Below are 57,671 nucleotides of genomic sequence, written 5' to 3' on the forward strand. Positions count from 1 at the left end.
GGTGACGCGAACGCCGTGGGCTTTAGTCTGAACGCCGTTGAACTGAATACCTTGCGCTGCGTCGTAACGCTCTACGCCCTGCAGTCCGTCAAAGAAATCAAAATGCCACCAGGCACGACGAAATTCCCCGTCCGTCACAACGTGCAGGCCGCAGGCGCACTGTTGCTCTACCACGTGACGTATCGCTTCATCTTCAACCGCGCGCAGCTGACTGGCGCTTAACGCCCCGCGGGAATACTGTTGGCGAGCCTGTTTAATTTCATCCGGGCGTAAAAAGCTCCCAACGACTTCTGCACGAAACGGGGCCTGTGGTCTTTGCATGCGATCTCCTTTGTCATCCGGCAATGATTACCGGAGGTGATAGTTTCTTATTTGAACATTAAGACTTCTGGATGGCTATACGTCCAAACTGACATACCACAGGCCGTCGGGCAAACGAGAAAAATTCATGCCCGTTGAAATTAATTCAGGTTGCCGCCGGGGGAAAGCTAAAGCGCAGGTTACGTTCGCCCATCCGGAAGTGCCGCCTGTCATGCTTTTCACTGCCAATTCCATGTTGCCTGCAGCAACGCCGCGTGATTGCGCTACCCTTTTCGACATACTTATGTCGCCCCTCTCTCGCAATATCGTTAAAAATTTACTTTTATCGGGAAATAATCACCTAATTCAGCTTTTGTTTAGATTAGAGCTGCTAATATCTCTGTCATCAACCGAAATTAAGGTAAGCGAGGAAACACACAATCAAATAAACGGAGGCAAACATGCTGGGAAATATGAACGTATTTATGGCAGTTCTGGGAATTATCTTGTTTTCCGGATTTCTCGCCGCGTACTTCAGCCACAAATGGGATGACTAATGAACGGAGATAATCCTGCACCGCGAAGGCCCCTTGTCGCATTACAGCACAAGGGGCCACTTTTTTATCTGTCGCCAATAAAAAAAACCGCCGGATAACCGACGGTGAATGCTTGCATGGATAGATTGTTTTTACTCTTTTCGTTGTCATGCGATTCCTTGCTCAACAACGAATCACAGCCAACTTACCACGCCTTTTCTCAATGGAAGTTAAACGGCGAAGATTTACCCGTCCGCCGGTCGCGTTTCTAATTTTGTCAAAATGGCGTGTCCAAAGTAATTACTCCAGTTAAAGCTGTTTTGCAAAACCACCACTGCATTTTGATTTTTCTTGTCGTAGCCGATATAGCTCGAATAGCCGCCAATATAACCAACCTGATAGGTAATGGTACGGTCAGGTAACGTATCACTCACCCATGCAATGTTTGCCGCCTCTTTTTCCTGAGCGAAATAAACGCGCGAAACCTCGGCGAACGCCGCGCTGAGCGCGACGGGTTGACCTTGGGCAAAGTGGGCGCGAGCATAGGTCGCCAGAGCGCGGGCGCTGCTGTACAAACTTGCCGCCCCCACCATATTGTTTTTAAACACCCAATCCGGTGTCAGATGACCACGCTATATAAACTTTGGCTGATCGCCTGCGTGACCGAGGGCGCGATAAGGGTATGCCTGAAGCTGCGCCGGAATGAAACTGCTGTTATTCATCGCCAGCGGCTGAAACAGTAGCCGGTTTGCCAGCGACTGGATGGTCTCCCCGGTTTTACGTTGCACACTGTAGCCCAGTAAGGCATAGCCAATATTCGAATACTGCGGTATTCGCGCGTCCGGCGCGCTGAAATCGGCGAGATAACGTAGCACATCGTCACTGTCCAGCTGCGTATAAAAGTTTTCGCCGTTGCTGAAATAGCGCAACACGTTTTCCAGCGTCAATAGATCGATAGGTTGTCTGGGTAAGCCCGACGTGTGGGTCGCCAGCTGTAACAACGTGATCTTTTTCGCATCGTCACTGAGCGGCGTGTTAACGGGTAAAAGCTGTTCCAGCGTGTCGTCCCAGCTAAACACGCCCTGTTGGACCAGCATGGTTAACACTTCTGCCGTTACCCCTTTACTAAGCGAACCCAGCGCAAACAAGGTGTCTGGTGTAATGGGATATCGATGACGCGCGTCGGTAACACCATAACAGTGAAATTCTACCGGCCCGTTATGCTGGATCACCGCGACAACCATGCCGGATACCTGCTTTTCCTGCATGTATCGGGTCACCATTGGGTCGATGCCGCGCGCATAATAGCCCACCACGGCCTGCGCGCTTTTTTGCGCAGGCATATCCATCTGAGAAAGCGTACTGTTTCCGCAGGCGGACATTAAAAAGATCGAGGCGAGGATCAGCGACTTGCCCGGATTCATTCTCAACCCGCCGCCCGTAGAGTCATCGCATGCCACGGCGATGACGAAACAGAGAGCATGAGGGAAGAAAAAGCGGACATAGAGAGGACGGGCTCCAGAAAAAGAAGCCCGCATTGTACATCAGTCACCTGACGTATTGAATGTCAGCGTTGTCTTAATCCTTGACCTCCGCCGACATGACTAAGCGTGTCCTATTTTTGTAGACGGGTTACCCGCACAACCGGCGGCGTCGACTTTTTGTCCAGGCTGCCATTAATATTGATCATCTGGTCCGGCTGCACTTCACGTCCATCAAATACGGACGCAGGGATCACCGTATCGATTTGCCCCGATTTATCGCGGAACACGTAGGTATCATTGCCTTTTTTGTCGATCAGATTGCCTCGCAGAGAGACCGTAGCCCCATCATGCATCGTTTTAGCAAATTCAATCGTCATTTTTTTAGCATCCTCCGCTCCCCGGTAGCCATCTTCAATCGCGTGAGGCGGTGGCGGCGCAGCATCTTTTTTTAACCCACCTTCATCAGCCGCTAACGCGTAAGGCATTATAAGAACACTCGTTAATACGATAATGTTAAATTTCATTTTTTCCCCTTTCGGCGTTCGGTTTGACTTATTAAGTCTGGTTGCTATTTTTAAATTTTACAAATTAGCGTCCTGCTGAGGAGTAGATTGGTGTGAAATCAAGCAGGTACGGCAACCTCAATTTACAGGCAGGTAGACTATGCCCGGTTCTGACGAGACCAAATACCCTATTCCGTTTGTTGAAGAAAGTCGTAAAGCGCTTAACTTTGAGGATAAATTCAGACGAATCGGCTTTACATGTTTGCTGTTAATAATTATCGCGGCGTTAAGCGGTTTATTTTCCAGCGGTTACTTTAGCAGCAGCAAACTCGTCGCCGATAACCCGAAGTTGCAGGTGGAATATGAAAGATTCGGACGTCTGATGAAAGATGACACGCTCAAAATTAGCTTGCCTTCCCCACCTTCCGGCCCCCTTACGCTGCAATTAGGCAAGGATTTTACCGCTTCCTTCCAGATAGAAACCATCACCCCTGAGCCAGACAGCATGCGCAACGTCAACCATCAACTGGTCATGGAGTACGCATCAACGCCAAACGCGGAGACCACCGTCTGGCTAACGGTTAAACCGCTCCGACCCGGCTTTTTTCAGACCACTCTTTCGGCCAATTCCGGGGCGGAAAAAGTGATTTCTCAATTCGTTTATCCGTAGGAGACGCGTATGGACATGGTTCTCAGAGCGATCGCCATCTACCTGATTTTGCTGATCGTCATTAAAATTGCCGGTAGACGGACGCTCATGCAAATGACGAGTTTTGATCTGATCCTGTTGCTGATAATCAGCGAAGCGACACAACAGGCTTTACTGGGAGAAGATTTTTCCGTTACCGGCGCCATGCTAACCATTATCACCCTTGTGGTGGTTGATATTTTGTTTGGCTATCTGAAAAAGAAAATACCCGGCGCAGAAAATCTTATTGATGGCGCGCCCGTTATTCTGGTGGCTCACGGTGCCACTAATCAGACAAAATTGCAGAAAGTCAGCGTATCGTGTGACGATATTATGCTCGCCGCACGTCAGAATCATGGCATTCTGGAAATGAAGGAAATTAAATATGCCATACTGGAAAGAAACGGACAAATTTCTATTATTCCAGAGACTGAAAAATCATGATGCCAATACCGACAAATAAAATTATTACGCTGCAAAATACCCAGACTGTCGCCGCCCTGACAAACCGCCTCGGCACGTTGCTCAGTCAACGACAATTACGCCTGACAACAGCGGAATCCTGTACCGGCGGGAAGCTGGGATCGGCGCTCTGCGCAGCCGAGGATACGCCGACGTTTTACGGCGTCGGCTTTATCACCTTTACCGATGAAGCGAAAACAAGGATCCTCGGCGTGGCGGAACGCACGCTGGAAATACATACTGCGGTCAGTGAGGCGGTCGTGGCGGAAATGGCGACGGGCGCGCGCGAACACGCCGATGTTGATATCAGTATCGCGATAAGCGGCTACGGCGGCCCGGAAGGCGGTGACGACGGAACGCCTGCGGGCACCGTCTGGTTTGCCTGGGATATAGACGGCGCGGTTTACACCGTTGTGCAACAATTTAGCGGTGAGTGCGAAGAGGTACTGGATCAGGCCGTTCGTTTTGCTCTTGCCCAGTTGCTGCGTCTGCTTGAGGATTAAAAATGAGCGGTGCCCTCTGACGGGCACCTCCTGCTTGTTACGCCAACCCGCGATGTTTCAGCATCGGCGTGATGGTGGGTTCACTTCCCCGCCAGGCCGGATAAAGGCGGTCGAGGTCTTCACTGTTGCCGCGTGAGAGAATCGCGTCACGAAAACGTTGTCCGTTCTCGCGCGTCAACCCGCCCTGCTCCTCAAACCATTGATAGCCGTCATCTGCCAGCATTTGCGTCCATAAATAGGCGTAATACCCTGCGGCATAGCCGCCGCCGAAAATATGGGCGAAATAACTGCTGCGATAGCGCGGGGGAACGGCAGGCAGGGCGAGATCCTCTGCAGCCAGCAACTGCGCTTCAAAATCGCCGACGTCCTGCGCGTCGCATGCGCCGGGTAAACTGTGCCACCCCATATCCAGCAGTGCGGCGCTGAGCAGTTCGGTCATGTCATAACCTTTGTTGAACAGGCTTGCCCTGCGCATTTTCTCCTGTAACGCTTCGGGCATTTTTTCCCCGCTGGCGTAATGGCGGGCGAAACGCGCAAACACTCCGGGATGGCTTGCCCAGTGCTCGTTAATTTGCGACGGAAACTCCACAAAATCACGCGGCGTATTCGTACCAGACAGCGTGGCGTAGCGTTGTGTGGCGAACAGACCGTGAAGCGTATGGCCAAACTCATGGAATAAGGTGATGACATCATCCCAAAAGAGCAGCGCGGGTTGTCCGGCGGCTGGCTTCTGATAATTACAGACATTGTAGATGACCGGGCGGCTATCAGTGAGCGTTGATTGCTCGACAAAATTGCCCATCCATGCCCCACCGCTTTTCGAATCGCGCGCGAAGAAATCACCGTAAAACAGCGCCAGCCCGACGCCGTCATGGTCGAAGATCTCCCAGACGCGGACATCCGGGTGATACACCGGAATATCAAAGCGTTCAACAAACGTAATGCCAAAGAGTTGGTTCGCCGTCCAGAACACCCCTTCGTGAAGTACCGTGTTGAGTTCGAAGTACGGCTTAAGCTGAGACTCATCGAGGTCGTATTTCGCACGCCGGACCTGCTCGGCATAATACGCCCAGTCCCAGGCCTCGGCGGTAAACCCGCCCTGTTCCTCGTCGATGACCTTCTGAATATCAGCCTGTTCATTCTGCGCGCGTTGACGCGCCGCCGGGACAATGGCGCGCATGAAAGCCAGCGCCGCTTCCGGCGTTTTTGCCATTTGATCGGCGATTTTCCACGACGCGTAATCCGCAAACCCTAACAGTTTCGCCTGGGCGGCGCGAAGGCAGACCAGCCGCTGAATGATCGTCCGCGTATCGTTTTCATCTCCCTTCTCAGCCCGCTGCCATCCGGCGGTAAATAAATTCTGCCGTGTCTGACGGTCACGTAACGCGCTGAGCGCCGGTTGCTGCGTCGTGTTCAAGAGAGGGATCAGCCAGCCTTCATTCAGCCCTTTCTCCTGAGCCGCGTCGCGGGCAGCAGCGATTTCAACGTCGCTCAACCCATCGAGCTGGTGTGCATAATCCACCACCAGACCGCCGGACTTATTGGCCGCCAGCAGTCGTTGGTTAAACTGACTGGTCAGGGTAGCCGCCTCGGTATTAAGGGCTTTGAGCTGCGCCTTGTCTGAATCGCTGAGCCTTGCGCCCGCGAGGACAAAACGCTGATGGAGCACCTCAAGCAGCCGTCGCGACTCGCTATCCAGTTGCAGCGAGGCGCGCTGCTGCCAGAGGCTGTCGACGCGAGAAAACAGCGCTGCGTTCAGCCAGATATCATTCGCCAGCTCTGCCAGTTCAGCTGAAAACGCTTCGTCCAGCCGCTGTAATTCTTCGTTGGTGTGCGCGGAGGTCATGGCGAAGAAGACGCTGGTTACCCGGCTTAGCAACTCGCCGCTTTTCTCCAGCGCCACGACCGTATTGTCAAAGTCTGGCGCGGCATCGTTTTCAATAATGGCGGCAATTTCAGCGCGCTTCTGGCGCAGTCCTTCGTCAAAGGCCGGGCGATAATGCGCGATTTCTATCTGATCAAATTGGGGTGCCTGATACGGTAGCAGGCTCGGTTTAAAGAACGGATTCGTTAACGACATCTTTCACTCCTGAAAACGATTTGTTCACTAGAGTAGGCTTCCGTGGAAAAGACCGCAATCCTGTTAACGAGCATTACCCGCCAGCGTTGATCGCGTGCTATGGTAGTACGACGTAAAAAGCGTTGAGGAACAGTGAGATGATCGTTTTAGTAACCGGAGCAACCGCAGGTTTTGGTGAATGTATTACACGTCGTTTTGTTGAGAATGGGCATAAAGTGATTGCCACTGGCCGTCGCCAGGAACGCCTGCTGGAGCTAAAAGAGTCGCTGGGCGAAAACGTCCTGACTGCGCAACTGGACGTGCGCAACCGCGCGGCCATCGAGGAAATGCTGGCGTCGCTGCCTGCGCAATGGCGCGAGATCGATCTGCTGGTCAACAATGCCGGGCTGGCGCTGGGGATGGAACCCGCGCACAACGCCAGCGTTGAAGACTGGGAAACCATGATCGACACCAACAATAAAGGCCTGGTTTACATGACCCGCGCGGTCCTGCCTGGCATGGTTGAACGCAATCGCGGCCATATCATTAATATCGGCTCCACCGCCGGGAGCTGGCCGTATGCCGGAGGCAACGTTTACGGGGCGACTAAAGCCTTCGTTCGTCAGTTCAGCCTGAATCTGCGCACCGATCTGCACGGCACCGCCGTCCGCGTGACCGACATCGAACCGGGTCTGGTGGGCGGCACAGAGTTTTCTAACGTGCGCTTTAAGGGCGACGATCAGAAAGCGGGGAAAACGTATGAAAATACCACCGCCCTGACACCGGAAGATGTAACGGAAGCGGTCTGGTGGGTGGCGACGTTACCTGCTCACGTCAACATCAATACGGTAGAAATGATGCCCGTCACCCAGTCCTTCGCCGGACTGAGCGTACATCGCGGCTAATTTCTTCTCCCGGCCTGCGGGCCGGGTATAGCTCATCACAAAAAAGTGGTAGAATTTGTGGGTTAACTTTCTAAAAAGTAAGAGCGAATGACCGTCGAAACGCAACTCAACCCTACACAGCCCGTAAATCAGCAGATTTATCGCATTCTTCGTCGTGATATCGTGCACTGCCTGATCGCGCCAGGCACACCGTTATCAGAAAAAGAGGTCTCGGTTCGCTTTGATGTGTCACGCCAACCGGTACGCGAAGCCTTCATTAAACTCGCGGAAAACGGATTGATCCAGATCCGTCCCCAGCGCGGCAGCTACGTCAATAAGATCTCTTTATCACAGGTACGAAACGGCTGCTTTGTCCGTCAGGCCATTGAGTGTGCGGTCGCGCGTCGCGCGGCAGCGATGATGACCGACAGCCAGTGCTATCAGCTTGAGCAGAATCTCAACCAGCAGCGCATCGCCATTGAGCGTAAGCAGCTCAATGATTTCTTTGAACTGGACGATGACTTTCATCAGAAACTGGCGCTGATTGCCGACTGCCAGCTGGCCTGGGACACCATCGAAAACATCAAGGCGACTATTGACCGCGTGCGCTACATGAGCCTCGATCACGTTTCGCCGCCGGAGATGTTGCTTCGTCAGCATCTGGATATTTTTGCGGCGCTGGAGAAGCATGACGCCGATGCTGTCGAAAAAGCGATGACGCAGCATTTGCAGGAAATTGGCGAGTCGGTGCAGTTGATTCGTCAGGAAAACAGCGACTGGTTTACTGAAGAATAATTCCTCTCCCTCACCCTCCATGGGTGAGGTTTCACATTTACACCTCTGCACGTCTGCATCAAAAAAGATGTGAGCTTGATCAAAAACAAAAAAACTCCGGACTGATGAGCGTATTTATATAGCGCCCGTTACGTGGGACCAGAGCCCACGGGCTTTGACGGTAAGTTAGAAAGGAGAAAACACCATGATGACATACGATCGTAACCGTAACGCAATCACCACCGGCAGCCGCGTCATGATCAGCGGTACCGGCGTCACCGGTCGCATTAAAGCTATCGCGACAGAGGGTCTGGACGCCGCGCAAATCCGTCGCGAAAAAACCGTGGAAGTGGAAGGTTGTGAAGGTAAGTTTGCGCCCGTCGAACTGATTCGACTTGGCATGAACTGATGGTGTGAATGCCAGATGGCGTTTCACTTTTCCGGCCTGGTCTGAGTTTGGCTGAAAATCCCAGGTCGGATAAACAAAGCGCCATCCGGCAACCGCGTTGCTGTTACTTCAGATTTGCTGCATAGCGAGCCACGGTTTTTTTCGCCCCTTCCGCCAGCAGAGCCTGGTAGGCTTCTTTCACCGCGTTGGTGAACAACGCCACGTGTGGCAGTTCGTTTCCGAAGATCGCCTCAATCCCTAACAGGGCTTCAACGCGGCTTTCCCCTTCCGCACTGCTTTGCACCGCCTGTTGAATCACCGGCAGTAACGGATCGTTGACATCAATCGCCTTCCCCTGTTCGTCCACACCGCCCACATAGCGCATCCAGCCCGCCACGCCCAGCGCCAGCAGGTCGAAACGGCTATTATGGGCCAGGTGCCAACGCACCGAGTCCAGCATACGCTGCGGCAGCTTCTGACTACCATCCATCGCGATCTGCCAGGTACGGTGGCGTAGCGCCGGATTGCTGTAGCGCTCAATGAGCAGATCGGCGTAGCGCGTCAGATCAACCCCCTGCACTTTTAGCGTTGGCGCCTGCTCATTGAGCATCAGCCCACGGGCCGCAATGCGGTAATGTTCATCCTCCATGCAGTCGTTAATGTGCTGATAGCCCGCCAGATACCCCAGGTAAGCGAGGAAAGAGTGGCTACCGTTCAACATACGCAGCTTCATTTCTTCAAATGGGATCACGTCAGCAACCAGTTCAGCGCCTGCTTTTTCCCATTGTGGACGCCCGGCGACGAAATTGTCTTCAATCACCCACTGACGGAACGGCTCACACGCGACACCCGCCGGATCGCGCACGCCGGTCAGTTGTTCGATTTTATCCAGCGTTTCGGTGGTCACTGCCGGAACAATGCGGTCAACCATGGTCGACGGGAACGTCACGTGTTGCGCGATCCATTCTGCCAGCTCCGCATCAACCGCGCGGGCATAGGCCGTGACCACGTTTCGCATGACGTGTCCGTTCTCCGGCATATTGTCGCAGGACATAACGGTGAAGGCGGGCAGTCCTGCCGCTTTGCGTCGCGCCAGCGCTTCAACCACCACGCCCGGTGCAGTTTTAGGCTGGTGAGGATTCCGGAGATCGGCTGCGATCATTGGGTGATCCAGCATTAACTGCCCGGTGGCGGGAGAATGGCAATACCCTTTTTCGGTGATGGTCAGTGAAACAATCGCCACCTGGGGTTCGCACATTGCCGCGAGCACCGCTTCCAGTCCATCCACCTGGGCATGCAGCGCGTTCTTCACCACGCCAACCACTCTTGCCGTCCAGGCATCGGCAGACATTTCCGCCACGGTGTACAGGTTATCCTGCTGTTTCAAATCGGCAATTTGCAGCTCGCCGCCGATCAGGTTCACTTCACAGTATCCCCAGTCGCTGTTGTGCTCAGCCGCCAGGATGTCGGTATAAACGCCCTGGTGCGCACGATGGAACGCGCCAAAGCCGAGATGAACGATACGCGGAATCAACGTGTTGCGATCGTAGCCAGGTAACGTCGCTTTTGCCGTTAAGAGCTTGTTTTGCATTGTATGACCTATTTGGAATGAAATCAGGACCGTTTCAGAGTAACGCCTGTATGGTTGTATGTTTTGATTTGAATTAAGCTTTCGCTAATTGGTATAACATCATTTTTAAGTTATGTGACAGCCCTGGCTTAACGTACGTTCTGCGACAGAGCTGCCCTCGTTTAGCTCACTGTTACCGTTGATTTCGCGGGGTTCGTGCCCTGTTGGGCTTCCTCGCACCATAATGTGTCATAGCTGTATCCCGTCAGGTCTTCGACGATCCGGCGTGTTTCAGGATCGACATCTTGTTTTGCGCCGTCGGCTTTAAGGCGATCGACCTCATCGACAAATATTTTATGGGTGCGCTTATTCAGGTGGAACGTCACAGCCTGCCAGAGCGCAATCAGCAATAGCCCCGCCGTACCAACAAACAAGAGAGTGGCAATCGTGTTAATGGCCTGTTCGGGCTGGACCTGGCTGCCTTTAACAAAGCCGCCGTTCTGTAACATGAGCCCAACGATAAATGTGGCGATGGCAACGGTCGTTTTGCGTGAGAATGTCATTACCGCCGCGAACAGACCTTCACGACGCTGCCGGGTAATCATTTCATCAATATCCGGAATGAAGGGAAATACGTTCCATGGTGTGAATTCCAGTACACAACGCCCAACCTGATATAGCGCCGCCAGGATCACCAGCAAGGTGACTTTATTGTCTGTCGGGAACTGGTACACCACAAACAGGCCGAGCAGACACAGCATCATCAAGGTGTAGGCGAAAACGTAGAGGCGTGACGGGCCATATTTGATGATCCCAACCCCTGCCAGCAACGTCACCGGCAGGCCCACAATACTCATCGACAGAAGCGTTCCCGCAAGCGACGAGGAAACATTCAGACAATAGACGCAAAAGAAGACGAAAACAGTGTTGTAAACATCTTTCGCCGTAAAGGAAAACAGATAGATTGCTAAGTGCTTACGAAAGGCTCGAACTTTAAGCGTTGAGGCATAATCTTTAAACAGCCGCCCTACTTTCGCCCATTTTTCCCCCAGCGTGGATGGTTGAACGCTACGTTCCAGTTCTTGCAGCATTTCTGGCGTTAAATCTCGTTCCCAGGTGACTTTCCAGGAAATAAATACACACAACATAAACATGACAGCAAAGACGACGCCGTTGATGAAATACGCATTTGGATCGTGCTCACCAAAATAACCAATTAGCAGCCCAGGAATAAATGTTGCTAAAAAGGTGCCGGAGGCTGATAGAAACATACGGCAGGTGGATAATTTTGTGCGGGAATTAAAGTCTTTTGTCATTTCAGAAGGCAATGTTTCCCACGGAATAAGTACCATCGCCGCAATAACTTCGAAAGCCAGATAAACGCCAAGATAAAACCAGAAGTTCATTCCGGTAACCCATAGCAATATATAAACCAGCATGAGCGGCGCACCAATAAGCAGAAAGAAACGTCTTCTTCCAAACCGCTTACCTAATGCATTTTTATAGAAATGATCGGTAAATGAGCCCATGAATAAGCTCACAATCGCATCCACTATCCTTGCAATAGCTACAATTGCCGCTGCTTCGACCGGCGAAAGGCCCACGAAGGTTGTGTAAAAGAAAAGCAACCATGCGCCAATAACGGTAAACGCACCGCCCCCCATGATATCCGTTAGTCCATAACCGATACTGACTGGAATCGTTATTTTTCTGTTGGTACGAGTCATGTTCTATCCTCAGCAGATAGTATTAAAATTTAAAATAGTTTTTAGCATTATCGTGACAGATATTTCTAATCATTCGCGTCAGAATATCTTTATTATCAGGTACTTCTCCTTTCTCAACCCATCCGCCAATAAGATTGCAAAGGATCCTGCGAAAATAATCGTGGCGAGTATAAGAAACAAAACTTCGTGAATCCGTTAGCATGCCGACAAAATGCATTAGCAATCCCTGATCGGCCAAGCTATTAAGTTGATTTTCCATGCCTCTACGGGTGTCGTTAAACCACCAACCAGAGCCAAACTGCATGGGGGATTTCACACCAAACTCCGCGCTCTGAAAATTGGCGATGGTAGTCGCGACAATATCGTTATAAATAGCGTTCAGGTTATACAAAATGGTTTTAGGCAACGCATTTTCTTGCATCATTGCATCAAGCAAATGATTAAGCGAAGACGCCAGACGTGACTGATCATTAATGGAATCAAATCCGGTATTTATTCCCAGTCGGTGATGCATTCGGCTATTAGTATTGCGGATTGCGCCAAAATGAATTTGCATCGCCCAACCAAACGCTTTGTAATGCCCTGCCAGCATCACGAAAATGGCGCTATTGAGTTGACGCTCTTCTTCAGCAGTTAATGTCTCTGCTGACGCTTTACGGGAGAACAGTGCGTTAACACGTTCAGGCGTTGCTGCCTGATAGTCAATACAGGCAGGACCATGATCGGAAATTCGGCATCCAGCGTTGTGAAACCAGGCAATACGTTGTCGGATAGCTTCAGAAAACTGTGCAAATGTCTTCACCTCTTCGTCTGTACTTTGCGCCAGTTTGGTCGTGAATTCCGCAAACCGGGCGGGGTCATCGCTAAACACATCGTCAGGACGGAATGTCGGCAACACCTTAATACCAAAAGTGTTGTCCTGTTGTAATAACCGATGATATTCCAGCGAGTCGAGAGGGGCATCGGTAGTACAAACGACCTCCACTTTTGAACGTTCCATCAGGCGACGCGGAGTAAAATCCGGCTGCCGGAGCAGACGGTTACAGTATTCCATCACCTCACGCCAGTTATGGCTGTCGAGCGTTAGATGACAGTCAAAATAATGACTGAGCTCCAGGTGCGTCCAGTGATACAGCGGATTACCAAATGAGGCTTCGACGGTTTCTGCCCAGGCCTGGAATTTTTCTTCCGAACTCGCGTCGCCTGTTATGCGTCGCTCATCAATTCCGTTCGCACGCATTGCACGCCACTTATAGTGATCGCCCGCCAGCCAGAGATGGGTAATATCCTCAAACGCATTATTCTCGTAAATATCTTTTGCTTCAAGATGACAGTGATAGTCGATGATCGGCAGATCTTTTGCGATGTCCTGATAAAGCCGAACACCGACTTCATTATCGATCATGAAACGATCGTTAATGAAGCCCATGTTTTTTCTCCTGATTGAGTTGCAATGCGCCTTTACCAGTTCCACAATGTGCCATCTTCCAGTCGGGCGACCGGCAGATAAGCGGGATCATAGGGATATTTCGCCGCCAGCTTTTCGTCGAACTCAATGCCCAGTCCCGGCTTGTCGCCCGGGTGCATATAACCGTTGTCAAAACGCCAGTTATGCGGGAAAACGTCCAGCATTTGCTCTGAATAGCCCATGTACTCCTGAACACCGAAGTTGGGCACCCAGAGATCAAAGTGCAGCGCCGCAGCCATGCACACCGGAGAGAGATCGGACGGCCCGTGGGAGCCCGTGCGAACCTGATAAAGCGACGCGAAATCGGCGATGCGGCGCATTCCGGTAATGCCGCCTGCATGGGTGATGGTGGTGCGGATATAGTCGATCAGCTGTTCTTCTATCAGCTGCTTGCAGTCCCAGATACTGTTAAAGACTTCACCGACAGCAATCGGCGTAACGGTATGTTGTCGAATCAGGCGGAAGCATTCCTGGTTTTCCGCAGGCGTCGGGTCTTCCATCCAGAACAGACGATAATCTTCGATGCTCTTTCCAAAACGCGCCGCTTCAATCGGCGTTAAGCGATGATGCATGTCATGCAGCAAGTGTTCATTGAATCCGAACTTGTCGCGAACGGCTGCAAACAGCTTCGGCGTGAAGTCGAGGTATTTCTCGGTAGACCAGAGCTGTTCTTCCGGCCACTGTCCCTTGGTTGCGGGTTCGTAGGCCAGCCCTTTCCCTTTGGACATACCGTAAGTGGTCTTCATCCCCGGTACGCCGCACTGCACGCGAATCGCTTTAAAGCCCATCTCTTTATGGCGAGCGTAATCTTCCAACACATCGTCAACGGTATGTCCGGTGGTGTGGCAATATACCATCACCCCTTCGCGGGACGCGCCGCCGAGCAATTGATACAGCGGCATGTTTGCCGCTTTGGCTTTGATGTCCCAGAGCGCCATGTCGACAGCAGAAATGGCAGACATCGTTACCGGGCCGCGACGCCAGTAAGCACCCTTGTAAAAAAACTGCCAGATATCTTCGATACAGTGCGCATCGCGACCGATTAACTGTGGGCAGAGATGATCTTTCAGGTACGACGCGACAGAAAGCTCGCGTCCATTCAGCGTGGCATCGCCCAGTCCGGTGATACCGTCTTCGGTGGTTATTTTCAGCGTGACAAAGTTACGTCCCGGACAGGTGACAAAAACCTCAGCCCCTACAATCTTCATTTTTCTTCCTACCTCTATGTGGTGATATTAAGAATTTATGTCTTACGCATACTACCATACAAGTATAACAAACCAGTTTCTCCACTGAGATCACAAAAATCAGCGTCCACTGACCTGGGGTTTGTGCCGATGCGTAAAAAAAGCGGTCCGTGAATACGTAACCGCTTTGAACGCAGGGGTTAAATACGGCTGGCGCTGGGCAGCCTCTGTTTACTGCCTGTAACCTCTGCCGCATCCTCAGGAATACGCAGATCGCGATCGCAGACTTCCGGCATCAGCAGTGCGGAAATGAGGCCTATCAGGGAATAAATGACGATCATCACCAGGATCGGCAGCCAGTTGCCGGTCATGTTGCAGAAAATACCCGCCAGTACCGGACCGAACCCCACCGCGACCAGCCCTCCGGCCTCTTTCGATATCGCCATGCGGGTGAAGCGGTTACGGGAGCCGAAGATCTCCGCCATGGTGATATTTTCAAGTGCAAACAGACCAAGCACCGCAAAGTTATGAATGACAATCAGCGCCGTCATGATGATCCCGGGGCTGTACGTTTTATCCACGACAATCGACAGCATCGGGTAAGCAAGAATGATGGCCGAGATGTTTAACAAAATGTAGGGTAAACGGCGACCGTATTTGTCTGACAGCCAGCCCAGAAGCGGAATAGTGATAAAACCGATAATCGAGCTTATCATCAGCGCATCCGTGGGTATCGATTTGTTGAATAACAGCGTCTGGACGAGATAACCGGCAAGAAACGTCTGGATCAATCCCGAGTTACCGGCTTGCCCAAAACGTAACCCCGTTGCCAGCCAGAACGATTTACTGGTAAACATCGCGCCCAGAGAAACATCTGCCGCCGTCGGCGCTGCGGTGGTTTCACCTTCGTTGACCTGCTCAAACACCGGACTTTCTTTCAGATTCAGGCGCAGCCATATGGCAAAGATCATGACCACTACGCTTGCAAGGAACGGAATACGCCATCCCCAGGCCAGCAACGCTTCACGGTCAAGAGCGAAAAACATCACCGCCCAGATCGCCGTGGCGCTTAACGTACCGCAGTTGGTGCCCATCGCCACCAGAGATGAAATGATTCCGCGTTTCCCTTTCGGCGCGTATTCCGCCAACATGGTTCCGGCGCCAGAAATTTCCGCCCCCGCGCCTAGTCCCTGAATAATACGTAAAGTGACTAACAGCACTGGCGCAAAAATTCCGATTTGCGCGTAAGTCGGCAAAACGCCAATTAAGGTGGTGCAGATGCCCATCATGGTGATGGTGATAAAGAGCACTTTTTTGCGCCCTATTCTGTCGCCCATCTTGCCGAATATAAAAGCGCCGACGATACGAGCGATATACCCTGCGCCGTAGGTGCCCATCGCCAGAATAAGCGCCATAGCCGCGGATTGTTCCGGGAAAAATATCTCATGAAACACCAGCGCGGCGCCAAGAGAATATAACTGGAAATCCATAAATTCCAGGGCAGTGCCTAACCAACCTGAAACGGCGGCGCGCACCAGATCCTGCGTACTTCTTTCATGTTTTAATGTATTCATATTAGCTATCTCTGAAAAGGAGATGCGTACCACAAAATACCCGACGAATCGGGCATTTACCGCATTGTTCGTCTGTTATGCAGAAAAGGTCAGTAATACTTTGCAGCACTGACGCTGATCTTTTTCGAATATTTCAAGGGCGTCGGTAATATGGTGATAGTCAAACTGATGAGTAATTAACTTTTCAGGATCGATAAATCCCTTTTCCATCCATTCGATGACGGTGGGAAATTTGTGCGCATTCAGTCGCGATGAAAAAATAGAAAGCTCTTTACCGGTAATGCCCTGCTGCGTAATCACGCACGGGTCGCTGGAAAAACCCATTAACACGATACGCGCCGCTGGTGACGCAAGGCCAATGGCTTCCGGGAGAATGGCTGGATGACAGGCCGCGTCAACAATCAGGGTCGGCTTGATTCCTTTTTCTTCGAGCCAGGATTGCAGTGTAAGCTCGCTATTATTCAGGATCACATCAGCGCCGCATGTTTTTGCCATCGCCAGACGTTCTTCAATACGATCGGCCACAATCACGGTGCCAACGTTATAAACACCTTTTAACGCCTGTAAAGTGGTTAACCCCATCGGACCGGCGCCGTAAATGAGCGCAATATCATTTTCTGTCGGCTCAACCTGTCCGGTAACATTTGCGGCAATCGTAAAAGGTTCAACCATCACGGCGTGACGATCGGGGATCGTCTCCGGAATAACGTAGGCATTCCTGGCTGGCGCAGTCACATATTCACTAAAACCGCCGTCCCGGTGCACGCCTAATACCACTAATGACGTGCAAACATTGGGTTTGCCAATTGAGCAGGGATAGCATTCCCCGCAGCTAATAACCGGATCCAGCGCCACACGTTCACCAATACGGCGGGTATCTACGCCCTCGCCCACTTTATCTATCACACCAAAAACTTCGTGACCGATAACGCGTGGATATTTCGCAAACGGATTATGACCGCGATAAATATGACTGTCCGATCCGCATATTCCGGCGAGTTTAACCCGAACGCGAACGTCTCCTTTTCGCGGTTCGGGTAATTCCCGTTGTTCAATCACCAGATTATTCGGTTGCTGAATAACGACACTTTCCATGCGCTTTCCTTACATCAAATTAGTGATGCAAGAAATTTATTCATTCCCGAACTACCATACAAGCATGGTGATCAAAAAACCGACGGGCGATCACAAAAAAGCGATCTACGTCCGTCCCCATCCCGCAACAATGATCAGCATGCCACACAGCGCAACGACGGCCCCTGTCCAGTCATAAAGACTAAGTTTCACGTCGTCCACTATGCGTAACCATACGAGCGCAGTACATACGTAGACGCCGCCGTAGGCGGCATATACGCGTCCGCTGGCAGCCGGATGGAGCGTCAACAGCCAGACAAACAGGGCCAGAGCAATGACAGCGGGAACCAACAGCCAGATCGTTGCCCCGCGTTTTAGCCAGAGCCAGGGTAAAAAGCAGCCGACGATTTCACACAACGCCGTGGCAATAAAAAGAAGTGTCGTTTTGATCATGGTTGTCGTTTATTGAGCTGAGGTTAAATCATGATACGCGATAATCGTCGTCGCTTATCCATGACCTTCAGGCGGGTATGCCCTGCGCCGTGATTAGTGTAGAATTTGCCTGCAAGTGATGATTTTATACCCCACTCATGAAAGGAATTTGCCATGAACATTACACTTAGCAAGCGTCTGGGCCTGACGGCAATGCTGCTGCTTGGTGCTGTCGTGTATACCGCGTCTGCTCAGGCTGAGACCAGCAGGCTGGTGATCGAGTCCGGCGACAGCGCGCTGAGCCGTCAGCAAGCGACAATGCAAAAAGAACAATGGAATGACACGCGCAATCTGCGCCAGAAAGTGAATAAACGCGCTGAAAAAGAGTGGGACAAAGCAGATGCCGCTTTTGATAACCGCGACAGCTGTGAGCAAAGCGCTAATCTCAATGCGTACTGGGAACCGAATACCCTGCGCTGTCTGGACCGCCGTACAGGCCGGGTTATCGCGCCTTAATGTCGTGATGCGAAAAGACGCTAAGGAATCGGTATGACAAGCGCCCTCAGTGTAAAGTTGCGCCCGCTGGAGCGTGAAGATTTACGTTTCGTCCATCAACTCGACAATAACGCCAGCGTAATGCGTTACTGGTTCGAAGAACCTTACGAGGCATTCGTTGAGTTGTCGGATCTCTACGACAAGCACATTCACGATCAAAGTGAACGCCGGTTTGTCGTGGAGTGCGATGGCCAGAAAGCCGGACTGGTTGAACTGGTGGAGATTAACCACGTCCACCGCAGAGCCGAGTTTCAGATCATTATTTCCCCGGAATTTCAGGGTAAAGGACTTGCCTCACGCGCGGCCAGGCTGGCGATGGACTACGGATTTACCGTACTTAACCTGTATAAACTGTATTTAATCGTTGATAAAGAAAATGAAAAAGCGATTCATATCTACCGTAAGCTGGGCTTTATAGTGGAAGGCGAGCTAATCCATGAGTTTTTCATCAACGGCGAATACCGCAACACCATACGAATGTGTATTTTCCAGCATCAGTATCTCACGGAACTGAAAACGTCCGCACCCGCCATGTTGAAACCGACCGCGCAGTAAACGCTGCGCGGCAGCGTCAGTAATAATCGATGGTATTTTTAATGGTGTAGTTATGCTCAACGGCGGGCTTGACGCTTTGATCGATAATCACCAGCGTGCAATCTGTAGGATTGGCGTGACTGTCGTAGTCGCAGGTCTGCTTCACATTGCCTAACGGGCGATCGTTCAGCAGACTTACTGCCGTATAGTCGAGCTTCTTACGCGGGTCAGATGAAGGTTTCGCTTCCACCGATAATGTCTGATCTTTCGTCACGGTGGTTTTACCCAGTGGATACCCTTCGGAATCATAGCGATAATGTACTTTCATCTCTTTGCCAACGGCGGTGACAATAAACCCATTGTCATCGGTGTCCCAGACCACACCCGCAGAGGGCAGCTCCGCTAGCTGGCATTTCCCTTGCAGGCGCACCCGCTTTTCCAGCGTTTCCGCGTCGCGGTAATAGTTAGCATCCAGAACAAGGGCAACGGCGGTATTATTTTCCAGGTCGTGCAACTCCAGCGTATCAAAGCAGCCTTCCTCAGAAAGCGAGCCATTTACCCGTTTCGCCACTTCGCCCTTTTCATTGAGTAATGTCTGGCTGAAGTCTTTCACCGGGCCCCGCAGCGGGTCAAAGTCGAACTCATTTGAGAAGCTGGCCATTTCAGGCGTAAAAGAAAGCGGCAGCGTGTTATTGTCGCATCCTGCCAGCACAAGGCCGCAAAGCAAAAAAAGGCACTGTTTTTTCACACATTCCCCGTCAACCATGGATGATTCCCAATCATATTAGCAAATACAGTTATTTACACTAAGGGTGCTATGCTTATTTTAGCGCATCTCATAAAAGGAGCAGATGATGAAAGTCACCCGAGGAATACTGACGTGTTTATTGTTGAGCGCGTCCCCGCTGGTTTTTGCGGTTCCGAACTCGTGCGAACGCGTTAAAAGCGATATTGAACAGCGCATCATTAATAACGGCGTGCCGGAAGCGAATTTTACGCTCAGCATTGTGCCAAACGATCAGGCTGACCAGCCGGATTCCCAGGTCGTCGGACATTGCGCCAACGACACCCACAAAATTCTGTATACCCGCACCAGCAGCGGCAATGCACCGGCAAATACTGCGCCTTCGCAGGATGGCGCCAGCGCCGAACCGCAATAATGCGACCCGATGTTACCCGCCTTTCCCGGTGGGTAACGTCCTTTTGATTTGGATTAATACCCGCCGCGCCTGAACAGGTACACTCTCGCCCACTGATGCACGCATCGTGCAATACACCTGCATTGTTGGATACTGTTAATGACTGAATTTACGCAACGTGACGATTTCGCCATGACGGCGCGGGTACTGGGCGCGCTGTTTTACTATGCGCCGGACAGCAATGAGGCCGCGCCGCTGGTCGCATTATTAAAAACAGAAGAGTGGCAGGCCCAGTGGCCGCTGCCCGCGCATAAGCTTGCGCCTCTCGGTCAGTTGCTTCAGCGCGACGCGGAAGAAACGCTGGCGCAGGCATGGCAGCGTCTGTTTGTCGGACCTTACGCGCTGCCTTCGCCACCGTGGGGTTCCGTCTGGCTGGATCGTGAAAATGTGCTGTTTGGTGATTCCACGCTGGCCCTGCGCCAGTGGATGCGCGACAACGGGATTCACTTTGCGATGCAGCAAAATGAGCCGGAAGATCATTTTGGCGCCTTGTTGCTTCTCGCCGCCTGGCTGGCAGAAAACGGGCGCCATACGCAGTGCGCCGAACTGCTGGCGTGGCATCTGTTGCCATGGTCGTCGCGCTTTCTCGATGTTTTTATCGACAATGCCGGACATCCGTTTTACCAGGCCGTCGGCGAACTGGCGCGTCTGACCCTTGCCGACTGGCAGTCGACGCTGATCGTCCCGGTGGCAGTGAAAAAACTGTATCGGTGAGCATAAATCCTCACTTTACGCTGGCCGGAAAGCAGAAGGATGGCGCTTCCGGCCCGACACGATTGTGACAACGTCACTTTTTATTGCCGCTTTTAAGACAATTCTTTACAGAGCGAACCACCCGTTGCGCCATAAGGCCTGATCCCCCTTACAGATCAGCAGCCTGGTTCACTTTTTACGCCGTCTGACTGGCGGCCTTCTCCCCCTGTTGCTATAGCTCAAAACACCCTGCCGATACATGGCATAACAACACGCAGCGGCAACCCGCTGCCATAACGCATGCAAACAGGGAGACACACCGCAATGCACACTTCCGCGTTAAAACGCGTCGCCGCCTTCACTTTCGCCATTATCATTGTGCTGGCGCTGGTGGTCTGGGGAGTCGGCCTCGACACGCTTCAGGCCCGACAGGTCGATCTGCTGTATCTCGGTAAACAGCACCTGTTCTTAGTGTTCAGTTCAATGTTTTTGGCTCTGCTGGTGGGGATCCCGAGCGGCATTTTACTGAGTCGTCCAGCCGCCAAAGGCATTGCCGAATACGTCATGCAGATCTTTAATGTCGGCAACACCCTGCCTCCGCTGGCTGTGCTGGCGCTCGCCATGGTGATTATCGGCATCGGCGATATTCCGGCGATCGTCGCGCTGTTCCTGGCTTCGCTGTTGCCCATCGTTCGTAACACCTACGCGGGCCTCTGCTCCGTCCCGGCCTCGCTGATTGAAGCAGCGAACGGCATTGGCATGACCAAATGGCAGCGGTTGTGGCAGGTGGAATTGCCGAACGCATGGCCGGTCATGCTTTCAGGGATCCGGATCGCCACGGCCATTAACGTCGGTACCGCCCCGCTGGCCTTTCTGATTGGCGCCAGCAGCTACGGCGAGCTGATCTTCCCCGGCATTTACCTGAACGACTTCCCGACGCTTATTCTGGGCGCGACCGCCACGGCGCTTTTCGCCCTGATCCTTGACAGCCTGCTCGCATGGCTTGGCCGGGCCCTGAGTCCGCACACGGCCTGAAGACAATGATAAGTACATGGAGCGCTAAATGAAGATTAAAAGACACCTGTTGGGCTGGCTTGCCTGCGTGCTGATTTTCAGCGCGCAGGCGCAAGCCGCCCCGATCGTCCTCGCCACGAAAGGCTTTACCGAGCAGCACATTCTGTCGGCGATGACGGTGCTGTATCTGCAAAAGAAAGGCTTTCAGGTTGAGCCTCGTACCAATATTGCCGCCGTGATTTCGCGTAACGCCATGGTCAACAACCAGATTGATGTGACCTGGGAATATACCGGCACTTCGCTGATCATTTTCAACCGTATCGATAAACGGATGACGCCGCAGGAGTCCTACGACACGGTGAAGCGGTTGGATGCAGAGAAAGGTCTGGTCTGGCTGAAACCCGCCGATATGAATAATACCTACGCCTTTGCCATGCAGCGCAAGCGCGCCGAGGCGGAAAACATCACCACGATGTCCCAAATGGTGGCGAAAATTGACCACATTCGCCAGACCGATCCGGATAAAAACTGGCTACTGGGACTCGACCTTGAATTTGCCGGTCGTAGCGACGGTATGAAACCTTTACAGCAGGCTTACCAGATGAATCTGGACCGCCCACAGATCCGCCAGATGGATCCTGGTCTTGTCTATAACGCCGTTCGCGATGGTTTTGTTGACGCAGGCCTGGTGTATACCACCGATGGGCGAGTAAAAGGGTTCGATCTGAAAGTTCTGGAAGACGACAAAGGCTTTTTCCCCAGCTACGCGGTCACCCCGGTGGTGCGCAAACCGATTCTTGATGCCAACCCGGGACTGGAAGAGGCGCTGAATACCCTTTCCGCTCTACTGAACAACGACGTAATAAGTACGCTCAATGCGAAAGTGGATATCGATCATCAGTCGCCTCAGCAGGTCGCGCGTGAATTCCTGCAACAGAAAAAGCTGCTGTAAGGAGCCAATATGGACACGATTCATTTCATGATAGATAACGCGGGCTATCTCGCCAGCCTTACCTTCCAGCATTTATGGCTGGTGCTGTTGGCCGTCGGCCTGGCAATAGTGATTGGCGTACCGCTGGGTGTGCTGATTGTTCGACACAAATGGCTGGCCACGCCGGTGCTCAGCTTCGCGACCCTGATGCTCACCATCCCGTCTATTGCGCTGTTTGGCTTAATGATCCCGCTCTTTTCGCTGATCGGTCAGGGAATCGGCGCGTTACCCGCCGTTACCGCGGTATTCCTCTATTCATTGCTGCCAATCGTGCGCAATACCCATACGGCGCTGGACAGTCTGCCGCCGGGGCTGCGCGAGGCCGGTCGCGGTATCGGCATGACCTTCTGGCAGCGCCTGCGCTGGGTTGAAATTCCGATGGCGCTGCCGGTGATATTTGGCGGCATTCGTACCGCTGTGGTCATGAACATCGGCGTAATGGCGATCGCCGCCGTGATTGGCGCGGGCGGTCTGGGCTTACTGTTATTAAACGGTATCGGCGGCAGCGATATTCGTATGCTGATCGCCGGTGCGTTGTTGATTTGTATTTTAGCGATTGTGCTGGACTGGCTACTGCATCGCCTGCAGGTCGTTCTGACACCAAAGGGGATTCGATAATGATAAAACTGGAAAACCTCACCAAACAATTTTCCCAGAAGAAGGGCCAACCGCTGAAGGCGGTAGATAACGTTAATCTGAACGTTCCGGAAGGCGAAATGTGCGTTCTGCTGGGGCCGTCAGGCTGTGGCAAAACCACCACGCTGAAAATGATTAACCGCCTGATCACGCCCAGCAGCGGTAATATCTTGATCAACGGCGAAGACACCAGCGGAATGGATACTGTCACCTTGCGCCGCAATATTGGCTACGTGATCCAGCAAATCGGCCTGTTCCCGAACATGACGATTGAAGAGAACATCACCGTGGTGCCGAGGATGCTGGGCTGGGACAAGGCCCGCTGTCAACGACGCGCGGAGGAGTTAATGGATATGGTGGCAATGGATGCGAAGAAATTCCTTCACCGCTATCCAAAAGAGATGTCCGGGGGGCAGCAGCAGCGTATCGGCGTGATCCGCGCGCTGGCAGCCGATCCGCCGGTACTGCTGATGGATGAACCGTTTGGCGCCGTTGACCCCATTAACCGGGAAGTGATCCAAAACCAGTTTCTGGAAATGCAGCGCGCGTTGAAAAAGACCGTTATGCTGGTGAGTCATGATATTGATGAAGCCCTGAAGCTCGGCGATCGGATCGCGGTTTTCCGGCAGGGGCGAATCGTCCAGTGCGCCAGCCCGGATGAACTGCTGGCGAAGCCGGCTAACGAGTTTGTCGGCTCGTTTGTCGGCCAGGACCGAACGCTTAAACGTCTGCTGTTGGTTTCAGCGGGGGATGTCACCGATCAGCAGCCGACGCTGACGGCACGTCCCACTACCCCGCTGCAGGAGGCCTTTGCCATCATGGACGATAACGATATTCGCGCGATCACCGTGGTGGATGCCGACGGAAAACCCGTGGGCTTCGTCAAGCGCCGGGAAGCGCGGAACGCCACCGGGGTCTGTTCGGATATCATTCATCCCTTCCGCATCACCGGAAAGGCGGAAGATAACCTGCGTATCGTGCTGTCGCGTCTGTACGAGAGTAACACCAGTTGGATGCCCATTGTCGATGAAGACGGCCGCTACAACGGTGAAATTTCCCAGGACTATATTGCCGATTACCTGAGTTCGGGACGCACCCGCCGGGCGTTGAACATCCACGACAGTCATTAACCGCGTAACCTGACAGAGGGTTGCTGATCAGGCCCCCCCTTTTCGCACTCACGGCTTTTGCTTCTGTGCCCTTTTCCCCGCAAAATAGACGGTTTCAGACTTCCTGTAACCGTTTATGCATCGTCTTCATGCCTGGCCCGATCTACGCGCCATGTTTCGCCGTCTGTGCTTTGCCGCCCTCGTCGGCATCTTCGCCGCGCTGGCGGTCGCCTGCTTCCGTCATGCGATGCTATTGCTGGAATGGGTATTTCTCAGCAATGACAGCGGCAGTCTGGTCAACGCCGCGACGGGTCTGTCGCCCTGGCGACGCGTCCTGACGCCAGCGTTGGGAGGACTGGCGGCCGGTTTGCTGCTGTGGGGATGGCAAAAGCGCAGCCAGTTGCGGCCGCACGCGCCCACTGACTATATGGAAGCCCTGCAAACCGACGGTCGGTTTGATTATGGCGCGAGCTTAATCAAATCCCTGGCTTCGCTATTGGTGGTCGCCAGCGGTAGCGCGATTGGTCGTGAAGGGGCGATGATTTTGTTGGCCGCGCTGGCGGCCTCCTGCTTTGCCCGCCGGTTCGCGCCTCAGCACGAGTGGAAATTGTGGATCGCCTGCGGCGCGGCGGCAGGTATGGCCAGCGCGTATCACGCCCCGCTGGCGGGCAGCCTGTTTATTGCGGAAGTCCTGTTTGGTACGTTGATGCTGGCGTCCCTCGGTCCGGTCGTTGTTTCCGCCGTGGTAGCGCTGCTGATCACCCATGCGCTGAACGGGGGTAACGATGTGCTCTACACGGTTCATCTGTCGCGGTCGCTGCATCTTACCGAGTACGGACTTATCGTCAGCACAGGCCTGCTTGCCGGTCTTTGCGGTCCCCTGTTGATGGGGTTGATGTCTGCCAGCCACCGCGCATTTCTTCTGCTCAGACTGTCACCGCCGTGGCAGCTGGCGCTGGGCGGGCTCATCGTCGGCTTACTTTCCCTGCTCACGCCAACGGTATGGGGCAACGGCTACAGCGTGGTGCAGTCATTTCTGCTTTCGCCGCCGCTGATGGCGGTTGTCACGGTGATTTTTCTTTGCAAGCTGCTCGCGGTGCTGGCCAGCAGCGGTTCCGGCGCGCCTGGCGGCGTATTCACCCCGACGCTGTTTATCGGCCTGGCCGTAGGGATGTTTGTTGGACGCCTTTGGGGAATGTGGCTTCCCGGTTCCGACGAACTGGCGGTCTTGTTAGGCTTAACGGGAATGGCGACGCTGCTGGCAGCGACAACGCATGCGCCCGTTATGTCGGCGCTGATGATTTGTGAAATGACCGGAGAGTATCGACTGCTCCCCGGCTTGTTGATGGCCTGTGTACTGGCCTCGGTGCTGTCGCGAACCTTACGCCACGACTCGATCTACCGCCAGCACGCTGCCCAGCATTGACAGGCGAATGTACTGACCCAGTTCGCGCTGCTCAGCGCGCGGCAGATAAGGCAGTTCGCCAATCAGCGGCGCGGGCAGTTTTTTGCTCAGCACGTCGATAATTTCGGCGTAGTGCGCGAGGCCCGGATTGATGCGGTTTGCGACCCAGCCGATCAGCGGTAAGCCGTCATTGGCGATCGCCTGGGCTGTCAGCAGCGCATGGTTGATACACCCTTCCTGAATGCCCACCACCATCAGTACCGGAAGCTGTTCCTGAACCACCCATTCGGAGAGCGGGCGCAGATCGTTCATCAGGCTGCGCCAACCGCCGGTGCCTTCTACCACAACGTGATCGACCTTTTCAGTCAGGCTGGCCAGCCCGTCAGAAATCAGGGTGTAATTGATGGGACAACAGTGGGCGACGCTGCTTTCATCTTCGCTCAGCGCGATGGGATTCACCGCTTCATAGGGCAAGTCCAGCGTAGAGACGCTCTGCAGCACCAACGCGTCTTTATTGCGCAGACCGTCCGGGGTCTCTTTACTGCCCTTGGCGACAGGTTTATAGCCAGCCACGCTTTTACCACCCGACGCTAACGCTTGTAGTAATGCGCGGGAAACCACCGTCTTCCCAACAGAAGTGTCTGTACCTGTAATAAAGAAACGCTTCAGCATCACTAACTCCACCGTTATGCTTCGAAAATATAAGCCAGGAAAATAATACAGTAGAGAAAGTCTAAGGTATGCCAGAATAGCTCAGCTTGCGTTAGCGCAAATTTTGGTAGATCAAATCAAAAATGTTAACCCTGTAATAGACGAATCAGTAAAGAACCGTTATACATCGCGTCTTTTACCAGTGCGGCGCCGGCCATGGTGCCCTGATTAGAAAACTGCGTACTCTCGACAACCATATTTTTGCTGTAGGCGGGTAGCGCCTGCTGCCGAATGCTGTCTGCGATGGCCGGAAACAGCACATCAGCGGCTTTGCTCAGCGGCGAGCCAATCAGTATTTTTTGCGGGTTAAATAAATTCACCATGATCGCCAGAATGCGCCCCACATGGGCCCCGACGCCCGCGATAATATCTTTTGCCAGTAGATCGCCCTGTAGCGCGGCCTGACACAGTGAATCCACGGTGAGCGGCTGCCCGTGCAGCGTGGAACTCATCGACTGCCCCAGACGAAGCTGGGCCAGCTCGAGTACGCTCTCGATACTGGCGATGGTTTCCAGACAACCGTGGTTGCCGCAGTAGCAACGTTTACCGTAAGGGTCGACCTGCGTGTGCCCGATCTCCACCAGGCTACTGCTCCCTGCGTGTAGCAAATGCCCGTCGGTGATGACCCCTGCGCCAACGTTATGGTCAATGACCACCTGAATCACATCGCGCGCGCCGCGAGACGCGCCAAACAGGGCTTCCGCCATCGTCCATGCGCTGATGTCATGCTGAATGTACACCGGCACTCCGGTGTGTTGTTCAAGCGCTTCCCCCAGCGGCATCTCTTTCACATCTTCATAAAAGGGCATCCGGTGCACGATACCGTTTTCGGTATCGATAATGCCGGGCAGAGTAATGGCGATAGAGGTCAGGCGTTCGAGCAACTGCTGATGACGGATGAAAAACTGGTCGATCAACGTGATGATACGTTCGAGTAACGGCTGTTCGTCGTCAAGCGGCAGTTCCAGACACTCTTCGACGACCAGCTTACTGCTGAGATCGCGTAATGCGAGAAAGATTTCGCCCCGGCTGATACGCAGAGATAAATAGTGCCAGGCCTCGGTCTCCACCACCAGCCCTACCGCGGGTCGGCCCCGGCTTCCGGCCTCTTTGATTTCCAGTTCCTGAACCAAATGCGCTTCCAGCATTTCACGGACAATTTTGGTGATACTGGCTGGCGCAAGCTGCGCGAGACGAGAAAGGTCGATACGCGATACCGGCCCCAGCTGATCAATCAGGCGATAAACCGCGCCCGCATTGGTCTGCTTTATTTGATCGATGTGCCCAGGCTGACTATCAGCAACCACCTCTGACTCCCTTTATTTTCGCGCTCCGAAATAATCTGTAGGCTATGGTGAAGTACTTCAATACGCAACGTCAACTTTTTACTTAGCCGTGTGATTTACCGCACATTTTTAGCCGTTATTAAATTAATTTAAGCGCTTCTCACTGCCTGAAGTAACTGCTGGCGAAAACGGATCGCTGCCTGACTGTGTTCACGGTGGCGGGACCAGACCAGCCACATTTCGGAAACGGCATCTTCTTCCGCCAGCGGCACCCAGCACAGTTCATTAAGCTGCACCTTTTTGAACGACGCCGGAAGAATGGAGACGCCTAAACCTGCGGCAACCAGGCCGATGATGGTCATCGCTTCCCCCACCTCCTGCGTAATGACCGGAGAAAGATTATAGCGGCGCATTAACCCGAGAATGTCGTCATAAAGGCCGGTGCCGACATGCGGGTCGAAAAAGACAAACGGCTCTTTTGCCAGTTCTGCTAATGTCACCACGGGTTTTTGCGCCAGTCGGTGCGCGCGCGGAATCATGGCCATTAAAGATTCATGCAAGATCACTTCGTATTGTAACGTTTCCGGTAGCGGCGTGTTGCGCATGAGCCCCAACTCCAGCGCCCCTTCGCCAAGCGGCGTGAGCTGCTCGCGAGTATTCATCTCCCGGGTCTGAAGGTGCACGTCAGGATAATGCTGGCGGAACAGGGACAGCGTATCGGAGACGGCGCGGATAAACGGCGCAGAGGAGGTAAAGCCGATGCGTAACTCCCCCGCTTCTCCCTGATGGAGCCGCGCCGCGCGAGCGGCGGCATCGTCCACTTGCGCGAGGATCTGACGGCAGTCTGCGAGGAATTGCTTCCCCGCCGCGGTCAGCGCCACGCTGCGATTGGTACGCGCCAGCAGTCGCGCGCCAACATGCTGTTCCAGCATCTGAATTTGCTGACTTAGCGGCGGCTGCGAAATATTCAGTCGGGTGGCGGCGCGTCCAAAGTGAAGTTCTTCTGCAACAGCAACGAAATAGCGCAGATGACGTAACTCAATATTCATATCTTTAACATATTATTTGAGATAATTAATATATTAGACAGAATATTGAGATTTTCCTACCCTGATCGTCAGGGTTGCGCCCGTCCCTTTTCGTCACGGGGCTATTTAGCAAGGATTTCAAGTGAGTCGTACAACTACGGTCAGTGACGCGTCGGCAGGCGACATTGAACCACAGCGCATTGCTCAGCCGGTTCAGTTTATCAAACGGGGGACATCCTCCTTCATGCGCGTCACGCTGGCGCTGTTCTCGGCAGGTCTGGCGACCTTTGCCCTGCTTTATTGCGTACAGCCTATTCTTCCCGTGCTCTCTCACGAATTTGGCGTGTCGCCTGCAAGCAGCAGTATTTCATTGTCGATCTCTACCGGAATGCTGGCCGTTGGCCTCCTGTTTACCGGTCCATTGTCAGACGCGATTGGCCGTAAGCCGGTAATGGTTACCGCCCTGCTGCTGGCCTCCTGCTGTACGTTGCTGTCAACCCTGATGACAAGCTGGCACGGCATTCTGATCATGCGTGCGCTGATTGGTCTTTCGCTCAGCGGCGTGGCGGCGGTTGGGATGACCTATCTGAGCGAAGAGATTCACCCCAGTTTTGTCGCTTTTTCCATGGGGCTGTATATCAGCGGAAACTCCATCGGCGGAATGAGTGGGCGCTTGATCAGCGGTGTGGTAACAGACTTTTTCAGCTGGCGTATTGCGCTGGCCGCGATTGGCTGTTTCGCCCTCGCGTCAGCCCTGATGTTCTGGAAAATCCTGCCGGAATCGCGCCATTTCCGCCCGACCTCTTTACGGCCTAAGTCGCTATTTATCAACTTTCGCCTGCACTGGCGTGACCGCGGGCTGCCGCTGCTGTTCGCGGAAGGCTTTTTGTTGATGGGATCCTTTGTCACCCTGTTTAACTACATTGGCTATCGGCTGATGCTGTCCCCCTGGGAACTGAGTCAGGCGGTGGTCGGCCTGCTGTCGGTCGCCTACCTGACCGGCACCTGGAGTTCGCCAAAGGCGGGCGCCATGACCGTCCGCTACGGGCGAGGTCCGGTCATGGTGGTTTCTACGGGCGTAATGCTGGTTGGCCTGTTGATGACCCTCTTCAGTTCACTCTGGTTGATTTTCACCGGTATGCTGCTCTTTTCCGCTGGATTTTTCGCCGCCCACTCAGTGGCAAGCAGTTGGATCGGTCCGCGCGCCCGCCGCGCAAAAGGTCAGGCGTCGTCTCTGTATCTGTTCAGCTACTATGTAGGATCAAGCATCGCCGGGACGCTGGGCGGCGTATTCTGGCACAATTACGGCTGGAACGGCGTCGGTGGGTTTATCGCTATTATGCTGGTGCTGGCGATTGTTGTCGGTCTGCGCCTGCATCGCCGTCTGCACGTTTGACCTGGTAGAATTATTTCGGTTGGCGCTGTACATAGGGTTACACGCCGATACCAATGACTCACGGACGTCCTCGATTATCAGCGATAAAGTATTTTCAACGGCCCCGCAGTGGGGTTGAATGAAAAACCAAATCGAGGGTATGAAAATGAAAAACGTATTAGCTCTGGTTGTTGCCGCTGCTATGGGTCTGTCTTCCGCCGCGTTTGCGGCAGAGACGGCTACCTCTCCCGCTCCGGCAACGCAAAGCGCCCCGGCGAAAACCACTCATACTAAAAAGCATCACAAAGCGGCCCCACAGAAAGCGCCAGAGCAAAAAGCGCAAGCGGCTAAAAAGCACAGCAAAAAAACCGCCACGCATCAAGCCGCTAAACCGGCTGCCCAGCCTGCAGCATAATTTCCGTTAAAACGTCAGCGCGACCCTTTGCGCTAACGTATGCTGGCGCTGCACGCCCTGTTCAGCGCCTTTCTTCGGAGGGCTTCAGCGTGGGTCGTTATCGTTTTGAGGTCATTCTTATTTCATTAATTTTCTGCGCGCTTATCGCTATCCGCTTCTGGTTCGCCTGATCGTAGTTCGCTGATTTTGCTCTCACTTCTCCGTCGTTACGTCTATAGTATTTACTGAGGGTTTTCTTTTAATAATCATAATTACCCACCAGAGTGTGATATGCGTAAAACCGTTGCTGTATTACTGGGCTCGTTTTGTTTTACATCGGGTATGGCGTATGCGGACAAACCTGACGCGCAAGCCGATACCAGTGAAGTCAAAACGCTATTTTTCGGTCAGGACGATCGTGTTCCGGTTGAGGATCCAACCGATGCGCCGTGGGATGCGATTGGCCAACTCGAAACCGCCAGCGGCAATCTTTGCACCGCCACGCTTATCTCGCCACACCTGGCGCTCACTGCCGGACATTGTTTATTAACCCCGCCCAAAGGCACACCGGATAAAGCCGTCGTGCTGCGTTTTGTGTCCAAAAAAGGGATTTGGCGTTACGAAATTCACGGGATTGAAGGTCGGGTTGATCCGGGGCTGGGTAAGCGTCTGAAAGCCGATGGCGATGGCTGGATTGTCCCCCCTGCCGCGGCATCATGGGATTTTGGTCTGATCGTACTGCGTTATCCCCCCTCTGGCATCACCCCATTACCTTTATTCGACGGGGATAAAGACGCCCTGACCGCAGCGCTGAAAGAAGCCGGACGTAAAGTCACCCAGTCAGGCTATCCGGAAGATCATCTCAACACGCTTTATTCCCATCAGGACTGTATCGTCACCGGCTGGGCGCAAAAGGCGGTGTTGTCGCATCAGTGTGATACCCTTCCCGGTGACAGCGGTTCTCCTCTGATGCTTAAAACGGCGACGGGCTGGCAGCTCATTGGCGTACAGAGTTCAGCCCCTGCGGCTAAAGACCGCTGGCGGGCCGATAATCGCGCCATTTCGGTGACCGGCTTTCGCGATAAGCTGGATGCGCTGGCTGAACAGCCATAAGATAACGCCGCCCGCGCGAGGCGGGCGGCAGAACTTCAGGCAAGTTTAATCATCACCATACCGACCAGCAGTAGCGCAACGCCAATCCATCCTTTAGGGTTCAAACGTTGACCAAACAGAATCCAACCGGCAGCCAGCGTCGCGGCGATACCAAAACCGCCCCACAGCGCGTAGGCTACCGACAGGTCAATGCCCTTTACCGCCTGGGAGAGCGCGCTAAACGCCGCTAATACGGCGGCCAGCGACAGAATACCGTAGAATTTACGCCGGAAACCGTCAGAGAATTTTAAAAAGACGTTAGCCATAATTTCCAGTACGATCGCCACGGCCAGCCACGCGGCATGAACCCATTCAAACTGCTGCATGGTTCACCTCCTTCGTTGTGCGGCGTGGCTTACGGATGCCGGATTTAATCAGCACAATCCCCAGCACCAGCATCGTCAACCCCGCAATTTTCATCGCCGGGAGCGCTTCGTCAAATAGCAGCACGCTGAACAGCGTAATAAACAAAATGCCAATACCTTCCCACAGCGCATAGGCGACGCCGAGGGCGATTTTTTTTACGGCAAATGAGAGGAAAATATATGACAACGTAATCATCACCAGCATCAAAATAAATCCGCCGTTGCCATCGCTAACACTTGCCCATTTCATCGACAGCGTCCCGGTAATTTCTGCCACAATGGCCAGGCCTAATAAAATCCAGTAAAACATGATGCTTCTCCTGCTTGAGAATATAATCCATTGGGCTTGCTGAAGGCAGCAAACCTGAAAATAAAAACAGTCAGCTCAGCGCATGACGCGAGCGTAAGCAGAAGAAAGGGACTAAAGCGCGTTGCGCCAGTGCTGCTCACCGGCAAGCAGGAAAGAGGAAGACGTGCGTAAAAGAGTCTGGGTGGAAAAAAACGTCCTGAACATATTGTCCATAATATTACAATTATCCGCAGTGTTGCTTCTCGTCATCGCGGATGATAATTGTCCTCGGTAGTTGAACACGCCTGATTTGTACCACAGCCTAAGAATTAACTCAAAACCTTTTCACTTCTTTACCCTCCCCGTTTGATTTCTGCCAGGACGACGCGACAGAAATCACATTATTATATCCGGCAAGACAAAAATTTCAGGAAAACGCATGGCTAAGCCAATCATTACGCTGAACGGTTTAAAGATCGTTATTATGCTCGGCATGCTGGTGATCATTCTTACCGGCATTCGCTTCGCGGCGGATATTATCGTCCCGTTTATTCTGGCGATATTTCTTGCTGTGGTACTCAATCCGCTGGTGCAGCGGATGGTAAAACTGCGCGTTCCGCGCGTGATGGCCATTTCAATACTGGTGTTAATCATCGTGATGGCGATGGTGCTGCTGCTGGCTTATCTTGGAACCTCATTAAACGAACTGGCGCGCACATTGCCGCAGTATCGTTCCTCGCTGGTCGTTCCGCTAAAAAACCTCGAACCCTGGCTGGTTCGTTTAGGCATTGGCGTTTCCGTTGATGAACTGGTGAAGTATATCGATCCGAATGCGGCGATGACGCTGGTGACCAATCTGCTGGCGCAGTTGTCCAATGCCATGTCGTCGATTTTTCTGCTTCTGCTGACGGTGGTATTTATGCTGCTGGAGGTTCCGCAACTGCCCACGAAATTCCAGCAGATAATGACCCGCCCGGTGGAAGGCATGGCGGCAATACAGCGCGCGATTGACAGCGTGTCGCATTATCTGGTGCTTAAAACCGCCATCAGCATCGTCACTGGCTTAGTGGTGTGGGCAATGCTGGCAGCGCTTGAGGTGCGTTTCGCGTTCGTCTGGGGACTGCTGGCGTTTGCGCTAAACTATATTCCCAATATCGGTTCCGTGCTGGCAGCGATCCCGCCAATCGCGCAGGTACTGGTGTTTGGCGGTCTGTACGACGCGCTGGTCGTACTGGCGGGGTATCTGATGATTAACCTCGTGTTTGGTAACATTCTGGAACCCCGCATTATGGGTCGGGGACTGGGTCTATCGACGCTGGTGGTATTTCTGTCGTTGATTTTCTGGGGCTGGCTGTTGGGCCCGGTAGGCATGCTGCTTTCAGTGCCGCTGACGATTATCGTGAAGATTGCCCTTGAACAAACCGTTGCCGGACAGAGCATCGCCATTCTGCTTAGCGATGTGAATAAAGCGTAAACCAGTAAAAGAAAACGGCCTCCGCAGAGGCCGTCAGGAGATCGGCGGGCCTGATAAACACAGTGGCATCAGGCGCCCCATATCTTAAAGCGCTTTCAGAATCGCATCCACGCTGGCTTTGGCATCGCCAAACAACATATGGGTGTTCTCTTTGAAGAACAGCGGATTCTGTACGCCTGCATAACCAGTATTCATTGAGCGTTTAAAGACGATAACGTTCTGCGCTTTCCAGACTTCCAGTACCGGCATGCCGGCAATTGGGCTGCCCGGATCGTCCTGCGCCGCCGGGTTGACGGTGTCGTTAGCGCCAATCACCAACACGGTGTCGGTATCAGAGAAATCATCGTTGATTTCATCCATTTCCAGCACGATGTCATAAGGCACTTTGGCTTCGGCCAGCAGAACGTTCATATGGCCAGGCAAACGTCCGGCGACCGGATGGATACCGAAACGGACCTTGATGCCGCGTGCCCGCAGCTTCTCAGTGATTTCCGCCACTGGATATTGCGCCTGCGCCACCGCCATACCGTAGCCGGGGGTGATGATCACGGTGTGCGAGTTTTTCAGCATTTCTGCGGTGTCTTCCGCGCTGATCTCACGGTGCTCGCCGACTTCTTCGTCACCACCAGATGACGAACCATCGGTGCCGAAACCGCCTGCAATGACGCTAATGAACGAACGGTTCATCGCCTTACACATAATATATGACAGTATCGCACCGGAAGAACCAACCAGCGCCCCGGTCACAATCAGCAGATCGTTGCTCAGCATGAAGCCCGCCGCCGCCGCCGCCCAGCCCGAATAGGAGTTCAGCATTGAAACGACGACCGGCATATCCGCGCCGCCGATGGAGGCCACCAGATGCCAGCCAAACGCCAGGGCGATGATGGTCATCACCAGCAGCGCCAGCACCTGCAGACCGACGCTCTCGGTACGGACAAAAACGAGCAGTAACAGGAAAGACACGACCAGCGCCGCGAGGTTCATTTTATGCCGGTTCGGCAGCATCAGCGGTTTAGAAGAGATCTTCCCGCGCAGCTTACCAAACGCGACAACGGACCCGGTAAAGGTCACCGCGCCGATAAAGATACCCAGGAACACCTCCGTCAAATGGATGTTCACCAGAACCGGATCCAGGCCCGCTTCGTGATACAGATAACTGTTAAAGCCGACCAGCACCGCAGCCAGGCCAACAAAGCTATGCAGTATCGCCACCAGCTCGGGCATTTCGGTCATTTCGACTTTCTTCGCCAGACGAATACCAATCGCGCCACCGATGATCATCGCCACCAGGATCCAGGCGACGTTGCCGGTATCGGGGCCGAAGATCGTGGCAATCAGCGCAATCGCCATCCCGGCGATACCGAAGTTATTTCCCTGTTGGGACGTTTCATGTTTTGAAAGCCCCGCCAGGCTGAAAATAAACAGGATCGCGGCAACAATGTATGCAGCTGTAACTAATCCTCCAGACATGTGTTACCCCTTAGTTTTTCCGGAACATTTTCAGCATGCGCTGAGTCACGGTGAAGCCACCGAAAATATTAATGCTGGCAATCAGCACCGCGATAAAGCTGAGGAAGCTCACCCAGCCGCCCTGGCCAATTTGCAACAGCGCGCCCACCACGATGATCCCGGAAATAGCGTTGGTCACGGACATGAGCGGAGTATGCAGCGCGTGGGAGACATTCCACACGACGTAGTAACCCACCACACAGGAGAGCGCGAATACGGTAAAGTGACCGAGGAACTCTTTTGGCGCGACATCAGCCAGCCAACCGAACAGAATAATCGCCAGCGCCATCAGCGCATATTTACGCCACGGCGACGCCGGTTTCTCCGGCTCTTTCACTTCCGGCGCGGCTTTCACAGAGGCTTTAGGTTGCGCGGAAACCTGAATCGGCGGCGCAGGCCAGGTAATTTCCCCGTCACGCACGACCGTCACGCCGCGCACCACAACGTCGTCGAAATCGACATTGATCGTGCCGTCTTTTTCCTTGCAAAGTAGTTTCAGCAGGTTAACCAGGTTGGTGCCGTACAGCTGAGAGGACTGCGTCGGCAGACGCCCTGGCAGGTCGGTGTAGCCAATAATCTTCACGCCATTCGGGGTGGTGACCACCTCATTTGCAACGGTGTACTCGCAATTGCCGCCATTTTGCGCCGCGAGATCCACTATCACGCTGCCCGCCTTCATTGAATCAACCATTTCACGGGTGATCAGCTTCGGCGCGGGTTTGCCGGGGATCAGCGCGGTGGTAACAATGATGTCCACCTCTTTCGCCTGCGCGGCGAACAGCGCCATTTCGGCTTTAATAAACGCTTCGGACATCACTTTGGCATAGCCGTCGCCGCTGCCCGCTTCCTCTTTAAAATCCAGCTCGAGGAATTCCGCGCCCATACTCTGGACCTGTTCTTTCACTTCCGGACGGGTATCGAAAGCGCGGACAATCGCCCCCAGGCTGTTCGCCGCGCCAATCGCGGCCAGCCCCGCCACCCCGGCGCCGATCACCATCACTTTGGCCGGCGGGACTTTCCCTGCGGCCGTAATCTGACCAGTAAAGAAACGACCAAACTCGTGGGCCGCCTCAACGATCGCGCGATAACCCGCAATGTTTGCCATCGAGCTTAACGCATCAAGCGACTGGGCGCGTGAAATGCGCGGCACCGAATCCATCGCCATGACCGTCACATTACGCTCGGCAAGCTTCTGCATTAACTCCGGATTTTGCGCCGGCCAGATAAAGCTCACCAGCGTGGTGCCCGGGTTGAGTAACGCAATTTCATCGTCCTGCGGCGCGTTGACCTTCAGAATCACCTCGGATTGCCAGACTGCGCTGCTATCCACAATGTCAGCGCCCGCGTCAGCAAAAGCCTTATCGTCAAAACTTGCCAGTCCACCCGCGCCGCTCTCTACCGCGACGGTGAAACCCAGCTTCAGCAGTTGTTCCACCGTCTTCGGCGTGGCTGCGACTCGGGTTTCATTGGTAAACCGTTCTCTTGGTATGCCAATTCGCATAATGTTCCCTTCCATCGTTATTTTTGATGATGGTTTGTCAGTGATCGTGAAGTTGCGCACGCAATTTCACGCGGGAGGTAAAGTCTTACCCCGGCTCAATAAAACAGTAACAAACTCCATATAACGTACTGAAAATAGCGCCTGTGATCTAGCGCCAAAAATCAGTATTTGTTAGGTAATCTGCAAAATATGAACGATTCAGCCCTCTGGCCGGGATAATGACCTTCAAATCCTTGCCAAAGGCCCATAATTCGCTCAAGCGAAGCGGCAAAACATGATTTAGCGCCATTGCAGATCAATTAATTAACATTAAATTAACTTATGAAATTCTGTCTGTTCATTAGTTTAGGCCGCGAAGCGCCCATTTTTTCGACATATCACATTTTGTTATCGGCCTTGTGACCGCATTCGTTATGTTGATTGAAAAATGACGCAGACATTCACCAGGTTTAAATGCAATAATCAGCCACGTTTCTAGTCAATAACAATACCAGTACCTGGTTTGCGCAAGGCGAAGGATTATTTTTATGAAGCTTAAGAACACTCTCCTGGCGTCCGCACTGCTCTCTGCGACGGCTTTTTCTGCGAACGCAGCAACGGAACTGACGCCGGAGCAAGCGGCTGCACTGAAACCTTATGACCGCGTTGTCGTCACGGGCCGTTTTAACGCGATTGGCGATGCGGTCAAAGCCGTCAATCGCCGCGCGGATAAAGAAGGCGCCGCCTCTTTTTATGTGGTAGACACCTCCGATTTTGGTAACAGCGGCAACTGGCGCGTTGTGGCCGACCTTTACAAAGCCGACGCGGAAAAAGCGGAAGACAGCAAAAATCGCGTAATTAACGGCGTAGTGGAGTTACCGAAAGCTCAGGCGGTTCTGCTGGAACCGTACGATACCGTAACGGTCCAGGGCTTCTACCGCAGCCAGCCGGAAGTGAATGACGCCATAACCAAAGCGGCGAAAGAAAAAGGCGCCTACTCCTTCTATATCGTGCGTCAGGTTGATGCGAACCAGGGCGGCAACCAGCGTATTACCGCGTTTATTTATAAAGAAGATGCGAAAAAACGTATCGTTCAGAGCCCGGACGCCATCCCGGCCGATTCTGATGCTGGACGCGCAGCGCTGGCCGCGGGCGGTGCCGCCGCGAAGAACGTTGAGATCCCGGGCGTAGCCACCACCGCATCGCCGAGCGCGGAAGTAGGCCGCTTCTTTGAAACCCAGTCAACCAAAGGTGGACGTTACACCGTCACACTTTCGGATGGTACCAAAGTCGAAGAACTGAACAAGGCCACTGCGGCAATGATGGTGCCGTTTGACAGCATCAAGTTCACCGGTAACTACAGCAACATGACCGAAGTCTCTTATCAGGTCGCGAAGCGTGCGGCGAAGAAAGGCGCCAAGTATTATCACATCACCCGCCAGTGGCAGGAACGTGGTAATAATATGACCATCAGCGCCGATCTGTATAAGTAAGTTCCTACAGGCCCGGTACGCGAAAGCGCTGCCGGGCAAGAGTGATTAACACCATCAGGCCGACTTTTCGCACAATCAGTCACAAATCTTTCCGCGAACATTGCATACAGCCCCTTCTCTCCGTAAAATCCCGCGCCTTAGTGGCTTTCACCATTTTTATGCGTTTTGCCATAATAATTATTCTCCACCGTTCCTTTGAAACTGGATAATCATGGAAAAAAAACTGGGACTGAGCGCGCTCACTGCGCTGGTTTTAAGCTCGATGCTTGGCGCTGGTGTGTTCAGTCTGCCGCAAAACATGGCCGCTGTTGCCAGCCCGTCAGCTCTGCTGATTGGCTGGGCTATAACCGGCGCGGGTATTTTACTGCTGGCATTCGCCATGCTGATTCTGACCCGTATCCGTCCCGACCTGGATGGCGGCATCTTCACCTATGCCCGCGAAGGCTTCGGTGAGCTGATCGGTTTTTGCTCCGCCTGGGGTTACTGGCTTTGCGCCGTTATCGCGAACGTTTCTTATCTTGTCATCGTGTTTTCAGCGCTCAGTTTCTTTACTGACACCCCCGCACTTCGCCTGTTTGGCGATGGTAATACCTGGCAGTCGATCGTCGGCGCCTCGGTTCTGCTGTGGGTGGTCCATTTTCTGGTGCTGCGCGGAGTACAGACCGCCGCGAGCATCAACCTGGTAGCGACGCTTGCCAAGCTGTTGCCGCTGGGGTTATTCGTCGTGTTAGCGATAATGGCGTTCCGTCTGGATACGTTTAACCTCGACTTCACCGGCATAGCGCTGGGCGTTCCTGTCTGGGAACAGGTGAAGAACACCATGTTGATTACCCTCTGGGTCTTTATCGGCGTAGAAGGCGCGGTGGTGGTGTCAGCCCGCGCCCGCAACAAACAGGACGTCGGTCGCGCCACGCTACTGGCGGTACTTGCTGCGCTTAGCGTTTATCTGCTGGTCACCCTGCTCTCGCTGGGCGTGGTTGCGCGACCAGATCTGGCCGAAATGCGTAACCCGTCGATGGCGGGTCTGATGGTGCAGATGATGGGACCGTGGGGCGAAATTATTATTGCCGCCGGGTTGATTGTTTCTGTCTGCGGCGCGTACCTCAGCTGGACGATTATGGCCGCCGAAGTGCCGTTCCTGGCCTCGACCCATAAAGCGTTTCCACGTATTTTCGCGCGCCAGAATGCCCAGGGCGCGCCGTCGGCGTCGCTGTGGCTGACTAACATCTGCGTTCAGGTGTGTCTGGTGCTGATCTGGCTCACAGGTTCCGACTACAACACCCTGCTGACCATTGCGTCAGAAATGATTCTGGTGCCCTATTTTCTGGTTGGCGCGTTCCTGCTGAAGATCGCAACGCGTCCCCTGCACCAGGCCGTGGGTGTCGGAGCCTGCATTTATGGCTTATGGTTATTGTATGCGTCGGGCCCGATGCACCTGTTGCTTTCCGTGGTTCTGTATGCGCCGGGTCTGTTGGTGTTCCTGTACGCGCGTAAAACGCATACACATGATACTGTTCTGAATCGTCAGGAACTGATTTTGATTGGACTGCTGCTGGTTGCCGCGGTTCCGGCGACCTGGCTGTTGGTGGGGTAATTGTCATCCCATCGTTTAACGCGAATTGCCTGGCTTGCAGGCGCATAAGGAGCTTTCGATGGGAAACAAACACCCTTTGCCGATTCTGATCACCGGGGGCGGACGCCGCATTGGACTGGCCATCGCCTGGCATTTTATTCATCAGCAACAGCCGGTAATCGTCAGCTATCGTACCCCTTATCCGGCGATTGACGGACTGGCGAAAGCGGGCGCACTCTGTATTCAGGCCGATTTTTCCACCAATGAAGGCGTGTTAGCTTTTGCTGACACCGTGAAAGAAAGCGCCCCAGGGTTACGGGCAATCGTGCATAACGCCAGCGCATGGATGGCGGAAAAACCCGGTACGCCCCTGACCGACGTGCTGGCATGCATGCTACAGATCCACGTCAATGCGCCCTATCTGCTCAACCACGCTCTTGAAGGCATGTTGCGCGGCCACGGTCATGCCGCCAGCGACATTATTCATTTCACCGATTACGTGGTGGAGCGCGGCAGCGATAAACATATCGCCTATGCCGCCAGTAAAGCCGCGCTGGACAACATGACCCGCTCCTTTGCCCGCAAACTGGCTCCGGAAGTAAAAGTGAACGCTATCGCCCCGTCGCTCATTTTATTTAATGAGGGCGACGACGCGGAATACCGTCTGCAGGCGCTGAATAAATCGTTAATGAAAACGGCGCCAGGTGAAAAAGAGGTGATCGATTTAATCGATTATCTGCTGACCAGTTGCTTCGTGACTGGTCGCAGTTTCGCCGTCGACGGCGGCCGCCATTTGCGTTAGTGCAGCCTGACCCAGCAAAAAATCAGCAGCCAGGCGCTCAGGCACCAGCAAATAACCGCCCCGCCGAGCGCCATCGGTAACTTCATCACCCCGGTGAAATACCAGAGCGACAGAAGATACACGAAATAGGGAATGATCGACCACATGCTGAATATGATGGTGGTTCTTAACGCTTCGATACCGCGCTCGCTGGCGACGATGTAATGCGCGATCAACGCGAAAGTGGGGAATAGCGGAATTAACCCTGCAATATAATAATTTTTCGTTTTTGCCAGTAAGCCGATCACCACCACGACCAGCGCGCCGAGAGCGGCTTTTATTACGAGTCCCATTGCCTTGCCTTAACACATCAATAACATCGGCTGTTAGCATAACGGAAGCGCTTCCGTTTAGGAAAGATTAATGGAAGGCGGCGGCGCCGCGGTGTATGTTGGCGTTTTTAGTCTGGCAATAATGGCATGAACACAATTGTATTTGTCGAAGACGATCCTGAGGTTGGCGCGCTCATCGCAGCTTATCTGGCAAAACACGATTTTGACGTAGTGGTTGAGCCGCGCGGTGATAAGGCGGAAGCGCGTATTCTGGAAGTGCAGCCCGATCTGGTCCTGCTGGACATCATGCTTCCCGGCAAAGACGGTATGACGTTATGTCGTGATATTCAGGGGCGCTGGCAGGGACCGATTGTGCTGCTTACCTCTCTCGACAGCGATATGAATCACATCCTTGCGCTGGAAATGGGCGCCTGCGACTACATACTGAAAACGACGCCCCCTGCCGTGCTACTCGCCCGCCTGCGCCTGCATTTACGTCAAAGCGAACACGCCACTCTGGCGAAAGGCATTCAGAGCGGCGGCGCGACGCCGTACAACCCTTTACGCTTTGGCTCGCTGAGGGTCGATCCGATTAACCGTTCAGTGTCGCTGGGCGGCGAACAGGTCTCCCTTTCCACCGCCGATTTCGAACTGTTATGGGAACTGGCGACCCATGCCGGACAGATTATGGATCGCGACGCGCTGCTGAAAAATTTGCGCGGCGTCAGCTACGACGGACTGGATCGTAGCGTGGACGTCGCAATTTCACGTCTGCGTAAAAAGTTGCGCGATAACGCCACGGAACCCTATCGCATAAAAACCGTGCGAAACAAAGGCTACTTGTTTGCGCCCCATGCCTGGGATGATGAAACCGCATACTGAAGGGTCAGTTTGGATATCGAAAATTATTGTACGTTTAGGCTATTTTTTGACCTTTCGACGTTAGCTAGTCTCAACTGACGAAACTTACCGGAAACCGGTATCCGGTTACTTTTCCAGATATAATCGCCTGTCAGATTGATGTACTCCCTCCCTGCCTAACGGCGACAAATGCGACAGCAGTTATTCGTTGATCTTTAGTCCCTTACGCTTCAGGGCATCGAGCGCCCTTTCCATATACACAGTATTCCACAGCGAGATCGCAGCCGTCAGAAGCGTCAGTCCACTGGCGCGATAGCTCTGATTTTCCGGCTTTCTTTACCTGATTTCCCCCAGTTGGAGCATAAATACCGCCCGCGCCAGTGCGTTACGTGCCTCACCTTTATTCAGCCCCGCCTGTACTCGCCGACGCAATGCAGGATCGCGGAACCAGTCGAGCATAAACAGCGTTCGCTCAATGCGGCCAAGTTCTCTCAGTGCTTTGGCAAGTCCTTTTTGCTTGGGGTAGCTGGCTAGTTTTTTCAGCATCAGAAATGCTGCCACGGTTCCCTGCTTTATCGAGGTCGCCAGACGCAGCACTTCACGCCAGTGAATTTCGATCTCTTTCAGATTTAGGCTGGTCGTTGATATCAGTGACTGAAGCGCCGGGTACTGGTCCGCTTTCCCTTTGATAAACAGCTTTTTGTCGTGGAAAACCCTGATTCGCGGACAGAACGCAACCCCCAGCAGATGCATCAGGGCAAAGACATGATCGGTGAAACCCGCGGCATCGGTGTAATGCTCCCTGATTTCCAGGTCACTTTCTTGGTACAGCAAGCCATCTAGCACATGGGTTGAATCCTGACCCGACTGATGATACAGGTGTAAAATGGGCTGTATTGATCCGATGTATGGGTACAAAACTGACGTCCAGGCTCCTGTCCATATTTCGGGTTAACCTGTCCTGCGTAGCGACCGGACCTGCCTGTTCTGAAATTCTGTCCATCTGATGATGACGTTGTCCCGTCCCCCCAGAATGCCGCCAGTGGTCTTTTTCCCTGCGCGTTTACCAGCTCTGCGAGGGCGGCTGAATAGGTTTCGTCGCGGATGTACCATGCCTGGATACCTTCCAGCGATGATTTGGTGCTTCCGGGGCAGGCTTCCGCCATTGTGGTCAGACCAAGATTGATGCCATCCGCAAGGATGTTGGTGAGGAGCAGGCGGGTATCGGGACGGGTAATGTCATTTTTTATATGCGAAAAATGTCGGGTAAACGTCGTCCAGCTGTTTACCTCATCGAGAATTTCCATGATTTTAGGGCGATGTACTGCCTCAGTTTTGTCTGGATCAGCTTTCCGGTTTGCTGAAGGCGCTCAGCCTGTGTTCTTTTGGCTTTGCTGAAAAGGTTGTTCATCATTCGCTCATGCAACTCAATCAATTCGTCTGTCAGTGTGGCTCTGACTTCTTCCAGCACGTACACCAGGATCGCATGACGCCGGGCTGCTGAAAATAGGGTCAAATCCCCGGCAGCTCATCTTTCGGCCTTCCCGCGCCAGTTTCAGCAACCGGTTCAGGTGAATGGTAAGATCTATACCTTCCGGTAGTGCCAGCGATTCAATTCTACTGAGCCGATCAAGATGTTGCAGCACGTTCTTACGATTGATTTTACCCGGAGGTTGCAGAAGCCATGTCAGCCTGGAAGACTGATTATCCGATGACTCAAGTAAACGATCCAGAGCATCCCTGTGAGCCAGAGTTAACGGGGCATTCAGGGTCTGAAACACGATTTTATCGCCGCCTGCCATGACCTTAGCACAGGTACGCTCCACGACATCAATCGCGGGGATTATCACGTTGTTCTGCCGGAGCCAGACCAGCAGTTCTTCGGCCAGGAGAATACCTTTATCGGTGCGCGTCGCCATCACCAACAGGTGTGTAATACAGTCCTGCTTTATTTTGCCGGTGAACGCTTTTACGCCAAGATAGCGGTACAGTTCGGTTAAATGTTCGCGTCGCGTGGTTTCCCTGCCGGAAAGGTAAGCAGGCCAGAAATCTCCGGTAAGTTTTAGCCTGCTGGCGATAGGCTTCAGCAGCGCATCAGAGGGAGGGATTTTTTTATCCGGGGCAAAGCCGACGTTTTTCAGATAGCAAAGAAGGACGGCAAAACCAAAACGGCTGGCAGGTTTACGGTGGGCACTGATAAGTGCCAGATCATTTTCACTGAAATACGCCATCCGGGTCAGCGTTAACTCATCGTCCGGTAATGCCAGTAATGATTCTCTTTCCGACAGTGAAAGAATCTGCCTCCTTGCCATATAGTTTCCCTCGTAAATATCCAATGCGGTATTTTTAACAAAAATGCTTATCGCATAAGGATACACCCTGACACTATAACCAAAACGAGGCGGCACACGATGAATGACATAACCTATATGCGATAGAATATATGCAATAACCTAAATGCGATAATATAGTGAAAAAAATGTTCATCAGAGCTTAGTTTAAGGGCATCGACGGAAGATCAGTTCGCCGATCGGACAAAAGAGATGCTGGAGCAATTCGTTCAGGAACGAGGGCATAAAATCGCCAGCTATTACCGGGAGAGTATCAGCGGGACAAAACTTGACCGGCCGGAGTTGAGACGCTTGCTGATGGACAGTCACCATAATGATATTTTGTTGGTCGAACAAATTGACCGCCTGCCCCGTCTGAGTAACAGCGACTGGATGACGCTGAAAAAGCAGATAGAACAACACGAACTGCGGATTGTCAGACTGGATGTATCCTCCTTATGGCAGGCGCTGTCAGATAAAGATCCTTCGCAGGCTGACCCAATCACCCGCGCCGTGATAACCGCCATCAATAACATGCTTATCGACCTGATGGACGCTATGTCTCATAAGGACTGGCTGAGCCGCCGCCAGCGCCAGAAGCAGGGAATTGAACGGGCGCATACACTGGGGAAATACCGGGGTAAACAGGCCAATCAGGAGCGACATCAGAAAGTCCTGTACTATCGGCAGGTCAAGAACTGAGCATCCGTGAAACTGTAGACGCGACAGGGTACAGCCCCTCCCAGATATACCGAATTCAGGCGCTGTACCGGCAACCAGAAACCGAAGATTTTGGTTAAGTTCTGTCTGATGTATGATGGCCGGTATTAAGCCAGAGAAACTAAAGGGATTTAAGTCCATGGCATACGAGACAGACAATACGACAGTGACCTGCCTGAGTCACAAAATGAAGTACAAAGAAGTACCCTGCGGGAAACAGCTGAAGCACTGGCTGGAACTGCAGTTTGTGGATGAGAACAACAACCCGGTTTCCGACCTGAAGGTACAGCTGGAATATCATCCGCTTGCCACGGCAGAAGAACTGGCGCTGTGGGCCAGGGGCGGCCACACCCGGTTTGACCCCACGCCACCGCCGAATCCGCCTGCCGGTGTTACCGACAGTCAGGGGCTGGTGCGGTTCGATGACCTGTACTGGATTAGCCTTGACGTGAAAACAGACGGGCAGCAACTGGCCGATGTGATGGAACAGCGTCCGTTGGGTATCAGCCGTAACCCGAACAGCCAGCCGGTGAGTAATTATCTTTTCCAGCCAGAAACACGCGATCCGAAATGGCGTTCAAACGTGCAGATTAGCGCGGAGCAGCACGGCTATGACCATCATTATGTGACCATCGGGGAACTGTGTGACCGGATGCCCGATATCCCTGAATGGACGGATAAAGAGCCGCCCCGGTTTCACTTTCCGCATGGAACATCGCTGAAAGGGACAGAAATCACCCGGGAGGCGCTGGAGAAGCGACATGTGATAGAAATCTGCCCGTTCAGGGCGTGGTCACTGGTGCTGCATGACTCGAAAGACTATTCGCTGGCAAATGGCTATAACCTCGGCGTGATGGCTGATATGGCCTATGCGAAAAGTGGGGATACAGTGATTAAGCCGTTTTTCCTGGAAAAGTGCCTGGATTTGTCCACGACACCGAAATATGAAGAATTTCCGTCATTTCCTCATGCGCTGGTTGTTGATGTACCGTTCCGTGAGCGGTACATCACTGCCGAATTTCTGGATTCATCCCGCTTAAGTGACAAAGCCCCCGCCCGCTTATTGCTCGACAGTACCCAGCTTTTTTACGTGGAAAATTCGACCCATGTGATCGTGGCATGGCGGGGAACGCAGGAAGTTCCGGACTGGATCACTGATGGCTGGTACTCACCGCAACCGTGCCCGGCGGAGCTGGCTAAAGCCGGTCATATTCACGGCGGTTTTCTGGAAGCATACCATCTGGCGAAGGAGCGGTTTGGGGATGATTTTGATGGAATCAGAGACCTTTTGAATAGAGGAAAAAAGTTGTTTATCGCCGGGCACAGTCTGGGCGGGGCACTGGGACTGACGTATGCGGCAGAGATGAAGGGATTTGCGCCAATAATCTACACTTATGGCATGCCCCGGACCTTTACCGCAGATGCTGTGGGCAACCTGTATCAGATCACCCACTACCGGCACGTCAACGACAGCGACACCATCACCAGCGTGCCGTTTGATGCCAATCTGGATAACTGGCTGTACGGTAAGTTTGGTCCTCTCGGTACCTCGCTGGGCTTTTTCTGGACACTGACGGCCGAACTACCAGCGCAGATGGCAGGAGCCTACATCGGTGAGCATTACTGGCATCACGGCCGCCCGGTGGTCTTTTTCCGCGCCACGCAGACCCGCACCTGGCTGGAATGTAAAACGATGAACAACCGTTCCTGCCGCCGCCTCAGCTCCAGCGATATGCACAAAGTTAAACTGTTCCTTGTCCCGTCGCTGTCTGAGGCTGAAAACGTGGAGGCAAAAGAGGCGCAGGAGGCGTTTGTGCGCGAGTTCCCGGCCGCAGATATTCAGAAGGTTTTCCCCCGGAACACCAATCCGAATTTTGACCATATGACCAGTCCGGGCCAGCACTCGATGGCGAGTGAGTATCTGCCGTTCCTGAACAACCAGCTTCTGGAATCGGCATGGCCGGAGCTGAAACTGAGCCGGAAAGAGTACCGGGAGGATTTCCGACAGCAAATGGCGGATTACGGGGCAAGTAGTCCACCGGAGGAGCTGAAGCGAAACCGGATGTTCCTGGCCCTGCAGGATATGGTGGGCAGTTCGCTGGCGGTTACCCGGAAACTATCGGGTGGTGAGAATGCCCTGACTCGTTTTAAATCAGTTGCGGAGGAAGAAGTTGAATCGATACGCTAAATCACTGGCAGGACTGCTGCCATTTCTGGCGCTGTTAACCCTGAGCGGCTGTGCCAGTCGCCCGGACTATACCCTTAACCCTCCCGCCAGTACCGAATGGGTAACGGTAGCGGTGAAAGTGCCAGCTGAGACGGAGGTGTTACCACTGGATGTGCTTTACCGCTCAGAGGCATGCCGCCGAAAAGTTTATGACCAGTCAACAGAATCACATGTGAGTACGGAAAGGGGGCTGAATCCCAAACAGATGGTTCTCAGCCCAACTGATGGTAATGGTGTCCGCCAGATCCGCATTGCGCTTGATGGCGGTACAAAGTGCGGTTGGACACTCAGTGGTATCAGGGTCGGAATTCAGTTAGCTAAAACTTCAGCGTTGGTTCAAGGAAAAGACGATATTGCTGCAAATTATGTCTTTGATTTTGATGATGAGGGTTACAGCAATGCGTTTGGGAGGGGGAAGCCAAGAGAGATTAGAGGTAATTTTCATTTAACTACAGATTTCTTCCCAGTCATTACTCACCATTTAGATGGGAAGATCTCTGTTAAATTGTTTGGCGGTGATACTCGCTATGAGCAGTGGAGTCGCTATTACCGCGTTTCCAATATCAACCAAATACGTATAGATCCGGTTGTTTACTCGAATAAAATTGTGACTATCTCCCCCCCTAATCCCCCCCCAGGGGATCTTAATGTAACCTATCCTGATGGCAGTACTGAAAAGGCTCCTTATATATATCCAGATTATAAAAAGTTGCTTTTGATGAGGTAGGTGTTAATTATATTTGCTGAAGGATCTCTTTGAGGTCCTTTTTACACCTTCGATCACCGTATCCGCTCGTTTTGTAAAATGTCGCATTTTTCAGCTTCGCTCCCATTGAGCCAGGCGGTTAAAAAACAGCCTTAACATACAATATATTCCGTTTCCCAAACGGAGCCCTATTACGCTTAAGGATTCAGAAGGATCTTATTAGGATCATTTAAGTTTTGCGCCGTATCGAGCTTACCCAGAAGATACGAGAAACCTTTCAGGTAGCGGTTCTCTCGTATCAAAACGGTCAAAAATTAGCCTTAACGTACAATAATTTTCGATATCCAAACTGACCCCACTGAGTGGAGAATGGAATGAAAAAACTCTTTGTGCAGTTTTATCTCCTGCTGTTTGTCTGCTTTCTGGTGATGACCCTGCTGGTTGGCCTGGTCTACAAATTCACCGCCGAGCGCGCCGGAAGGCAGTCGCTGGATGATTTGATGAAAAGCTCACTGTACCTGATGCGCAGTGAACTGCGGGAGATCCCGCCCCGTGACTGGGGTAAGACCATCAAACAGATGGATCTCAATCTCTCCTTCGACTTACGCGTTGAACCGCTGACCCACTTCCGGCTGGACGCGTCCTCAATGGAGCGCCTTCGCAGCGGCGACATTATTGCGCTGGACGATCAGTACACCTTTATTCAGCGTATTCCGCGTAGCCACTACGTGCTGGCCGTCGGTCCGGTGCCCTATCTCTACTACCTGCATCAGATGCGCCTGCTGGACATCGCGTTGATGGCGATCATCGCCATTTCACTCGCCCTGCCGGTGTTTATCTGGATGCGTCCTCACTGGCAGGACATGCTGCGACTAGAAGCTGCGGCTCAGCGTTTCGGTAAAGGTCATCTGGGCGAGCGACTGAACTTCAACAGCGGTTCCAGCTTTGAGCGGCTGGGCATTGCTTTTAACCAGATGGCTGACAACATCACTGCGCTGATCGCCAGTAAAAAACAGCTGATTGACGGTATCGCCCATGAACTGCGCACGCCGTTGGTGCGTCTTCGCTATCGGCTGGAGATGAGCGAAAACCTCAGTCACCAGGAGTCGCTGGCGCTTAATCGTGACATCGGGCAGCTTGAGTCGCTAATCGAGGAGCTATTAACTTATGCCCGTCTCGACAGGCCGCAAAATGAACTGCACCTTAGCGAACCGGACCTCCCGGCGTGGATTACGTCCCACATTGAAGACGTACAGAGCGTCACTCCGGAACGCACGCTAACCCTCTCTCAGGTCGTTCGCGGGCAGTACGGCGCACTGGATATGCGTCTGCTGGAGCGCGTTCTGGATAACTTACTCAACAACGCACTGCGTTACTGCAAAACGACCGTTGAAATTAGCCTGCTGCGGGACGGACACCTCGCGACGTTGATTGTCGAGGATGACGGCCCAGGCATCGCGCCCGATGCCCGGCAAAAGGTGTTCGAACCTTTTGTGCGCCTGGACCCCAGCCGCGATCGCGCCACCGGTGGATGCGGTCTTGGGCTCGCCATTGTCCACTCCATCGCTGTGGCGATGGGGGGGACGGTGAGCTGCGGCGTGAGCCACCTTGGCGGCGCGCAATTTCGTTTTAGCTGGCCTCTCCGGTCCCCCATCGCGCAAGAATCCCTTGCCTGACGACGACCGCACGGTAGCCGCCGACGAAAAGTTGTGCTATAAAAAAGTATGTTGTAACTAATGAGAATCAATCATGGCACGCTACGATCTTGTCGACCGACTGAACAGCACGTTTCGTCAGATGGAGCAGGCGCTCGCGGCGCTGACGGAAGCGCTCAGCCAGCAACCCCTGACGATTGCCCGCGTTTTTTCCCTGCCGGAGATCAGTAAAGAAAATGAGCATAACCCGCTGGAGACCATTGTGGTCAAACAGCATCTGGGTAAAGAAGCGCTGTCGCTGGCGTTAGCGCATTATCGCCACCTGTTCATTCAGCAACAGTCGGAGAAGCGCAGCAGCAAAGCGGCGGTTCGTCTGCCCGGCGTGATCTGCTTTCGGGTGGATAACGCCAGTCAGCAGGCGTTACAGCGTCAGGTTGAACAGATAAACCAGTTGAAAACCACCTTCGAATATATCGTTACCGTGGAGTCAGGCTTACCCTCTGCAGCGCGATTTGAATGGGTGCATCGTCATTTACCCGGGTTGATCACGCTCAATGCCTACCGCGCGTTGACGGTGATTAACGATCCGGCGACGCTGCGCTTCGGCTGGGCGAATAAACATATCATCAAGAATCTCACCCGCGACGAGGTGCTGGCCCAGCTTGAAAAAAGCCTCAACACCCCACGTAGCGTACATCCCTGGACCCGCGAGGAGTGGCAGGCAAAGCTGGAGCGTGAATACCAGGATATCGCCGCGCTACCGCAGCGGGCGAAATTGAAAATTAAGCGTCCGGTCAAGGTCCAGCCCATCGCCAGGGTCTGGTATAAAGGGGTACAAAAACAGGTGCAACACGCCTGCCCGACCCCGCTGATTGCGTTAATCAGCACGGATAACGGCGCGGGTGTGCCCGACATCGGCGAACTGCTGAATTACGATGCCGATAACGTTCAGCACCGTTTTAAACCCCAAGCGCAGCCGCTACGGTTGATGATTCCCCGGCTGCACCTGTACGTGGCGGATTAACGGCCCGGCTTCATGCTGCCGACCATCTGCTCTGGCCGCACCCAGCGATCAAACTCCTCTTCACTGAGGTGGCCCAGCGCCAGAGCGGCGGCTTTCAGCGTCAGCCCCTCTTTGTGCGCTTTTTTGGCGATCTCTGCCGCTTTATCATAGCCGATGTGGGTATTCAGCGCGGTGACCAGCATCAGCGACTCGTTAAGCAACTGGTTGATCCGATCGCGGTTCGGTTCAATCCCTGTCGCGCAATGGGCGTTAAAGCTTTCCATGCCGTCGGCCAGCAGACGCACAGATTGCAGGAAATTATGAATCACCATCGGGCGATAAACGTTGAGTTCGAAGTTTCCCGACGCCCCTCCCATGTTGATTGCCACATCGTTGCCCATCACCTGGCAGCACAGCATCGTCAACGCTTCACATTGAGTCGGGTTAACCTTGCCCGGCATGATCGAACTGCCCGGTTCGTTTTCCGGGATAGCGATTTCACCAATGCCGCAGCGCGGACCAGAAGCCAGCCAGCGCACATCATTGGCGATTTTCATCAGTGAGGCCGCCAGCCCTTTCAGCGCGCCGTGAGCATGTACCAGCGCATCACAGGTGGCAAGCGCTTCAAACTTATTGGGTGCGGTAACAAACGGCGCCTGGGTTATCAGCGCCAGTTCATCGGCCACGCGACGCGCATATTCAGGATGGGTATTCAGACCTGTACCAACGGCGGTGCCGCCAAGCGCCAGTTCCGCCACGTGCGACAGGCTGGCCTCCAGGTGTTTATGGTTATGCTCAAGCATTGCCACCCAGCCGGAGATTTCCTGACCGAGCGTCAGCGGCGTGGCGTCCTGTAGGTGGGTACGACCAATTTTGACTATGTCGGCGAAGGCGTGGGATTTCTCGCGCAGGGTCTGGGTTAATATCGTCAGTTGCGGAATAAGTTGCTTACGTAACGCCAGCAGCGCAGCCACATGCATGGCCGTCGGGAAGACGTCATTTGAGCTTTGGCTCTTGTTGACGTCATCATTGGGATGCACTTTGCGATCCATTCCGCGCACCCCGCCCAACAGCTCGCTTGCCCGGTTCGCCAGAACTTCATTCATATTCATATTACTTTGCGTACCGGAACCGGTCTGCCAGATAGCCAGCGGAAACTCATCGGCATGTTTGTCTGCCAGCACTTCGTCGGCAGCCTGCATGATGGCAGAGGCCTTCTCCGGCGACAGCAGCCCTAAATCCTCGTTAACCTTTGCCGCTGCACGCTTAGTGAGCGCCAGCGCGTGGATCAGCGCGACGGGCATTTTTTCGGTCGAAATACGAAAATGCTCCAGTGAACGTTGGGTTTGCGCGCCCCACAGTTTATCTGCCGGGACATCAATTGCACCCATCGAATCTTTCTCGCGGCGTACCGTTACCATTACCTTCTCCTTACTTAATGCGTTGATGAGGTTATGTTCGACATTGCCCACTTGCTTGCGGTCTTATGAGTATTAACGATGACGTAACCGTCGTTTGGTGGTTCGTGCGAAAAAAAACCGCCCCGTAGGGCGGCTGACGTTATTTCACGCAGCGTGCGCACTGCGACGTCTGAATCTGCTGGAAAAAGTCATTTCCTTTATCATCCACCAGGATAAAGGCTGGGAAATCTTCCACTTCGATCTTCCAGATCGCTTCCATGCCCAGTTCCGGGTATTCCACACATTCGAGGCTCTTGATGCTGCCCTGTGCCAGCACCGCCGCCGGGCCGCCAATACTGCCGAGGTAGAAACCGCCGTGCTTGTGACAGGCATCGGTGACCTGCTGGCTGCGGTTCCCCTTCGCCAGCATTATCATGCTGCCGCCGGCGGCCTGAAGCTGATCGACGTAAGAATCCATCCGACCTGCGGTAGTTGGGCCGAGCGAGCCCGATGCGTACCCTTCCGGCGTTTTCGCCGGACCGGCGTAATAGATGGGATGATCTTTCACATACTGCGGCAGGCCTTCGCCCCGATCCAGACGCTCTTTCAGTTTGGCATGGGCGATATCACGCCCCACAATAATGGTTCCGTTCAGAGACAGACGCGTGGAAACCGGGTACTGCGACAGCTGCGCCAGTATATCTTTCATCGGGCGGTTCAGGTCAACGCGCACCGCTTCCCCTTCGCCTGCTTTGCGCAGCGCCTCGGGAATGTATTTGCCCGGATTATGCTCCAGTTTTTCGATCCAGATCCCATCGCGGTTAATCTTCGCCTTGATGTTACGGTCCGCGGAACAGGAAACCCCCATCCCCACCGGACAGGACGCCCCGTGACGCGGCAGACGAATCACCCGGATATCATGAGCGAAATATTTGCCCCCGAACTGCGCGCCCAGCCCCAGATTTTGCGCTTCCACCAGCAGCTCTTTTTCCAGCTCAACGTCACGGAAAGCCTGACCGTGTTCATTTCCTTCCGTTGGCAGCGCGTCATAATATTTCGCAGAGGCCAGTTTGACGGTTTTCAGGTTTGCTTCGGCAGACGTGCCGCCAATAACAAACGCGATGTGGTATGGCGGGCAGGCCGCGGTGCCCAGCGTGCGCATTTTATCGACCAGATAATTTTTCAGTTTACCCGGCGTCAGCAGCGCTTTGGTTTCCTGATACAGATACGTTTTATTCGCCGATCCCCCGCCCTTGGCGATACAGAGGAATTTGTACTCATCGCCATCCACGCTATAAAGGTCAATCTGCGCTGGCAGGTTGGTGCCGGTATTCACTTCTTTATACATGTCCAGCGCGGCATTCTGCGAGTAGCGCAGGTTATCTTCGATATAGGTGTTATACACCCCGCGCGCCAGCGCAGCCTCATCGCCACCGCCAGTCCACACGCGTTGCCCTTTTTTGCCGACAATAATCGCTGTACCGGTGTCCTGGCAGGTCGGCAAAATGCCTTTCGCGGCAATGTCGGAGTTGCGCAGAAACTGCAGCGCAACGTACTTGTCGTTTTCGCTGGCTTGCGGGTCAAGCAGAATATCGGCGACCTGCTGCTGATGCGCCGGGCGCAGCATGAACGAGGCGTCGTGGAAGGCCTGGCGCGCCAACAGCGTGAGCGCCTGTGGCGCGACTTTCAGGATCTCTTGTCCTTCAAATTCGGCCACGGAAACGTGTTCACTGGTCAGCAGATAGTATTCGGTATCATCCTTTTTAAGGGGAAAAGGATCCTGATAAAAGAAGGGTTTGTTTGACATTGATCTCTCACTTACTGCTCGGTCTGATTATCTTAGGCTTCAGGGCAGATGTTCCTTTGCCCTCGTTAAAAGCGAGTTACACTATCCTACACAATTTTTTAACAAAAACTGAGACAAGTACGACTTTTTGCGTGCACAGGTTACATCCCGCGGGTTTCTTGGTTTAATAACCGCATTCATTTCCACCTCATTTTAAAATTGAAACAGGGCATTGAAATGCAAAAACTGATCAACTCGGTGCAGAACTATGCGTGGGGCAGTAAAACGGCGCTGACGGAGCTTTACGGCATGGCTAACCCGCAGCAGCAGCCGATGGCGGAGCTGTGGATGGGCGCGCACCCAAAAAGCAGCTCTCAGGTGGTTGATGCTAACGGCCAAACCGTGTCGCTACGTGACGTCATCGAAAAGCATAAATCCACCCTGCTGGGCGATGCAGTTGCTGAGCGTTTTGGAGAGCTGCCCTTCCTGTTTAAAGTCCTTTGCGCCGCACAACCGCTGTCCATTCAGGTGCATCCGAACAAACGTAATTCTGAAACAGGCTTTGCCCGGGAAAATGCCGCCGGGATCCCGCTGGATGCCGCCGAGCGCAACTACAAAGATCCGAACCATAAGCCAGAGCTGGTTTTCGCCCTGACGCCGTTCCTGGCGATGAACGCATTTCGCGAGTTCTCTGAGATCGTCTCCCTGCTGCAACCGGTCGCTGGCGCTCACACCGCTATCGCGCATTTTCTGGAAACCCCCAATGCTGAACGGCTGAGTGAACTGTTCGCCGGTCTGCTGAATATGCAGGGGGAAGAAAAATCCCGCGCGCTGGCGATTCTGAAAGCCGCTCTGGAAAATCAGCAAGGCGAACCGTGGCAGACGATTCGTCTTATCGCCGAGTTTTACCCGGATGACAGCGGCCTGTTTTCGCCGCTGCTGTTAAACGTGGTGAAACTGAATCCGGGAGAAGCCATGTTCCTGTTCGCTGAAACGCCGCATGCCTATCTGCAGGGTGTGGCGCTGGAAGTGATGGCCAATTCCGATAACGTTTTGCGCGCCGGACTGACGCCAAAATATATCGATATTCCGGAACTGGTCGCCAACGTCAGATTCGACGCTAAGCCAGCCAACCAGTTGTTAACAACGCCGGAGAAAAACGGTGCGGAACTGGACTTCCCGATTCCGGTAGATGATTTCGCCTTCTCGTTGCACGACCTGTCCGCGCAGGAAACGCCCGTCGCGCAGCAAAGCGCGGCGATTCTGTTCTGCGTGGAAGGCGAAGCTGTGCTCAGCAAAGGCGAGCAGCGTCTGGTGTTGAAGCCCGGCGAGTCTGCGTTCATCAGCGCTGCGGAGTCGCCGATCATGGTCAGTGGCGTGGGCCGTTTAGCGCGGGTCTACAACAAGTTCTAGCAACTTACTGAATTTTTTAACAACTCTTGCTAAGCTAGTAAGAGGTCTTTGCGTTCTCCAGGCGGCCCGGGCTGCCTGGTTTCATTTTATGGATAAACAATATGAAAAAATCGCTGGTAGCTGCGAGTGTCATCGTCGCACTCGGTATCGTCTGGACGGGCGGTGCATGGTACACAGGTAAGAAGCTGGAAACCCATCTTTCTGAGATGGTCAGTCAGGCCAATGAGCAAATTAAGCGCAGCGCGCCGCAGGCGAATGTGGAACTTGGCTATCAAAACTATCAGCGCGGCGTGTTCAGCAGCCAGCTGCAACTGGTGCTTAAGCCGGTTGCCGGCAAAGAAAATCCGTGGCTGAAAGCGGGCCAGAGCGTGGTTTTCAATGAGTCTGTCGATCACGGTCCTTTCCCCTTCGCACAGTTAAAAACCCTGAATCTCATCCCGTCAATGGCCTCGGTGAAAACCACCCTGCAAAATAACGAGGTCAGCAAGCCGCTGTTTGATCTCGCCAAAGGTGAAGCCCCCTTTGAGATCAACTCCCGTATAAGCTACAGCGGCGATACGCGTTCGGTGATGGCGGTGAAGCCGCTGAATTACGAGAATGAGACCGATAAAGTTGCCTTTAGCGGCGGCGAGTTCATCTTCAACGCCGACAAAGAAGGCAAAGAGGTGTCGCTTTCCGGTGAAGCGCAGAGTGGTCTGGTGAACGCAGTAAACGAATATGGTCAGAAGGTTCAGTTCACCTTCAACAATCTTAAGACCGAAGGTTCCAGCACCCTCGCGAGCTTCGGCGAGCGCGTTGGCGATCAGAAACTGACCCTCGATAAAATGGCGATCTCTGTAGAAGGCAAAGAGATGGCGCTGCTCGAAGGTATGGAAATTAACGGCAAAACCGATCTGGTCAACGACGGCAAAACCATTAACAGCCAGCTGGATTATTCGCTTAACAGCCTGAAAGTGCAGAATCAGGATCTGGGTAGCAGTAAGCTGACGTTGAAAGTGGGCCAGATAGACGGCGAAGCATGGCATCAGTTTAGCCAGCAGTATAATGCGCAAACCCAGGCGCTGTTGACACAGCCGGAAATCGCAGATAACCCGGAACTCTATCAGCAAAAAGTAACCGAGGCGTTCTTCAGCGCCCTGCCGCTGCTGATGAAAGGTGAACCGGTGGTGACGGTCGCGCCGCTGAGCTGGAAAAACGCAAAAGGTGAAACCACCTTCAACCTGTCCCTGTTCCTGAAAGACCCGGCAACCGCGCAGGGCGAGCCGAAGACGCTGGCCGATGAAGTCGACCGTTCGGTGAAATCACTTGACGGCAAATTAGCCATCCCCATGGATATGGCCGTTGAGTTCATGACGCAGATTGCCAAACTGGAAGGTTACCAGCAGGAGCAGGCGGAAAAACTGGCTACGCAGCAGGTTAAAGGTCTGTCAGCCATGGGGCAGATGTTCCGCGTGACCACCCTGGAAGACAACACCATTGGCAGCAGCCTGCAGTACGCTAACGGCCAGGTGACGCTGAACGGGAATAAAATGCCGCTGGAAGAATTTGTCGGCTTGTTCGGGATGGCGTCATTGCCGGTGCCAGACGCACCGACGCAGCCGCAGCCGTAAGGCCCCCTCTGAACCCCTCGTCTGAGGGGTTTATTTTTGTATCACCAGCCGCGCCGATAACGTCTGGTTACGGGTGTGTCCGTCATCATGGCCGATGCGTTGCAGTATGCGTTCCGCCAGGGTATACCCCATTTCGCGCGCCGGCGTTGTGGCCCAGACAATAGGCAAATCATCCAGCGCGTTTTCCGGAACGTCGGCAAACGCCCCCAGTGAAATCTGCTGTTCAAAGTAACGATCGACGCCGACCTCGCCGCTCTGGCGACCGGCGCGCATCAGGCCAAACCACGCGCCCATGGCGATCACTTCGTTATAGCAGACCACGGCGCTGATGGTCGGATTTCGTCGTAGCAACGTGGTGATGGCCTCAGCCGCCTGTTTTTGGCTGGTGGCGCACTCCAGCACCCAGTCACTGTGAAACGGCAGACCATATTTCAACAGCGTGGCGCAGTAGCCGCCCACGCGTTCGGCCCGGGTCAAAGAGGAGCTTTGCCCGCCTAACCAGGCAATACGCTGATGGCCGTGGCGGATGAGATGCTCCGTCAGCAACTGTGCCGCCTGCATATTGTCGGGGCGCACGGTATCCACGTCGTCGGGATAGCTGGCGCGGGAGGCAAACACCACGGGAATGCCCTTTTCTTCCGCCATCACGCGTAGCGTCTCACTGCTCCCCGCAGCGCCGGCGATGATCACCCCATCGACACCCTGATTCAGTAACATCGTAAAACGCTGTTCCAGCTGTTCGCCGTCATGTCCGCCATGCAGCAGAAAGACCATCCGTCCCTGCGACTCCAGCGCTTCGGTCAAGCCCGCGGTGAGCTCCGCGTAAAACCGGGCGGATAAATCACGAACGATCAGCCCAACAACGCCGCTCTGTCCTCCCCGCAGCGCGGAAGCCTGACGGTTGCGCACAAAGCCCAGTTCTTCGATCGCCGCATTGACGCGCTCGCCGGTGGCGGTTGAAATACG

General features: G+C 53.6%; 52 protein-coding genes and 3 pseudogenes (2 of these 55 running past the window's edge). 31 read left to right on the top strand and 24 right to left on the bottom strand.

Annotated elements, in window-relative coordinates:
• Positions 1-321 carry the beginning of a cobalamin-independent methionine synthase II family protein gene (locus HVX72_RS10940; protein WP_181823202.1) on the bottom strand. 783 nt of this gene lie to the left of the window's left edge, so only the first 321 of its 1,104 coding nucleotides appear in the window; it begins with the start codon at positions 319-321; the stop codon falls past the left edge of the window.
• A 440-nt stretch (positions 322-761) separates the two neighbouring features.
• On the opposite strand from HVX72_RS10940, the gene mgtS reads away from it, so the two are divergent.
• Positions 762-857: a protein MgtS gene (mgtS, locus tag HVX72_RS10945; protein WP_000901367.1), complete on the top strand. Its 96-nt coding sequence runs from the start codon at positions 762-764 to the stop codon at positions 855-857.
• A 224-nt stretch (positions 858-1,081) separates the two neighbouring features.
• Here mgtS and HVX72_RS10950 read toward each other — a convergent pair.
• Both HVX72_RS10950 and HVX72_RS10955 read right to left on the bottom strand, forming a co-directional pair.
• A pseudogene (locus tag HVX72_RS10950) lies at positions 1,082-2,185 on the bottom strand (serine hydrolase domain-containing protein).
• 266 nt (positions 2,186-2,451) lie between these two features.
• Positions 2,452-2,844, bottom strand: coding sequence for a YdeI family stress tolerance OB fold protein (locus HVX72_RS10955; RefSeq protein ID WP_042282922.1), 393 nt, complete (start codon positions 2,842-2,844; stop codon positions 2,452-2,454).
• Between the two features lie 139 nt (positions 2,845-2,983).
• On the opposite strand from HVX72_RS10955, the gene HVX72_RS10960 reads away from it, so the two are divergent.
• Genes HVX72_RS10960 through HVX72_RS10970 form a run of 3 tightly spaced genes read left to right on the top strand, consistent with a single transcriptional unit; the run spans position 2,984 to position 4,476 of the window.
• A complete protein-coding gene (locus tag HVX72_RS10960) occupies positions 2,984-3,493 on the top strand; it encodes a hypothetical protein (protein ID WP_181823203.1) in 510 nt (169 codons plus the stop codon).
• 9 nt (positions 3,494-3,502) lie between these two features.
• Positions 3,503-3,955, top strand: coding sequence for a YetF domain-containing protein (locus HVX72_RS10965; RefSeq protein WP_181823204.1), 453 nt, complete (start codon positions 3,503-3,505; stop codon positions 3,953-3,955).
• On the top strand, positions 3,955-4,476 hold the full coding sequence (locus HVX72_RS10970; protein ID WP_042282916.1) for a 2-oxo-tetronate isomerase: 522 nt from the start codon (positions 3,955-3,957) through the stop codon (positions 4,474-4,476). Before HVX72_RS10965 ends, HVX72_RS10970 begins: the two co-directional genes overlap by 1 nt.
• Before the next feature lie 37 nt (positions 4,477-4,513).
• Here the strand turns inward: HVX72_RS10970 and dcp are convergent, their stop codons facing one another.
• A complete protein-coding gene (dcp, locus tag HVX72_RS10975) occupies positions 4,514-6,556 on the bottom strand; it encodes a peptidyl-dipeptidase Dcp (protein ID WP_181823205.1) in 2,043 nt (680 codons plus the stop codon).
• Between the two features lie 137 nt (positions 6,557-6,693).
• Here dcp and ydfG point away from each other — a divergent pair, with 137 nt between their 5' ends.
• The 3 genes from ydfG (at position 6,694) to ydfZ (ending at position 8,602) form a co-directional block, all read left to right on the top strand.
• Positions 6,694-7,440, top strand: a complete 747-nt coding sequence (gene ydfG / locus HVX72_RS10980; RefSeq protein WP_042282911.1) for a bifunctional NADP-dependent 3-hydroxy acid dehydrogenase/3-hydroxypropionate dehydrogenase YdfG — start codon at positions 6,694-6,696, stop codon at positions 7,438-7,440.
• Positions 7,441-7,527: 87 nt separating this feature from the next.
• Positions 7,528-8,214 (top strand): GntR family transcriptional regulator, encoded by a 687-nt coding sequence (locus HVX72_RS10985; protein ID WP_181823206.1) that lies wholly within the window; start codon positions 7,528-7,530, stop codon positions 8,212-8,214.
• Between the two features lie 184 nt (positions 8,215-8,398).
• The gene (gene ydfZ, locus HVX72_RS10990; protein WP_042282907.1) at positions 8,399-8,602 is read left to right on the top strand and encodes a putative selenium delivery protein YdfZ; all 204 of its coding nucleotides are present in this window, start codon (positions 8,399-8,401) and stop codon (positions 8,600-8,602) included.
• Positions 8,603-8,705: 103 nt separating this feature from the next.
• Here ydfZ and HVX72_RS10995 read toward each other — a convergent pair whose 3' ends face one another.
• The 7 genes from HVX72_RS10995 to HVX72_RS11025 form a co-directional block, all read right to left on the bottom strand.
• Positions 8,706-10,172, bottom strand: a complete 1,467-nt coding sequence (locus HVX72_RS10995) for a mannitol dehydrogenase family protein (protein ID WP_181823207.1) — start codon at positions 10,170-10,172, stop codon at positions 8,706-8,708.
• 161 nt (positions 10,173-10,333) lie between these two features.
• Entirely contained in the window at positions 10,334-11,878 is a 1,545-nt protein-coding gene (locus HVX72_RS11000) for an MFS transporter (RefSeq protein ID WP_181823208.1), read from the bottom strand.
• Positions 11,879-11,900: 22 nt separating this feature from the next.
• Positions 11,901-13,307 (bottom strand): glucuronate isomerase, encoded by a 1,407-nt coding sequence (uxaC, locus tag HVX72_RS11005; protein WP_181823209.1) that lies wholly within the window; start codon positions 13,305-13,307, stop codon positions 11,901-11,903.
• A gap of 32 nt (positions 13,308-13,339) precedes the next feature.
• On the bottom strand, positions 13,340-14,554 hold the full coding sequence (gene rspA / locus HVX72_RS11010) for a starvation-sensing protein RspA (RefSeq protein ID WP_181823210.1): 1,215 nt from the start codon (positions 14,552-14,554) through the stop codon (positions 13,340-13,342).
• A 179-nt stretch (positions 14,555-14,733) separates the two neighbouring features.
• Positions 14,734-16,107 carry an MFS transporter gene (locus HVX72_RS11015; protein ID WP_060569738.1) on the bottom strand — a complete coding sequence of 458 codons (1,374 nt, stop codon included), beginning with the start codon at positions 16,105-16,107 and terminating at the stop codon, positions 14,734-14,736.
• A 75-nt stretch (positions 16,108-16,182) separates the two neighbouring features.
• A complete protein-coding gene (locus tag HVX72_RS11020; RefSeq protein ID WP_181823211.1) occupies positions 16,183-17,202 on the bottom strand; it encodes a Zn-dependent oxidoreductase in 1,020 nt (339 codons plus the stop codon).
• Between the two features lie 105 nt (positions 17,203-17,307).
• Positions 17,308-17,634 (bottom strand): YnfA family protein, encoded by a 327-nt coding sequence (locus HVX72_RS11025; RefSeq protein ID WP_181823212.1) that lies wholly within the window; start codon positions 17,632-17,634, stop codon positions 17,308-17,310.
• A 153-nt stretch (positions 17,635-17,787) separates the two neighbouring features.
• Here HVX72_RS11025 and HVX72_RS11030 point away from each other — a divergent pair, with 153 nt between their 5' ends.
• Together HVX72_RS11030 and speG are read left to right on the top strand one after the other, a co-directional pair.
• Complete coding sequence (locus tag HVX72_RS11030; protein ID WP_181823213.1) at positions 17,788-18,129, top strand: DUF1283 family protein; 342 nt, start codon at positions 17,788-17,790, stop codon at positions 18,127-18,129.
• Positions 18,130-18,162: 33 nt separating this feature from the next.
• Positions 18,163-18,723 (top strand): spermidine N1-acetyltransferase, encoded by a 561-nt coding sequence (gene speG, locus HVX72_RS11035; protein WP_181823214.1) that lies wholly within the window; start codon positions 18,163-18,165, stop codon positions 18,721-18,723.
• A 16-nt stretch (positions 18,724-18,739) separates the two neighbouring features.
• Here speG and HVX72_RS11040 read toward each other — a convergent pair whose 3' ends face one another.
• Positions 18,740-19,429, bottom strand: coding sequence for a YnfC family lipoprotein (locus HVX72_RS11040; protein WP_229264110.1), 690 nt, complete (start codon positions 19,427-19,429; stop codon positions 18,740-18,742).
• A 124-nt stretch (positions 19,430-19,553) separates the two neighbouring features.
• Here HVX72_RS11040 and HVX72_RS11045 point away from each other — a divergent pair, with 124 nt between their 5' ends.
• The 7 genes from HVX72_RS11045 to clcB all read left to right on the top strand — a co-directional run bounded on the left by HVX72_RS11045 (position 19,554) and on the right by clcB (position 25,770).
• Positions 19,554-19,862, top strand: coding sequence for a DUF1161 domain-containing protein (locus HVX72_RS11045; protein ID WP_084588964.1), 309 nt, complete (start codon positions 19,554-19,556; stop codon positions 19,860-19,862).
• A gap of 138 nt (positions 19,863-20,000) precedes the next feature.
• On the top strand, positions 20,001-20,615 hold the full coding sequence (gene dmsD, locus HVX72_RS11050) for a Tat proofreading chaperone DmsD (protein ID WP_181823215.1): 615 nt from the start codon (positions 20,001-20,003) through the stop codon (positions 20,613-20,615).
• Positions 20,616-20,918: 303 nt separating this feature from the next.
• Positions 20,919-21,629: an osmoprotectant ABC transporter permease OsmY gene (gene osmY, locus HVX72_RS11055; protein ID WP_042282882.1), complete on the top strand. Its 711-nt coding sequence runs from the start codon at positions 20,919-20,921 to the stop codon at positions 21,627-21,629.
• Between the two features lie 28 nt (positions 21,630-21,657).
• Complete coding sequence (gene osmX / locus HVX72_RS11060) at positions 21,658-22,560, top strand: osmoprotectant ABC transporter substrate-binding protein OsmX (RefSeq protein WP_060569730.1); 903 nt, start codon at positions 21,658-21,660, stop codon at positions 22,558-22,560.
• 9 nt (positions 22,561-22,569) lie between these two features.
• Complete coding sequence (gene osmW / locus HVX72_RS11065; protein ID WP_042282879.1) at positions 22,570-23,217, top strand: osmoprotectant ABC transporter permease OsmW; 648 nt, start codon at positions 22,570-22,572, stop codon at positions 23,215-23,217.
• Complete coding sequence (gene osmV / locus HVX72_RS11070; protein WP_042282877.1) at positions 23,217-24,365, top strand: osmoprotectant ABC transporter ATP-binding protein OsmV; 1,149 nt, start codon at positions 23,217-23,219, stop codon at positions 24,363-24,365. Before osmW ends, osmV begins: the two co-directional genes overlap by 1 nt.
• Positions 24,366-24,480: 115 nt before the next feature.
• Complete coding sequence (clcB, locus tag HVX72_RS11075; RefSeq protein ID WP_181823216.1) at positions 24,481-25,770, top strand: voltage-gated ClC-type chloride channel ClcB; 1,290 nt, start codon at positions 24,481-24,483, stop codon at positions 25,768-25,770.
• Here clcB and bioD read toward each other — a convergent pair.
• From bioD to HVX72_RS11090, 3 genes are all read right to left on the bottom strand, one after another.
• The gene (bioD, locus tag HVX72_RS11080; protein WP_181823217.1) at positions 25,726-26,421 is read right to left on the bottom strand and encodes a dethiobiotin synthase; all 696 of its coding nucleotides are present in this window, start codon (positions 26,419-26,421) and stop codon (positions 25,726-25,728) included. The genes clcB and bioD overlap by 45 nt on opposite strands.
• 125 nt (positions 26,422-26,546) lie before the next feature.
• Positions 26,547-27,767, bottom strand: coding sequence for a sugar metabolism global transcriptional regulator Mlc (gene mlc / locus HVX72_RS11085; RefSeq protein WP_042282872.1), 1,221 nt, complete (start codon positions 27,765-27,767; stop codon positions 26,547-26,549).
• A gap of 128 nt (positions 27,768-27,895) precedes the next feature.
• Positions 27,896-28,795 (bottom strand): LysR family transcriptional regulator, encoded by a 900-nt coding sequence (locus HVX72_RS11090; protein ID WP_181823218.1) that lies wholly within the window; start codon positions 28,793-28,795, stop codon positions 27,896-27,898.
• 121 nt (positions 28,796-28,916) lie between these two features.
• Here HVX72_RS11090 and HVX72_RS11095 point away from each other — a divergent pair, with 121 nt between their 5' ends.
• The 3 genes from HVX72_RS11095 (at position 28,917) to HVX72_RS11105 (ending at position 31,656) form a co-directional block, all read left to right on the top strand.
• The gene (locus tag HVX72_RS11095) at positions 28,917-30,170 is read left to right on the top strand and encodes an MFS transporter (protein WP_181823219.1); all 1,254 of its coding nucleotides are present in this window, start codon (positions 28,917-28,919) and stop codon (positions 30,168-30,170) included.
• 145 nt (positions 30,171-30,315) lie between these two features.
• Complete coding sequence (gene asr, locus HVX72_RS11100) at positions 30,316-30,564, top strand: acid resistance repetitive basic protein Asr (RefSeq protein ID WP_148365357.1); 249 nt, start codon at positions 30,316-30,318, stop codon at positions 30,562-30,564.
• A gap of 270 nt (positions 30,565-30,834) precedes the next feature.
• Positions 30,835-31,656, top strand: coding sequence for a serine protease (locus tag HVX72_RS11105; protein WP_181823220.1), 822 nt, complete (start codon positions 30,835-30,837; stop codon positions 31,654-31,656).
• Between the two features lie 35 nt (positions 31,657-31,691).
• On the opposite strand, the gene mdtI is transcribed toward HVX72_RS11105, so the two are convergent.
• The gene (mdtI, locus tag HVX72_RS11110; protein ID WP_042282862.1) at positions 31,692-32,021 is read right to left on the bottom strand and encodes a multidrug/spermidine efflux SMR transporter subunit MdtI; all 330 of its coding nucleotides are present in this window, start codon (positions 32,019-32,021) and stop codon (positions 31,692-31,694) included.
• On the bottom strand, positions 32,008-32,373 hold the full coding sequence (mdtJ, locus tag HVX72_RS11115) for a multidrug/spermidine efflux SMR transporter subunit MdtJ (RefSeq protein ID WP_181823263.1): 366 nt from the start codon (positions 32,371-32,373) through the stop codon (positions 32,008-32,010). The genes mdtI and mdtJ overlap by 14 nt, the downstream gene beginning before the upstream one ends.
• A gap of 415 nt (positions 32,374-32,788) precedes the next feature.
• Here mdtJ and HVX72_RS11120 point away from each other — a divergent pair, with 415 nt between their 5' ends.
• Positions 32,789-33,823: an AI-2E family transporter gene (locus HVX72_RS11120; protein WP_181823221.1), complete on the top strand. Its 1,035-nt coding sequence runs from the start codon at positions 32,789-32,791 to the stop codon at positions 33,821-33,823.
• Positions 33,824-33,907: 84 nt separating this feature from the next.
• Here the strand turns inward: HVX72_RS11120 and pntB are convergent, their stop codons facing one another.
• The gene (gene pntB / locus HVX72_RS11125; protein WP_042282855.1) at positions 33,908-35,296 is read right to left on the bottom strand and encodes a Re/Si-specific NAD(P)(+) transhydrogenase subunit beta; all 1,389 of its coding nucleotides are present in this window, start codon (positions 35,294-35,296) and stop codon (positions 33,908-33,910) included.
• A gap of 10 nt (positions 35,297-35,306) precedes the next feature.
• Positions 35,307-36,836 (bottom strand): Re/Si-specific NAD(P)(+) transhydrogenase subunit alpha, encoded by a 1,530-nt coding sequence (gene pntA / locus HVX72_RS11130; RefSeq protein WP_181823222.1) that lies wholly within the window; start codon positions 36,834-36,836, stop codon positions 35,307-35,309.
• A 527-nt stretch (positions 36,837-37,363) separates the two neighbouring features.
• Here pntA and ydgH point away from each other — a divergent pair.
• The 3 genes from ydgH (at position 37,364) to folM (ending at position 40,683) form a co-directional block, all read left to right on the top strand.
• A complete protein-coding gene (ydgH, locus tag HVX72_RS11135) occupies positions 37,364-38,308 on the top strand; it encodes a DUF1471 family protein YdgH (protein WP_042282850.1) in 945 nt (314 codons plus the stop codon).
• Between the two features lie 211 nt (positions 38,309-38,519).
• Entirely contained in the window at positions 38,520-39,902 is a 1,383-nt protein-coding gene (locus tag HVX72_RS11140) for an amino acid permease (RefSeq protein ID WP_042282848.1), read from the top strand.
• A 58-nt stretch (positions 39,903-39,960) separates the two neighbouring features.
• Positions 39,961-40,683, top strand: coding sequence for a dihydromonapterin reductase (folM, locus tag HVX72_RS11145; RefSeq protein WP_181821371.1), 723 nt, complete (start codon positions 39,961-39,963; stop codon positions 40,681-40,683).
• Here the strand turns inward: folM and HVX72_RS11150 are convergent.
• Positions 40,680-41,015: a GlpM family protein gene (locus HVX72_RS11150; RefSeq protein ID WP_060569721.1), complete on the bottom strand. Its 336-nt coding sequence runs from the start codon at positions 41,013-41,015 to the stop codon at positions 40,680-40,682. The two genes, folM and HVX72_RS11150, sit on opposite strands and share 4 nt — an antisense overlap.
• Before the next feature lie 126 nt (positions 41,016-41,141).
• Here HVX72_RS11150 and rstA point away from each other — a divergent pair, with 126 nt between their 5' ends.
• A complete protein-coding gene (rstA, locus tag HVX72_RS11155) occupies positions 41,142-41,876 on the top strand; it encodes a two-component system response regulator RstA (RefSeq protein ID WP_042282841.1) in 735 nt (244 codons plus the stop codon).
• Between the two features lie 23 nt (positions 41,877-41,899).
• On the opposite strand, the pseudogene HVX72_RS11160 reads toward rstA, so the two are convergent.
• Positions 41,900-44,167 (bottom strand): annotated as a pseudogene (locus HVX72_RS11160) (Tn3 family transposase).
• A gap of 186 nt (positions 44,168-44,353) precedes the next feature.
• Between HVX72_RS11160 and HVX72_RS11165 the strand changes: the two are divergent.
• The 5 genes and pseudogenes from HVX72_RS11165 to tus all read left to right on the top strand — a co-directional run.
• Positions 44,354-44,985 (top strand): annotated as a pseudogene (locus HVX72_RS11165) (recombinase family protein); the annotation flags it as partial.
• Between the two features lie 59 nt (positions 44,986-45,044).
• Positions 45,045-47,093: a lipase family protein gene (locus HVX72_RS11170; protein WP_233459189.1), complete on the top strand. Its 2,049-nt coding sequence runs from the start codon at positions 45,045-45,047 to the stop codon at positions 47,091-47,093.
• Entirely contained in the window at positions 47,077-47,859 is a 783-nt protein-coding gene (locus HVX72_RS22185; protein ID WP_233459188.1) for a hypothetical protein, read from the top strand. Before HVX72_RS11170 ends, HVX72_RS22185 begins: the two co-directional genes overlap by 17 nt.
• Before the next feature lie 353 nt (positions 47,860-48,212).
• The gene (gene rstB, locus HVX72_RS11180; RefSeq protein ID WP_181821372.1) at positions 48,213-49,514 is read left to right on the top strand and encodes a two-component system sensor histidine kinase RstB; all 1,302 of its coding nucleotides are present in this window, start codon (positions 48,213-48,215) and stop codon (positions 49,512-49,514) included.
• Between the two features lie 73 nt (positions 49,515-49,587).
• The gene (tus, locus tag HVX72_RS11185; protein ID WP_181821373.1) at positions 49,588-50,517 is read left to right on the top strand and encodes a DNA replication terminus site-binding protein; all 930 of its coding nucleotides are present in this window, start codon (positions 49,588-49,590) and stop codon (positions 50,515-50,517) included.
• Here tus and fumC read toward each other — a convergent pair.
• Both fumC and fumB read right to left on the bottom strand, forming a co-directional pair.
• Positions 50,514-51,917 carry a class II fumarate hydratase gene (gene fumC, locus HVX72_RS11190; protein WP_181821374.1) on the bottom strand — a complete coding sequence of 468 codons (1,404 nt, stop codon included), beginning with the start codon at positions 51,915-51,917 and terminating at the stop codon, positions 50,514-50,516. The two genes, tus and fumC, sit on opposite strands and share 4 nt — an antisense overlap.
• A gap of 139 nt (positions 51,918-52,056) precedes the next feature.
• On the bottom strand, positions 52,057-53,703 hold the full coding sequence (gene fumB, locus HVX72_RS11195) for a class I fumarate hydratase (RefSeq protein ID WP_181821375.1): 1,647 nt from the start codon (positions 53,701-53,703) through the stop codon (positions 52,057-52,059).
• A gap of 216 nt (positions 53,704-53,919) precedes the next feature.
• Between fumB and manA the strand changes: the two genes are divergently transcribed.
• Both manA and HVX72_RS11205 read left to right on the top strand, forming a co-directional pair.
• Complete coding sequence (manA, locus tag HVX72_RS11200) at positions 53,920-55,095, top strand: mannose-6-phosphate isomerase (RefSeq protein WP_181821376.1); 1,176 nt, start codon at positions 53,920-53,922, stop codon at positions 55,093-55,095.
• Positions 55,096-55,196: 101 nt separating this feature from the next.
• Positions 55,197-56,705 (top strand): YdgA family protein, encoded by a 1,509-nt coding sequence (locus tag HVX72_RS11205; RefSeq protein ID WP_181821377.1) that lies wholly within the window; start codon positions 55,197-55,199, stop codon positions 56,703-56,705.
• A gap of 30 nt (positions 56,706-56,735) precedes the next feature.
• Here the strand turns inward: HVX72_RS11205 and HVX72_RS11210 are convergent, their stop codons facing one another.
• Positions 56,736-57,671: the 3' portion of a Mal regulon transcriptional regulator MalI gene (locus HVX72_RS11210; protein ID WP_181821378.1), read on the bottom strand. Its footprint extends 93 nt past the window's final position; the window shows 936 of its 1,029 coding nt (coding positions 94-1,029); its start codon lies off the right edge, out of view — the gene reads right to left on this strand; the stop codon is at positions 56,736-56,738.

It is taken from the genome of Citrobacter sp. RHB21-C05 (assembly GCF_013889015.1).
GTDB classification, from domain to species: domain Bacteria; phylum Pseudomonadota; class Gammaproteobacteria; order Enterobacterales; family Enterobacteriaceae; genus Citrobacter_A; species Citrobacter_A sedlakii.

Coding starts and splice junctions, on each gene's coding strand:
- HVX72_RS11020 (WP_181823211.1), bottom strand. CDS start 17,202: ATGGAAAGTGTCGTTATTCAGCAACCGAATAATCTGGTGATTGAACAA.
- fumC (WP_181821374.1), bottom strand. CDS start 51,917: ATGGTAACGGTACGCCGCGAGAAAGATTCGATGGGTGCAATTGATGTC.
- HVX72_RS10960 (WP_181823203.1), top strand. CDS start 2,984: ATGCCCGGTTCTGACGAGACCAAATACCCTATTCCGTTTGTTGAAGAA.
- dcp (WP_181823205.1), bottom strand. CDS start 6,556: ATGTCGTTAACGAATCCGTTCTTTAAACCGAGCCTGCTACCGTATCAG.
- HVX72_RS11045 (WP_084588964.1), top strand. CDS start 19,554: ATGATGAAAGTCACCCGAGGAATACTGACGTGTTTATTGTTGAGCGCG.
- manA (WP_181821376.1), top strand. CDS start 53,920: ATGCAAAAACTGATCAACTCGGTGCAGAACTATGCGTGGGGCAGTAAA.
- mgtS (WP_000901367.1), top strand. CDS start 762: ATGCTGGGAAATATGAACGTATTTATGGCAGTTCTGGGAATTATCTTG.
- pntB (WP_042282855.1), bottom strand. CDS start 35,296: ATGTCTGGAGGATTAGTTACAGCTGCATACATTGTTGCCGCGATCCTG.
- HVX72_RS11015 (WP_060569738.1), bottom strand. CDS start 16,107: ATGAATACATTAAAACATGAAAGAAGTACGCAGGATCTGGTGCGCGCC.
- rstA (WP_042282841.1), top strand. CDS start 41,142: ATGAACACAATTGTATTTGTCGAAGACGATCCTGAGGTTGGCGCGCTC.
- rstB (WP_181821372.1), top strand. CDS start 48,213: ATGAAAAAACTCTTTGTGCAGTTTTATCTCCTGCTGTTTGTCTGCTTT.
- HVX72_RS11000 (WP_181823208.1), bottom strand. CDS start 11,878: ATGACTCGTACCAACAGAAAAATAACGATTCCAGTCAGTATCGGTTAT.
- HVX72_RS10970 (WP_042282916.1), top strand. CDS start 3,955: ATGCCAATACCGACAAATAAAATTATTACGCTGCAAAATACCCAGACT.
- osmV (WP_042282877.1), top strand. CDS start 23,217: ATGATAAAACTGGAAAACCTCACCAAACAATTTTCCCAGAAGAAGGGC.
- osmY (WP_042282882.1), top strand. CDS start 20,919: ATGCACACTTCCGCGTTAAAACGCGTCGCCGCCTTCACTTTCGCCATT.
- osmX (WP_060569730.1), top strand. CDS start 21,658: ATGAAGATTAAAAGACACCTGTTGGGCTGGCTTGCCTGCGTGCTGATT.
- HVX72_RS10955 (WP_042282922.1), bottom strand. CDS start 2,844: ATGAAATTTAACATTATCGTATTAACGAGTGTTCTTATAATGCCTTAC.
- clcB (WP_181823216.1), top strand. CDS start 24,481: ATGCATCGTCTTCATGCCTGGCCCGATCTACGCGCCATGTTTCGCCGT.
- HVX72_RS10965 (WP_181823204.1), top strand. CDS start 3,503: ATGGACATGGTTCTCAGAGCGATCGCCATCTACCTGATTTTGCTGATC.
- HVX72_RS11205 (WP_181821377.1), top strand. CDS start 55,197: ATGAAAAAATCGCTGGTAGCTGCGAGTGTCATCGTCGCACTCGGTATC.
- HVX72_RS11120 (WP_181823221.1), top strand. CDS start 32,789: ATGGCTAAGCCAATCATTACGCTGAACGGTTTAAAGATCGTTATTATG.
- mdtI (WP_042282862.1), bottom strand. CDS start 32,021: ATGCAGCAGTTTGAATGGGTTCATGCCGCGTGGCTGGCCGTGGCGATC.
- HVX72_RS11025 (WP_181823212.1), bottom strand. CDS start 17,634: ATGATCAAAACGACACTTCTTTTTATTGCCACGGCGTTGTGTGAAATC.
- HVX72_RS11030 (WP_181823213.1), top strand. CDS start 17,788: ATGAACATTACACTTAGCAAGCGTCTGGGCCTGACGGCAATGCTGCTG.
- HVX72_RS11090 (WP_181823218.1), bottom strand. CDS start 28,795: ATGAATATTGAGTTACGTCATCTGCGCTATTTCGTTGCTGTTGCAGAA.
- speG (WP_181823214.1), top strand. CDS start 18,163: ATGACAAGCGCCCTCAGTGTAAAGTTGCGCCCGCTGGAGCGTGAAGAT.
- uxaC (WP_181823209.1), bottom strand. CDS start 13,307: ATGGGCTTCATTAACGATCGTTTCATGATCGATAATGAAGTCGGTGTT.
- pntA (WP_181823222.1), bottom strand. CDS start 36,836: ATGCGAATTGGCATACCAAGAGAACGGTTTACCAATGAAACCCGAGTC.
- HVX72_RS11140 (WP_042282848.1), top strand. CDS start 38,520: ATGGAAAAAAAACTGGGACTGAGCGCGCTCACTGCGCTGGTTTTAAGC.
- rspA (WP_181823210.1), bottom strand. CDS start 14,554: ATGAAGATTGTAGGGGCTGAGGTTTTTGTCACCTGTCCGGGACGTAAC.
- osmW (WP_042282879.1), top strand. CDS start 22,570: ATGGACACGATTCATTTCATGATAGATAACGCGGGCTATCTCGCCAGC.
- HVX72_RS10995 (WP_181823207.1), bottom strand. CDS start 10,172: ATGCAAAACAAGCTCTTAACGGCAAAAGCGACGTTACCTGGCTACGAT.
- folM (WP_181821371.1), top strand. CDS start 39,961: ATGGGAAACAAACACCCTTTGCCGATTCTGATCACCGGGGGCGGACGC.
- asr (WP_148365357.1), top strand. CDS start 30,316: ATGAAAAACGTATTAGCTCTGGTTGTTGCCGCTGCTATGGGTCTGTCT.
- ydfZ (WP_042282907.1), top strand. CDS start 8,399: ATGATGACATACGATCGTAACCGTAACGCAATCACCACCGGCAGCCGC.
- ydfG (WP_042282911.1), top strand. CDS start 6,694: ATGATCGTTTTAGTAACCGGAGCAACCGCAGGTTTTGGTGAATGTATT.
- ydgH (WP_042282850.1), top strand. CDS start 37,364: ATGAAGCTTAAGAACACTCTCCTGGCGTCCGCACTGCTCTCTGCGACG.
- dmsD (WP_181823215.1), top strand. CDS start 20,001: ATGACTGAATTTACGCAACGTGACGATTTCGCCATGACGGCGCGGGTA.
- HVX72_RS10985 (WP_181823206.1), top strand. CDS start 7,528: ATGACCGTCGAAACGCAACTCAACCCTACACAGCCCGTAAATCAGCAG.
- fumB (WP_181821375.1), bottom strand. CDS start 53,703: ATGTCAAACAAACCCTTCTTTTATCAGGATCCTTTTCCCCTTAAAAAG.
- HVX72_RS11150 (WP_060569721.1), bottom strand. CDS start 41,015: ATGGGACTCGTAATAAAAGCCGCTCTCGGCGCGCTGGTCGTGGTGGTG.
- HVX72_RS11105 (WP_181823220.1), top strand. CDS start 30,835: ATGCGTAAAACCGTTGCTGTATTACTGGGCTCGTTTTGTTTTACATCG.
- bioD (WP_181823217.1), bottom strand. CDS start 26,421: ATGCTGAAGCGTTTCTTTATTACAGGTACAGACACTTCTGTTGGGAAG.
- tus (WP_181821373.1), top strand. CDS start 49,588: ATGGCACGCTACGATCTTGTCGACCGACTGAACAGCACGTTTCGTCAG.
- HVX72_RS11170 (WP_233459189.1), top strand. CDS start 45,045: ATGGCATACGAGACAGACAATACGACAGTGACCTGCCTGAGTCACAAA.